Source organism: Roseovarius sp. MMSF_3350, from assembly GCF_030733425.1.
Taxonomy (GTDB): Bacteria; Pseudomonadota; Alphaproteobacteria; order Rhodobacterales; family Rhodobacteraceae; genus Roseovarius.
The window spans coordinates 57,672-100,100 of sequence record NZ_JASHIZ010000017.1 but is presented as its reverse complement, the minus strand read 5'-3'; the positions used below and the strand labels follow the sequence as shown (position 1 = coordinate 100,100).

At 57.7% G+C, this 42,429-nt stretch carries 35 protein-coding genes and 2 pseudogenes; 10 read left to right on the top strand and 27 right to left on the bottom strand.

The window, feature by feature from the left end; all coding sequences use genetic code 11:
• Positions 1–212 precede the first annotated feature (212 nt).
• The gene (locus RBB31_RS15750; protein ID WP_306130258.1) at positions 213–620 is read right to left on the bottom strand and encodes a hypothetical protein; all 408 of its coding nucleotides are present in this window, start codon (positions 618–620) and stop codon (positions 213–215) included.
• On the bottom strand, positions 610–969 hold the full coding sequence (locus RBB31_RS15745; RefSeq protein ID WP_306130257.1) for an excisionase family DNA-binding protein: 360 nt from the start codon (positions 967–969) through the stop codon (positions 610–612). The genes RBB31_RS15750 and RBB31_RS15745 overlap by 11 nt, the downstream gene beginning before the upstream one ends.
• Positions 970–1,222: 253 nt before the next feature.
• On the opposite strand from RBB31_RS15745, the gene RBB31_RS15740 reads away from it, so the two are divergent.
• A complete protein-coding gene (locus RBB31_RS15740) occupies positions 1,223–2,308 on the top strand; it encodes an AAA family ATPase (protein WP_306130256.1) in 1,086 nt (361 codons plus the stop codon).
• 121 nt (positions 2,309–2,429) lie between these two features.
• Positions 2,430–3,113 (top strand): hypothetical protein, encoded by a 684-nt coding sequence (locus tag RBB31_RS15735; protein WP_306130255.1) that lies wholly within the window; start codon positions 2,430–2,432, stop codon positions 3,111–3,113.
• Positions 3,114–3,468: 355 nt separating this feature from the next.
• Here RBB31_RS15735 and RBB31_RS15730 read toward each other — a convergent pair whose 3' ends face one another.
• From RBB31_RS15730 to RBB31_RS15710, 5 genes are all read right to left on the bottom strand, one after another.
• Positions 3,469–3,615 (bottom strand): hypothetical protein, encoded by a 147-nt coding sequence (locus RBB31_RS15730; protein ID WP_306130254.1) that lies wholly within the window; start codon positions 3,613–3,615, stop codon positions 3,469–3,471.
• A 293-nt stretch (positions 3,616–3,908) separates the two neighbouring features.
• Positions 3,909–4,517 (bottom strand): hypothetical protein, encoded by a 609-nt coding sequence (locus RBB31_RS15725; protein WP_306130253.1) that lies wholly within the window; start codon positions 4,515–4,517, stop codon positions 3,909–3,911.
• A gap of 487 nt (positions 4,518–5,004) precedes the next feature.
• Positions 5,005–6,192 (bottom strand): patatin-like phospholipase family protein, encoded by a 1,188-nt coding sequence (locus RBB31_RS15720; RefSeq protein ID WP_306130252.1) that lies wholly within the window; start codon positions 6,190–6,192, stop codon positions 5,005–5,007.
• A complete protein-coding gene (locus RBB31_RS15715) occupies positions 6,192–8,489 on the bottom strand; it encodes a Mov34/MPN/PAD-1 family protein (protein WP_306130251.1) in 2,298 nt (765 codons plus the stop codon). Before RBB31_RS15715 ends, RBB31_RS15720 begins: the two co-directional genes overlap by 1 nt.
• A complete protein-coding gene (locus RBB31_RS15710; RefSeq protein WP_306130250.1) occupies positions 8,489–9,616 on the bottom strand; it encodes a hypothetical protein in 1,128 nt (375 codons plus the stop codon). The genes RBB31_RS15715 and RBB31_RS15710 overlap by 1 nt, the downstream gene beginning before the upstream one ends.
• Positions 9,617–9,728: 112 nt before the next feature.
• Here RBB31_RS15710 and RBB31_RS15705 point away from each other — a divergent pair, with 112 nt between their 5' ends.
• Positions 9,729–10,607 (top strand): WYL domain-containing protein, encoded by an 879-nt coding sequence (locus RBB31_RS15705; protein WP_306130249.1) that lies wholly within the window; start codon positions 9,729–9,731, stop codon positions 10,605–10,607.
• A 49-nt stretch (positions 10,608–10,656) separates the two neighbouring features.
• Here the strand turns inward: RBB31_RS15705 and RBB31_RS15700 are convergent, their stop codons facing one another.
• From RBB31_RS15700 to RBB31_RS15680, 5 genes are read right to left on the bottom strand one after another with little or no spacing between them, the layout of a single operon-like run.
• A complete protein-coding gene (locus tag RBB31_RS15700; protein WP_306130248.1) occupies positions 10,657–13,950 on the bottom strand; it encodes a DUF499 domain-containing protein in 3,294 nt (1,097 codons plus the stop codon).
• A 49-nt stretch (positions 13,951–13,999) separates the two neighbouring features.
• Positions 14,000–16,825, bottom strand: a complete 2,826-nt coding sequence (locus RBB31_RS15695) for a DUF1156 domain-containing protein (RefSeq protein WP_306130247.1) — start codon at positions 16,823–16,825, stop codon at positions 14,000–14,002.
• On the bottom strand, positions 16,822–17,220 hold the full coding sequence (locus tag RBB31_RS15690; protein WP_306130246.1) for a hypothetical protein: 399 nt from the start codon (positions 17,218–17,220) through the stop codon (positions 16,822–16,824). Before RBB31_RS15690 ends, RBB31_RS15695 begins: the two co-directional genes overlap by 4 nt.
• A gap of 13 nt (positions 17,221–17,233) precedes the next feature.
• Positions 17,234–20,743 carry a helicase-related protein gene (locus tag RBB31_RS15685; protein ID WP_306130245.1) on the bottom strand — a complete coding sequence of 1,170 codons (3,510 nt, stop codon included), beginning with the start codon at positions 20,741–20,743 and terminating at the stop codon, positions 17,234–17,236.
• Positions 20,740–21,588, bottom strand: coding sequence for a WYL domain-containing protein (locus tag RBB31_RS15680; RefSeq protein ID WP_306130244.1), 849 nt, complete (start codon positions 21,586–21,588; stop codon positions 20,740–20,742). The genes RBB31_RS15685 and RBB31_RS15680 overlap by 4 nt, the downstream gene beginning before the upstream one ends.
• A gap of 720 nt (positions 21,589–22,308) precedes the next feature.
• Here RBB31_RS15680 and RBB31_RS15675 point away from each other — a divergent pair.
• Together RBB31_RS15675 and RBB31_RS15670 are read left to right on the top strand one after the other, a co-directional pair.
• Positions 22,309–23,694 (top strand): IS1182 family transposase, encoded by a 1,386-nt coding sequence (locus tag RBB31_RS15675; protein ID WP_306130259.1) that lies wholly within the window; start codon positions 22,309–22,311, stop codon positions 23,692–23,694.
• 342 nt (positions 23,695–24,036) lie between these two features.
• The gene (locus tag RBB31_RS15670) at positions 24,037–25,152 is read left to right on the top strand and encodes an NYN domain-containing protein (protein ID WP_306130243.1); all 1,116 of its coding nucleotides are present in this window, start codon (positions 24,037–24,039) and stop codon (positions 25,150–25,152) included.
• A 180-nt stretch (positions 25,153–25,332) separates the two neighbouring features.
• Here the strand turns inward: RBB31_RS15670 and RBB31_RS15665 are convergent.
• From RBB31_RS15665 to RBB31_RS15645, 5 genes and pseudogenes are all read right to left on the bottom strand, one after another.
• Positions 25,333–25,461: pseudogene (locus RBB31_RS15665) on the bottom strand (integrase core domain-containing protein); the annotation flags it as partial.
• A 41-nt stretch (positions 25,462–25,502) separates the two neighbouring features.
• Positions 25,503–26,684, bottom strand: coding sequence for an IS256 family transposase (locus tag RBB31_RS15660; RefSeq protein WP_306130242.1), 1,182 nt, complete (start codon positions 26,682–26,684; stop codon positions 25,503–25,505).
• 82 nt (positions 26,685–26,766) lie between these two features.
• A complete protein-coding gene (locus tag RBB31_RS15655) occupies positions 26,767–27,195 on the bottom strand; it encodes a transposase (protein ID WP_306130241.1) in 429 nt (142 codons plus the stop codon).
• Positions 27,196–27,248: 53 nt separating this feature from the next.
• Positions 27,249–27,602, bottom strand: coding sequence for an IS66 family insertion sequence element accessory protein TnpB (gene tnpB, locus RBB31_RS15650; protein WP_306130240.1), 354 nt, complete (start codon positions 27,600–27,602; stop codon positions 27,249–27,251).
• Entirely contained in the window at positions 27,599–28,012 is a 414-nt protein-coding gene (locus RBB31_RS15645; RefSeq protein ID WP_306130239.1) for a transposase, read from the bottom strand. The genes tnpB and RBB31_RS15645 overlap by 4 nt, the downstream gene beginning before the upstream one ends.
• A gap of 170 nt (positions 28,013–28,182) precedes the next feature.
• Between RBB31_RS15645 and RBB31_RS15640 the strand changes: the two genes are divergently transcribed.
• The gene (locus tag RBB31_RS15640; RefSeq protein ID WP_306130238.1) at positions 28,183–28,323 is read left to right on the top strand and encodes a hypothetical protein; all 141 of its coding nucleotides are present in this window, start codon (positions 28,183–28,185) and stop codon (positions 28,321–28,323) included.
• Positions 28,324–28,802: 479 nt separating this feature from the next.
• On the opposite strand, the gene RBB31_RS15635 is transcribed toward RBB31_RS15640, so the two are convergent.
• Genes RBB31_RS15635 through RBB31_RS15615 form a run of 5 tightly spaced genes read right to left on the bottom strand, consistent with a single transcriptional unit; the run spans position 28,803 to position 33,195 of the window.
• Positions 28,803–29,468 (bottom strand): GntR family transcriptional regulator, encoded by a 666-nt coding sequence (locus tag RBB31_RS15635; RefSeq protein ID WP_306130237.1) that lies wholly within the window; start codon positions 29,466–29,468, stop codon positions 28,803–28,805.
• A 14-nt stretch (positions 29,469–29,482) separates the two neighbouring features.
• Positions 29,483–30,346, bottom strand: a complete 864-nt coding sequence (locus RBB31_RS15630) for an oxaloacetate decarboxylase (protein ID WP_306130236.1) — start codon at positions 30,344–30,346, stop codon at positions 29,483–29,485.
• Between the two features lie 19 nt (positions 30,347–30,365).
• A complete protein-coding gene (locus RBB31_RS15625; protein WP_306130235.1) occupies positions 30,366–31,643 on the bottom strand; it encodes a TRAP transporter large permease in 1,278 nt (425 codons plus the stop codon).
• Positions 31,640–32,131 carry a TRAP transporter small permease gene (locus RBB31_RS15620; RefSeq protein ID WP_306130234.1) on the bottom strand — a complete coding sequence of 164 codons (492 nt, stop codon included), beginning with the start codon at positions 32,129–32,131 and terminating at the stop codon, positions 31,640–31,642. The genes RBB31_RS15625 and RBB31_RS15620 overlap by 4 nt, the downstream gene beginning before the upstream one ends.
• Positions 32,132–32,190: 59 nt before the next feature.
• Positions 32,191–33,195 (bottom strand): TRAP transporter substrate-binding protein, encoded by a 1,005-nt coding sequence (locus RBB31_RS15615; protein WP_306130233.1) that lies wholly within the window; start codon positions 33,193–33,195, stop codon positions 32,191–32,193.
• A gap of 53 nt (positions 33,196–33,248) precedes the next feature.
• Between RBB31_RS15615 and RBB31_RS20595 the strand changes: the two genes are divergently transcribed.
• On the top strand, positions 33,249–33,557 hold the full coding sequence (locus RBB31_RS20595) for an integrase core domain-containing protein (RefSeq protein WP_371931337.1): 309 nt from the start codon (positions 33,249–33,251) through the stop codon (positions 33,555–33,557).
• 87 nt (positions 33,558–33,644) lie between these two features.
• On the opposite strand, the pseudogene RBB31_RS15610 reads toward RBB31_RS20595, so the two are convergent.
• Positions 33,645–33,917: pseudogene (locus tag RBB31_RS15610) on the bottom strand (integrase core domain-containing protein); the annotation flags it as partial.
• A gap of 1,239 nt (positions 33,918–35,156) precedes the next feature.
• Here RBB31_RS15610 and RBB31_RS15605 point away from each other — a divergent pair.
• Positions 35,157–35,948 (top strand): hypothetical protein, encoded by a 792-nt coding sequence (locus tag RBB31_RS15605; RefSeq protein ID WP_306130232.1) that lies wholly within the window; start codon positions 35,157–35,159, stop codon positions 35,946–35,948.
• A gap of 589 nt (positions 35,949–36,537) precedes the next feature.
• On the opposite strand, the gene RBB31_RS15600 is transcribed toward RBB31_RS15605, so the two are convergent.
• Positions 36,538–37,554, bottom strand: coding sequence for a PAS domain S-box protein (locus RBB31_RS15600; RefSeq protein ID WP_306130231.1), 1,017 nt, complete (start codon positions 37,552–37,554; stop codon positions 36,538–36,540).
• A gap of 216 nt (positions 37,555–37,770) precedes the next feature.
• Here RBB31_RS15600 and RBB31_RS15595 point away from each other — a divergent pair, with 216 nt between their 5' ends.
• Together RBB31_RS15595 and RBB31_RS15590 are read left to right on the top strand one after the other, a co-directional pair.
• Positions 37,771–37,926: a hypothetical protein gene (locus RBB31_RS15595; RefSeq protein ID WP_306130230.1), complete on the top strand. Its 156-nt coding sequence runs from the start codon at positions 37,771–37,773 to the stop codon at positions 37,924–37,926.
• 95 nt (positions 37,927–38,021) lie between these two features.
• Complete coding sequence (locus tag RBB31_RS15590; protein WP_306130229.1) at positions 38,022–38,255, top strand: YetF domain-containing protein; 234 nt, start codon at positions 38,022–38,024, stop codon at positions 38,253–38,255.
• An 83-nt stretch (positions 38,256–38,338) separates the two neighbouring features.
• On the opposite strand, the gene RBB31_RS15585 is transcribed toward RBB31_RS15590, so the two are convergent.
• The 3 genes from RBB31_RS15585 to RBB31_RS15575 form a co-directional block, all read right to left on the bottom strand.
• Complete coding sequence (locus tag RBB31_RS15585; protein WP_306130228.1) at positions 38,339–38,797, bottom strand: beta-lactamase hydrolase domain-containing protein; 459 nt, start codon at positions 38,795–38,797, stop codon at positions 38,339–38,341.
• 10 nt (positions 38,798–38,807) lie between these two features.
• On the bottom strand, positions 38,808–40,199 hold the full coding sequence (locus RBB31_RS15580) for a rhodanese-like domain-containing protein (RefSeq protein WP_306130227.1): 1,392 nt from the start codon (positions 40,197–40,199) through the stop codon (positions 38,808–38,810).
• Between the two features lie 721 nt (positions 40,200–40,920).
• Positions 40,921–42,321, bottom strand: a complete 1,401-nt coding sequence (locus tag RBB31_RS15575; RefSeq protein ID WP_306130226.1) for an integrase family protein — start codon at positions 42,319–42,321, stop codon at positions 40,921–40,923.
• Positions 42,322–42,429 lie beyond the last annotated feature (108 nt).

Below are 42,429 nucleotides of genomic sequence, written 5' to 3'. Positions count from 1 at the left end.
CCAGGGCCGCGACAGGCGGTCACGAGGGTTCACCCGGCCCCGGCCGCTGCTTGCGCAAGTCCCGGTCAAGATCCCAAAACGGCGGCCAATTCACCCATAGGCACCCCCAGAGACAGGCCATGTCTGTGGCCATAGGTCTGGGTGAAACCACCGCAATTACGGGGTACTGGCGGCCAAACCGGGTAAATCCCGGCCAAGAGCAGAAGCCATCGTCACACATATGGAGCCATCGCGAGAAAGGTGCATTGCCGGATGCGGCACACGTTGTTGGAAAGCCGGATCGACGGCATGCGGCCGGTCTCGACATTGCGGCGCCAGGTGCGCGCGGAGCGGCCCTTCACATCGAGACCGGTGAGGTCCGAGGCGCGCAGCAGCGGCTTTCGGAAGTCAGCCCAATCACATGGCGGCACAAGGCCAGCGCCCTCGAGCCGCCAGACATCTGACCAGCGGTATTTTGGCCAGCCGGACGCGGACACCTCCGGCAGACCGTGGGCTATGATGATGGCACGTGCTGTTGCCCCGCACACCGACCAGTGGATCGCGAGCATGGAAAGCCCGACCGTGCCCGCATCTGCGACATTGGCTCGCGTCATGACCCGGGTTTCGCCCTCATGCGTCATGAGCGCCCGTCATCTCAAACGCGTCGATATCCGCAGGCACCCACCGCTCCGAACAGCCCACGAAAACCGAATTCAATTCTCCGGATCTCGTTAGATCGCGCAGCGCGCGTGGCGAGCATTCAAGGCGGGCCGCCGCTTCGTGAAGTCGCAAGAGAGGACGCATGTCCGGGCTTGCATCGACCGCGCAACGCAGGCCGGGCAGGCTTTCCACAGGCACCACAAGTGCGCTTCCTACGCGGAGGCAAGGCATGGCTCCGGCATCGATGAGTCGGCGAACTGTGCGGGAGGAGACGGCGAGAAACTGCGCCGCCTCATCCAGAGATGCCGGGGCCAAGTGATTGTTTTTCATGATTTATCCCTGTCAGTCATTCAGTCTCGAGAGGGACATAGGGAAAAGATCCTGAATTCAAAAATCCGCAGGAGACTGGTCAGCCAGACAGCCGGACATTCCCCCGTAAGGGGGTGTCCGGCTGTCTGGCTGACCCGGTGGCAGACAATGGAAAAAATCTTGCGCCTCGAATTTTGGCGCGCTCGCAGGCGTCTCTATTTCCCGGTGGTCATGAAGTCAGACATTGAAACAAGAAGACACACGGAGAGATCAAATGACCAACATACAAGACCAAGACATCCCCGAGTGGGAAAACTGTATCCGGTCCGCGGCAGATCACAGCCCATCCTTGGAGTGGAACTATGCAATAAAGGGATGGCTGCTGCGTAACGAGACCTCGCTCCTATACGGGCCATCGAACGTTGGGAAGTCTGCTCTCGTTTGCCACATCGGCAACCGCATTGTCACGGCTCGTCCCAGTTTCGGTGCTCGGGTTAAGCCCGGTCTGGTCGTGCATGTGGCACCAGAAGCACCCGCTTCCGTTCTCGACCGCATTCACAGCAGCGATACCACTCCTGCCGAAAGACAAAACTACCTTGTATGCGGCCAGGCTCTCGACCTTTCGAATTTCAAGGCTGTCGCTTCTTTTGTCGAGTTTCTCAAAGGCGTCATGCGTGATACCGGCGAAGACATCGTCTTGATCGTTTTCGACACTCTGGCGCGTTCCATCGGCTTGCTTGATGAGAATTGCGCGGCTTCTATGACGCAAGTCGTGCAGACCGCAGAGTGGATTGCAAAGAGCCTGAATGCCCACGTCATGCTCGTACATCATACCGGGAAAGACGTCGATCGTGGCGGTCGTGGCAGCTCGGCCCTTCGCGCGGCGGTCGATACGGAGATATGTCTGAAGCTCGGGAAGTCTGAGGGCAGCGTGGCGGTTGTGCAGGACAAGCAGCGCACCCAACCTAAGCTCGCCTCCGTACATTTTCGGATCGAAAAAACCGTGCTCGGATTGGATGAAGACGGAGACGAGCGTACGACCGCTCATGCCGTTGAGACATCGGCACCGACGTTTGAAAAAGCACCCAATCCGAAAAGAGCGGAGAATGGCCGCGCCATGGCGGTCCGGATTGCGCTTCAAACACGCGGCATGCTGCGCGAGCTCGCGCTGGCCCCTTTCAAGACAGCGGACCTTGCGGCAACGCTGCCGCCGGAGCTCTTCGCAGGCGTGGCCCCGGAAAACCTGAACCGTACGATCAATCGTATCCTTGGCGACCTTGCAAATGCAGACAATCCAATTGTCACCGGATCAGGCGGCGTCTGGACTTTGACGCGCACGGCTCATCGGCCTCCGGGTTAAACCCGATAAGCTGGATTTTCATTTCTGGTTTCTGAAGAAGGACCAACATTCATCCTATCCCAAACACGCCGACCAGGGTTTCGCAAACCAAGTTTGGCAAACTAAAAGGCAAACTCAGATCATGACCACGACGACCGACAAGAAGAACACTGGCGGAAGGCCACCGCGCTACAACCTCGAGCAGGTCCACGCCGCAATCACCAACTTGATCAACGGTGGAACGCCGCGTGACGAGATCGACGCCGCTGCGGTGAAGACTGTTCTCTGCGAGCAGCTCGGCATTAGCAAAGGGATCGACACACGTAGCCTTGAGAGTCCCGTCGATCATGTCCTTTCGAGTATCGCCGAGGAGGAAGAGGGCCGTCTCATTGGGGCGCTGCCGGAAAAGGCCCGTACATCCATTGAATCGATTGTCGGCGCAATGGCGCGCGAGCTACAGCTTCTTGTAGCCCAACAGAACGCATTGTGCCTCGCCAAAGCACAGGAAGAGTGCGAAGAGCTCCGGCGGGATAAGACAAACGCGAATTGGCGCATCAAGGAACTGGAAACAAAGATCCATGATCAGGCGCGGCAGATCGAGGAAATCTCGGACCTGAGCGAAAGGAAGCAGGCCGAAAACGCTGTGTTGCAGTCAGACATGGCTGAGTTGCGCAACGAAATCGAGCACCTGAGAAGGGCAGGAAATCCCGTCGACCAGCTGTTGTCAGAGTTGAAAAAATCAGAATCGTGGGACGAGATCCGATCAGCGATTTCGGAAATCATGAAGGGGGTTGTCGAAAGCGAACGCAACCCCTCAATGCCCTGATCCACGGTATCCGTCACTGAGAGATCCCCCAACCTCCCAGAATGACAATCGATCCTGTTGAAACTCACTGACGGCGCCGCATCATGCGGCGTCTTTCCTGTTTCAGTCGCGTCCGTTAGTGTCCCTACATCGTGGGGCGAGAGTTGAAGCGCGTCGTGGTGCGGCCCCATCCGAGCCGCGGGTTCACTCGAAAGCCACCACGCAAGATATGAATCAAGCGATGTTCCAGTATCTCACCGGATTCTGGACATGTTTCATGGCTTCAACTTCGATCCGGCGCCCCCTCTCCCCGACGAAACGCTGCCAAACTTCTTCGGGGGCTATTCTGCCTCTGAAGCCTTTTCGCTGCGGCTGTTCATTCTCGATCGAAATGTGCGTCGGGAAATTCACGTGGGTTACCGACGTAGAAGGTTTCCCCATTCCTGGGATCTATCAGCCGGTAGACGTAGTTTCCGACGCTTTTGGCGACCTCTTCCGGAAAATCGTTGATTTTGGCATCCATGAGCCAGCCTTTCAAATTCACATGTCAATCAGTAGCGCTCCTCCGCCTCGGGGACCGGGGCCGCGGGTTTGAGCACGAGGGTCATACTTCCGGCTCCGCGGGACGCCACCAAGTGATCGGGTCTTTCCCGAGGTTCAGCAGAGCCTCGTTAACTCGGTGAAGCGGATTTGGTCCTGCGAAGTACCGATTGTGTCGCTCGGTAGGATGGCATTTTCGGACTACCGCCGCGTTTGGAATAGCGTCCAGATGGAGTGCGTCGAAGAAGTTCTGCGCTTCGGCTCCGAGAAGAAGGACTACCGGGGGGGCGCCTCCCTTTCGACCAGCCGACACAAGAGAAAGGCAGTCACTGGCCTCCAGAGCGATCGATGGGCGGGCTTGTGCGCGTCATCGCTGTAGGTCCAAGAGGCATTCAGGCAGAGAACTCCCTGCTGTGCGAGCGCGTTAAAGCGGGCTCGTATTGTCTCGGCGCGGCCTGCCAGGCCATGGTAGAAGCCTTGGGGGCAGGCGGCTCCGTAGAGATCGAGTGCCGACTGCCCGAGGGTACGGAGCGCAGACCGAACCGCCTTACCCGCCGCATCCGGGGTGCCGTCTTCGAAGGCACGGCGCGTTGCGCTTTCGATCGCCGGATATGGGTCCTGTCCAAGCACCACGACGTGGACGCCATCGGGCTCAAGGCCCTCGAATGCCCGGCAGATATGCGCGCCCGCCGGCGCTCCGGGGAAAGGAACATCGTGGCGGCCAGGCCAAGCGGCAACACCTTCCACAATCTCGAGTGCCTCTGGGATAAAATGAAAAGTGGGCTCTTCGCAGTCGTTGAAGAACGCAGGCCAGCCCGATTGCTGTGGCAGGTCCGCTTGCCAGCCGGCGAAGCGCTCATGCATGTGTGCGCGCAGTGCCACCATCGTGTCTCTCCTCTGCCATCTGCAGCCGCTTGTATCCGATAACCTGTCCTGTCCGATACGACGAATATGCCTCGGGGCCGCCGCCGGCCTCAGGCCGCCAGCGCGTATTCGAGCGTAATCGAGATGTCCTCGAAGCGCGATGTGAATACGCGGTTCATGGCCATGACCAGCCACTACGTCTTCGTGCCCGAGTTTTGCAATCCAGCCGCCGGCTGGGAGAAAGTACAGGTCGCGAAAAGCGCTCGCGACACTGCAGCAGATTGATGAGTTGGCGTCGTACGGCCAGTCGGTGGTCGACGCGGTGATCCAGATCGAGATCGGAACGTTTCATTGATTGAAAATGCGCTATGCATAGCCGATTCCATTCTACGGCATGACCATGACTTGCGAGTGATGTTCGAGAGAAATTATTGAGCTTGACCGTTGGCCGCCCTAAGCGGCCTTAAATGTTGCCACGCAAGCTCACGAGACGGCCATTCACAAACCGTCACGGCTTGCCTACTAAGACATCAGGCCAATGTTCCGCGACCAGTGCTTTGGTGAGTTGCTCGCCTCGGCGGCTTAAACGATCGATCCACTCCTCGGACATTCCCGAAAAGTCTGTCGGATAGTTGTAGGCGTCTTCACGGGTCACGAGGTCATCCGGCGGGTATTTGAGACGGCTATCGGCTTGGCCAAGATAGGGCATCAGAACCCCCTTGAATTTCCCGAGTTTCAGAAGGTCGAACAGGCGCTGGGTGGCCGCATTCTGTGCTCTATCATGTGTGCAGTAGAAGACGCTCTTCACGCGCGCCGGAAGGAACTGGGTGGGCTGGTCGAACCGGAGCCCATATCCGGCCTTGCAGCAAATAATCGTATCGACGTCGGTTACATTCAGGCTGACCTTGGGATCACGGTCCGGCCAAAGTGGCGCCAGGCCAAGATTGTCATAGACGCCGCCGTCGGTCAGAGTCACCCGCTCCTCGCGCCGTGTTCCGTCCTTCTTGTTGAACGGCAGGACCTCGTCCAGCGCAGGAAGAAGTGCCGGATATGCAGCCGAGGCGGTGACAGCATGTGCCAGGGAAATGCTCCTGTCCGCCAATTCGCCGTAGCGCCAAGAACCCGATTGCTTTTGCGTGAAGTAGAACGCGGAGCCTGTCCGTAAGTCAGAGGCGTTGACGACCAGCAAAGGTCCGTCTGCAGGCAGGTCCCGCAACAGCGTTCCACCGAAAAGTTCGTCGTCAAATACACGCTCCAGTATCGTGGTGCGGCTGGCAAAACGACGAATGGGAGAATGGAGCTTGTCAACGCGCCATTTCGCGCGTTGGTCTGGCGGGATCAGGAGCAGAAGCCAGCGTGCGATGAACGCGATCAGGCTGATGATGATGTTTGTCGGTATGAGGACCGCGGCACAAAAGAAAGCCCGCACACCCTCGGCCGTGGTAAAGACCTTGCCGATTGCGGGTCGCACGAAGCCGGAGGCGAGATGATTGCGGACGCGTTCCTCGAACGCCGGAAACGGATCGGTGTTGGCCGCGAATAGCGCGCCGATCACGCTACCGCCAGAGACCGTCGACATGACTTTCACGCGTTCAATTATACCGAGTTCGTCAAGAGCCCGCAGACACCCAAGATGAAAAGCAATGGCGCGGGAGCCACCGCCGGATAGTGCAAGGCCGATTTTCTCTTCACTCATCAGCCTGTCGCCTCCCGCGATGCATCCGGTTCTTCTCCCTGCCTAAGGGATTCCGCGTAGCGATTGGCCAGTATGATCCCGATTTCTCCGTCCCCGGCGATCAGCATCAGGGCGGGCAAAGTATCAATGTCGAAGACCGTGGAAAGCCAGTCTATCTGGACGAGGTCAGTCGCACTCGGACGCGCAGCCGCGCGCGGTGGATGAGAGTGCCACTCGCCAATGTAACGAACCTGGCCGCGCGTCCGTTCGATTACACCGTCAAGGTCCTCACGGACGCCCTCGGTGCCGCGGGTAAATCCACCCGGGCTCTCCACGCTATCGGGCGGCGCGGGCGCGGCATCAACAATGTGTATTGTCTGCGCGGGGATATCGACGACGCCGGTCAAAACGCCGCCGGTTTCGTTCGGAAGACGGGCATTTCGCATGGCGCGAACCCGCTCGACAAGCCCCGCGTCCACCACCACCGACCAGTCGTCGGCGGCAAAGCTAACGACGGGAACGGCGGGATAGCCATGCGATTCTAAGTCGCCGTCACCCGACAAAGACCAGACTTTCATGACCGCGTCTTCCTGATCGACAGCGCGGCCCAAAGCCCCCGCGATCAGACCGCTGAGTGCCATGACATTCGACTCTGGCATGCGGTTCGTGATGGCGCGGCAAGCGCCCGTATAAGCATAGCTGCCTCCGGAATCGGCGAGAAGATTTGCAAGGGTCGCCTCTCTGCCAACCAGTCCGAAAAACTGTGCTTCGAGATCGCGGAGCGTAAGTGAACGATCCGCCGGTTCGGCCAAAAGGATACCGGCGCTGCCGACTGGGTTGAAAAAGGCGCTGACCCGCCGGGCCTCGGAAGGGTGGTCGGAAAGAAACCGACCGGCCAGAACGGACGCCGTCGCATCTATGATCAGGTCTGTTTCATTGAGGGCGCGGTCAATCTCCTCGCGGTGTCCGTCATTGACCAGCACGTTGGCACTGATGGGGCGTCCGACAGGTTCAGCGCTGTCCAGCGTCGCGGACACGGCAGCGGCGACGAGCGCGGCCTTTTTGTTGGTGACATTTTCGCCGCGGCCAATATGCCGTGCGAGGTTATGCGGTAACAGGCGATCATCATCGATGACCGTCCACTCAAACCGGCCCTCGCGGGAAAGGCACTCTGCCAGGTGCGAGCCGATAGTACCCCCGCCGACCAAAACGACGTTGCGTATATCGGGCGTCTTGCGCCCGGAAAGTTGCGTGGCGAGTTCGCGGTCGAACTCGTAATGAATCTCGGCTGACTGGGCAAGGATTGCGCGCACGGCTTCCTCATCCGGTGCAGTTTGGACCAGCCGTTTCACGAAACCGACCTGACTGCCTTCACCCGGCGTCGCGCGCTCGGCGATACCCAGCGCGACCGCGATATCGCCGACCGACTGATCCGTGATGAAGGCCCGCAAATCCGTGCCATTTTGGACAGCGCCATCGGGCGCAATGATCGGCATCTCGACGACGAAGACAAACCGGCTGTTGATCCGCCATGCGGGCGGCGGGTTCTCACCGAGCCAGTCCGAAAACTTCTGCCGCAAGTCCGCAAGGAGATCGATGCCACGACGCGCCAACATGTCAGCCAGACTGCCGAGATTTTCCGGTGCGAACGTCAGACGCTGCATTTCTTCCGCAGCGATGCGGTACGCGACGAGACAAATAGGCTCCAGAGAATCGACGGGTTCTGTCACAGTCTTGAGGTCACGAACACGAAGGATTTGATCGGTCTTGCGGACGGCTACGAGGTCGGCGTTGACCGCCCCCCCCAGAATTCGCCGAGAGATGACGAAGCTGAGATGGCTGCCGATCATGATGGGGTCGAGCGGTTGGCGGGCGTCGTGAAGCTCGCCCCGTATCGCCCGGTCGAACCACGACAGGATGCGATGACCGAGTTCGGCAGGCGTCCAGGTCAAACGCGCTTCCGCCCATATCCGATCATCGATGCAGATCGCTCGGGGAGCGCTCTCGGCAGTCAGCTGTTGATGAAAAGTGTCGGGGAAATCGTCGCGCAGCACGTAGATCAGCGGCATTCCGTCTTGCGGCGCGAACCGTATCGCCAGCCGCTCGGTGCGCTTGATTGGATAAAAGGGTTTCTGCGGACAGCCCGTCCGAAAATCAAGTATGACCAGATCGCCAAGCTCACTGCGCCGCGTCTCGACTACCGTCATCAGTTCAGAAGCATGGCGTTCGGTGAACGTCACGAGAGCCGTAGCCGCTGGCGATTTAAGATCACCGACGGCAACAACTTCGAACCCGGAAAGCCACGCCTCGATGTCCATCAGCCTGCCTTCGGGGTCGAAGCCGCAGCAGAGCTGCTGACCATCGGGGCGGCAACATCAAGAGCGATACCGAGCGCCGTCACGTTGTAGGCAAAGGGCTTGGGATACGTCTGGCTGGGGTGTTCCATCGTCACCCTGAATTCGCCATCGTCCGCATTCGTGATGCGGCGATGATAATTCCCGGCCTGGCGATGCGGGGGTTGCACACCTTGATCCGCTTCCGAGCCCTTGGTGGGGATCGGGTTAGACGGCGAAACGATGACGGCCCCCGCTTCGCGCTGGTTTTCGAACAGCCACTTCACGTCCCGTACCGGCTTGGTTTCCTCGGCACCGCGATCCGGCGCGAGTGCGAGATACGAACAGTGATGGGGCAGCTTCATGATGTCCCAACGCATGCGGTCCTCGTTGCCGTGGTAGCGAGTGACCTGAACGATTTCGGAAAGCGTCTCGTAGTTGACATCCGAGGCCAGAAACAAGCGAGATTCCTGCCCGCCTTCGACAAATGTCGCGTGCAGAACGATCGAGTCCTCGTTGCGCTCGATGACCGTGTTCTCGTTCTGCCGCCAACCGAACGGGCAATGAACGAAAAACTCGACCTGCTCCGGTCCGGTCTTGTCGTAGCCGGGAACGGTTCGGCCCGCATCGACAATCAGGTGCTTTCGCGTCTCGAAATCGATGCCTTCGTCCTGCATCCATTTCTTCAGGCGCTCTGGGCGGGAGAAAACCCGGATGCCCTTACCGTCACGGAGCCTATGCCGCGCCTCCGAGCGCACGATCCGGGCGTCGTCAGTCAGGCCATCTTCAAGGATGGCTGCCGCGGGCACCCAAAGTTCGTTGATTTTGATCCGACCTGCCCCCTGATACTTGGCCGCATGCCGGAGCCAGAAGAACTCTCCGAACCCCTTGCAGTGGTCGGTATCGGTGTGGGTGATGCAAACCACATCGTAATAGTCGCGCCCAGCGCGATTCAGATCGCGGCGCAGCTCTTCCGGCAGATCGCAGCGCTTGTCCGCGATCTCACCGTTCCGCATCGCGGCGTAATCGACGAGGACCTTCTGGCCGTTAGCGAGGTCGATCCGCAGTGTGTCGGCATTGCCGAGGGGAAAGAAATTCAGCTTGGCAGCCATAACCGCCTCCTTTCAGCTTGACGTGATTCTCCTGCATTAGTAAAGTTTATATACGCGTCGTGTTTCGACGTCAATATACTTACTATACGCATTTCCTCAGGGAGGGAAAGAGATGGGCGAACCAGCAAAGGGGTTGAGGTGGGGCGTGGAGCGAAGGCTCGAATTCATCGAGTTTCGCTTGTATTGGGAAGGGGGGATAAACCGCGGAGAACTCACGAGTTTCTTTGGCGTTTCAGTGCCGCAGGCCTCGAAAGACCTTAGCCAGTATCAGGACCTCGCCCCCGACAACATGCATTACGACAAGAGTGAAAAGCGATACTTCACGTCAGCCAAGTTCAAGCCTTGTCTGATCGAACCGGACTCCGATCAATACCTGTCACAACTCAGGGCGGTCGCCGATGATGGTATGCGTCCAGAAGGCATATGGCTGTCGAATATGCCGGAAGCTGATCTCATGCCGATCCCGCATCGCCGCGTCGAACCCAGCGTTTTGCGTATGATCCTCGGCGCTATTCGCGGACGAAAAGCAACGGAGATCGTCTATCAATCGATGAACCCTAAGCGTCCCGACCCAGAGAAGCGCGGTATCAGTCCTCACGCCTTCGGTCACGACGGCTTTCGCTGGCACGTCCGGGCCTTCTGCCACATCGAGCACAAGTTCAAAGACTTTCTCTTGTCTCGCTGCCTGGAATGCAAAATTACGGGCTCAGCCGAAGCTACGTCAGATGAGGATCGGCTTTGGCAGGAATTCATCGACTTGCGCTTAAAGCCAAACCCAAGACTCTCAAAAGCGCAGCAGCGCGTGATCGCTTCGGATTACCACATGGAAGACAACGAACTGAGACTAAGGGTGCGAAAAGCCCTTCTATACTATTTCAACAAACGACTGCGACTCGACGTTGCAGAGGCGCTTGATCGACCACAGGAGGCACCGATTGTTGTGGCCAATAGGGCTGCATTTGAACAGGCGCTACTTTGTGCTCAATCCTAAGGAGTTAAGCCATCGTCTTTGCCATCGCATTGACCTGCCCTTCTCCAGACTATTTCACCGATTTATCAGTGAAACCAAGAGTGCTGGCATTCTCTAAAAGCGTTCGCACTTTCGCTCGATCAAGCCCAGACGGAACCTCGGCATCAATTTCCAGTTTTAGAGAAACATCTGCTTCTTGCAGTGTCGTAAGCTGTTCGACAATCGCTTCAACAATCTGATGCATATCACGTGCTGGTCGATCTGCGTTAAGCATCACTGTTCCGACGAAGCGTTTTGGCTTTTCATCCAATTCGGATCCGTTTGCATCATCTTGGGTGTCACCACCATTTCCTGTCGCTGGAGTACCATTTTTACCAATGCCGTCCGTCGCGGTGTTCGTTCCAGAATCTGTTTCGCTCTGTTCCGGAGCAGTGGTGGGCTTCGGTCTCTTTGTTTCAGCTACCTCGGATCGAAGTATCAATGACTCGCTGTCTATCGATACAAGCGTGTTCGGGGAGTTATCGATCACCAGACCCGCATAGGAATCGGACGTTTCATCCCACCGCTCGGCGTATGCGAATGGACCCGGAAGCATTCCAGATATAGCGGACTGTACTGATTTTATCAGCGCATCTCTATTTTTCAAACGAGGTAGATATGTGTAGCGGTTCAGATATTCCCAGAGATCCTTCAAATACAAATGCGGCTTTTCGTTCCAAATATACTTCTCCAGCTCTCGATTTAGCCGTTCGGGTCCAATTTCTTGTAGTAAGGCCTCGTCGCTAACGAGTTTCTTGCTCGACCGGCCAAGAAGGCCATCCTGTGCGGGTATCTTGGCAGAAGAAAGCTCTACATCGGATTGCGCTGAACTCTGGTACGGATAAATTAGGTAGCACCATGTTTCCTTGAGCCTCGTTTGCGCTGTTTCGTGCGCCTCCTTTTCTTTTTCTTTGGCAAGCGTGATTTCCGTGGTTCTCAGGTTGAGGCGGCCACTCTCAGCGTCGCGCACGACCCCACTCCATGCCAGCGCCGAGCGTACAGCTTCTTTCAGGTTGTCGATTTGGCGGTTGTCCGCGGCTATGAACACAAGAGTGTTGCGGTAAACGCGAGGCGTTGCGCCTCTTTGCAGTAGGATGTCCTTCACTTCGACCTGTGCGTCTGAGCCATCGCGGCCTGTATGAGCATGTGCAACGCCAAGTACGACCGCCCTCACGCCGCCGGGTTCATCGGGTACCTCTGAAGAGCTATCTGGCGCGACTTGCACGGCGTCAAAGTGGCCACGATCCGTAAGGCCGTTGATGTATGCCGCCAACGCCTTGTCGATATCGACGAGAACGAGAGCTTCTTCGAGTTGGCTCGCGCGATCTGCAGCAACCCGGTTCAGGCTTGCAGACATCGAATACCAGTAGCGACCTTGATCGCTATGCATAAACTTGGCTCGGTTGGTCAGCCTGCGGAGGGCATCACCAAAAATCGCAACTCTTTCGCCAGGCTGCACCACACCCAGATTTATTCGTCTATCGTTTATTCCTTGGTTCTGCTGGCCCTCGGTTGGCGCGGTTGCGACGAATACAGACCTCGCCACGCGTCGTGTCGCTGAGTATCGGTTTAGGTTTGGTGCGGATTGGTCAATCCTGTAAGGCGTGGAGTTCAGTCCATCCACGTCACCAGCAATTATCCCCTGCCATGCGTTCGGCAGATAGTGTAGCAGCTCAGGTTCCACACGAGCCGAACTGATCGCTACGCTACCCGGCATAATCATGACCGAGGGATCGCCGGACATCCATAGCTCATGGATGACTTGCGCCATCAGTCGCAGCACCCCCCGAGTTTTCTGGAATTTTTCCAGTGAACCCCAAGCCGTGTACAAGTGATCGAAAAGATCCGGATGGATCGGATAGGCTTTTTCGAGTTTGCGCCTATAGTCTTCGTCGGCGCAGCCCTGCGGGAAATCGTTCGGGTTTTCTCGATACAGCTTGGCGAATTGCTTCAGCGTATTGTCCCGATGCATATACTTGTCGCCCGATATCTCCTTGAAGAGCCGCCGCCGAACAATCTCGTAGCTTTCTTCCTGTGATGCTGGCCGCCATGAACTCTCGACACGGCTGAACGTTTGCTTGAGGCGCGCCAGTGCTTCCTGGCCACCCTCGCCGCCAACCTCAATCTGCGATGCAGGTAGCGAGGCGACCAAGAGCGTCTGTGGTGATGCCTTGACCGCTTCGGTCAACGCCTGAACGAATGACAGATTTGCGTCGAACGATCCCGACGGAAGCCCTTCGACCTTGTAGATCTGGCGAAGATAGGCGACCCACTCGTCGATCAGGATCAAGCTTGGCGCGCATTTCTTGAAGATGGCTTCGAGCAAGTTCGAGCCCGGTGCGATCCCCCGCGCGTCGTTTTCCGCGATCATTTCGAAGGCGTCTTGTCCGCCAAGCTGCCAGGCAAGCTCTCCCCAAGTCGTGCGTATTTCCGGCCCACCCTCAAGTTTGATAACGTCCTGCGGGCCTCGTGAGGTGCCCACGAGCACTGCGCGGTTGATCTTGTCCGGTACCGCCAGTTCCTTGTCTGAGAGAAGTTGGTCGAGCCCAGGCAGATCCTGAACTGATGTGTTGCCGACCATATGATAGAGAGCGAGCATCGAGTGCGTCTTGCCGCCGCCAAAGTTGGTCTGCAATTCAACAACCGGATCGCCGGATTTGCCCGATAGTCGTTTCGCGGCGCCCTCCAGAAGCTTGCTCAAACCATCTGTCAGATATGTCCGGCCAAAGAACTCCCGCGGATCACTATACTCCATGGGGGCGCTGCCGTTGTGCACCTTCGCGAGGTCGGCGGCGAACTCGGCCTGCTGGAACTCTCCGGTTGCGACGTCCTGGTGCGGCTCGACCACATCGCGCCACGGTAGCAATCCCGAAACCGTCTCGGTCGAAATGGTCGAGGTCTGGCCCTTGCGCTCTTCCGATCGTGCAAGCTCCCGATATTTGGTGCGCAGGATGGTGTCCCGCATCTTGCCAAGCTGGCTTGCGGTTTCACCCGCACTAATCGCTTCGCAAAGGCGCCGCATCGAATCCAGGGCGCGCTCGGCATCATCGTAGCTGAAAGCCTCGTTGTGTGAGAGGCGATTGCGCACCTCGAGCAATTCGGACACCATTGAGCGTTCCATGTGCCCGAGTACTGTCGAGAAGCTATCTTTCCAGTAGGCCATCATGGTTTGCAGAAGCCCTTGCTGATCCCAGCCCACGCGTCCCTCGGAATTGGGGCGGAGGCCTCTGATCCGTTCAATGACTTCCACTTGCCAATGCCCTTGCAGCGTGCTGTCGAGCCGCTTCTCCACGAACGGGATCAACGCCTCGGGCAGCAGCTCCATGCCTTCGAAAACGGTTTGGCGTGCACTCTTTGCCATTAGGGAAGTACCTTCAAATATCCATCGCCGATTGGCGGTTTACATCTTCGATCCGGATCGTCGCAGACAGGCGCGTCAGATCCGTCCAAACTGCGATCAGCCCGTTGTAGGAGGTCGCCTCCTTCGCGTCCTTCCGCTTGTTTGAGCAGACGTCGTAAAGGTAGTAGGCGAGGTCCTTGACCATCTCGGCGCGGTCAGGGCCCAGCTTCTTGAGCATCAGCGCGGCGGCGTATTCGCCGTCGTTCTCCAGCACGCGGATCAGATGCTGGCAGCATTCCCAGATCGTCAGGTGATCGTCCTCGGCCGGGTCCCAATCCGGGTCCAGCTCGGCGCGCTTGAGGATGCGGACCTTGCCGGCGGAGCTGTCGACGATCCCGGCATGCTTCACGCTCTCGACCGAGATGCCGCGCGCACGGGCGAGATTATCGGCCGCGCCGTAGTCGCCCTTGTCGGTGCCGTGCTGCTCGAACCAGGTCGCGGCAAAGCGGGTGTCGGCGTCGAACTCGCCATGCAGGTCGTTTAGGAACTCGTCGAGCTCGGCATTGATCAGCTGCAGCGCGGTCTTGACCGTCATCGGGCTGTCGTCAGCTTCCAGCACCGCCCTGTAGCGCGAGAAGACGCCCATCCCGGGGCCGATGGCCGATTGCGGCATGTCGGCGGGGGAGACGTTGGCGGCCTGAAGCTCGGCGATGGCCGGCGGTAGCTCGCGCTTCAGGGCGCGGATGAACTCGGCACGGGTGATTGCTTCCGCGGTGTCTCCTTTCTGACGGCAAACAAGCACGACCGAGTTGGCGAGCGCGTTGGTGCCAGATGCGACCATGCGGTTTGCCATTTCCGTTCGCAAAGGCCAAGTGCCAACTACCGCGTATCCCGCCTCTACTACAGCTTGCAAGAAAGTTGCCCAGCCTGTTGAACTGATACCTTCTTGGGCAACTTCGCTTTGCTTGAAAGCATAGTATATTGTTGCTGGTGCACTGGCCGAGGGCTGCTTCGCCATATTGCTTATGGCTTTGCTCATGCCATCCAAGAAAAACCTCTCGGCGGACTCTCGTCCACCATGACGAAAAGAAGTCGCAACAAGTTCTTCTGATTTTGGCGTGGCCAGCACGGAAAACAGACTTGGAAAAACGTCGCGCAAAGAAGCGCGCATCCAGCAGTAAAAGAAATCAGATAGGTCCGCATATCCAATATTGTCATAATACGGTGGGTCAGTTGAAATTACTGATCCACTTGGAATTTCAACTGACTGCGCATCAAATTGGATCTCCTGTCCAGTATTGGATGGATGAAATTTCTCGATAACCTTGAAAACCCACCCAATATTACTCGAGAAGTTGCCCGTCGCGTGCGAATAAGGGTTTCCCTCAGCAAAATCCCAAGTCATGGGCAGTGCTTGCCGGGCAAAAGTGTTTCGTAATGCCTCCATTTTTGGAGAAGAGTCCCAAGAGCAAATAGTTGACCCTCGATCAGCAGACCGATTGATCGCGAACGCTAAAAAAATGCTAATCGCATCGGCGTAGGCGGATGATCCGGATCCTTCATCGGAAAGTCTCTGTTGGTCAATCTTGATTTTTGAAGTCTCTGCATCAAGCCTTATTTTCTCACGCAATTCAGGCAGCAAACCAATCAGAGTCTTGAGAGATATTATCTGCCTGTCAGTGAAGAGTTTACCCCAATTTTCAAGGCCAAAAGCATGACAAGTCCCTCCCGTGAGTCTTGTCGGGGTTTCACCCATTAGGAATGTGTCGCGAAAACTTTGAGCGTCAGATTCATATCCTGCAACTAAGGCCGCATCTATTTGCATTTGATTTGGAGCTACATAGTTTCTACCGCTTTTGCCTTCTGCAGCAATTGCAATCAGTTGTTGACCCATATTTCCAGCCTTTGCTTGTTCTCTTACATAATCAGCGGTGATGGCCCCACCGCTTAGCAAGCATCGGAAATTTGCTCGGCCGGATTTCGTGCCTTCTCTGGCAGCGGCGATCTCGGCTTTCGTGCCTCCTCTACGTACTTTGAAAGTTACCGTCTTTTTTGACTTGTCGACGAGGGGCTCAACCCATGCCTCTTTATTTGTCTTTGATCCAAGAAGAAAACTTGACGCGATAGGCACGTGTGCTTCCGCAAAAGCTGGATCAGGGCTGGGAACAGTTCGCGCCCAAATCCAAGCGATCACTGTAGCCTTGGCCCCACCTTGCTCTTTTGGTAGATCGACCTGCGGATAAAGATGTCCAATTCGCTCCCACGCTTTCTCGCGCAGCCATTCACCATAGTATTTCACGTCCTCCGCCAGCCCTTCGGCGTTGCGGTAGTGGTTGCGCTCCTTCATCCCCGGATGAATCGGCTCCATGTCCTTGAATTTCGGTGGAATCTCGATCATCGCCTTGCCGATCATAACCGCCACCGGGTTCAGGTCGGACCCATAGGCGGGTAGCCCCAGCCGCTGCGCCTCCAGCGGGATCGACCCGCCGCCCGAGAACGGGTCATAGACCGGGGGCAGCTTACCGCCGCAGCTTGCGCGGATCTCGGCCCGCGCGCGCTCCAGCACTTCCTCGTTGGTCGAGTTCTCCCACTTCACCAGGTCCTCGATGATGGTGAACAGCCGCTTGCGTTCGGCCTCCACGGCCTCCTCGGTCGGGAACCTGTCCGGATGACTCGACGGATCGTCCACCAGCTGCGCGAACAGCACCGCCCGACACGCCGCCAACGGCCGCCGCGCCCACCACAGATGCAGCGTCGAGGGATGCCCATGCCGGATCGACTTCTCCCGCGCCGACGCCGCATTGATCGCCTCGAGCGGGATGGCGACTTCGATGAGTTTCTTTTTGTAGGGGGTGGTCATGTTTGTCGTCTTTCGAATGTCACCTGGCCGGACGGTGTCAGGACGAACACGAGTTCGTCGTTGATCGTCTGGCCGGAGATAAGTTCTTCATCCAGCAGGGACTTGATCAGGCCCTTGTCCGGGTAGCGGCGTTGCCCGTCAGCGAGGTCGAAGACCGCCGGAAAGCTGTTTGGTGGCAATGTTTCGGTGCTGTGGGTCGCCAGTTCAAGGTAGAACGGCACCGCGGCGAATTTGCGCGCGGTGTCGGCGCGCCGCTCTCCGCGCGGGCTGCTTCGCCACGACTGAAGGTCGTGGTGGTTTCGCACGCTGGTCGTTTTCGTGAGCGGCTTGCTGGCGCCGGCATAGCTGTCGGCGATGATGCGCTCTGCATGTTCGGTGCGAACGGCAATTCTCATCATCCGGCTCCTGTCATTGAGGCGCTCCCGCGCGTTCGAGCAGCCGATTGATGTTGAATTGAATGGCGTTCTGGTCGAAAGGCGGCTCGCGCGTATCGAGCGCTCCGCGAAGATAGCGGGGCGCGTGCACATAGCCGTCGCCGATCTGGACGATGGCGAGGAAGAACTTCTCTGGCTCGTGAAGCGAGGTGATAACCTCCTGTCGCGTGATCATTACCGTGTCCGCGCCGTCAATCCGGCCCTTCACCTCGATGAATCGCATATGGTCGACGTTCGGATCGTAGGACGCGATGTCGTAGCCGACCTTCTGGGCCGACACGTCCTCCGGCCGGTTCCCGAGTTCTCGCTCGACGGCCATGACCGCCTCCATCGCTTTCAGCTCAATCTCGCGGCGGGCTACCGGATCCTCCGAGAAGCCCGACCCGGCATCGGCCATCTGGGCCGGCATGCGCGCTCGCAGGAGGCCGCGAGGCACCACGACCATCCCTCCGCGCACGCGGGGAGGCTGAGCCGAGATGAAACGCTCCTGGTCGATCAGCTCAAGGCGACGTTTCATGCGTTCGGCAAGATCCTCTGCCCGGCGCTGCGCGTTCTGCCAATTGAGTCTCGTCTTCTTGCCGGCTTTCTCCTGCTCCTTAAGCTCGAAGGCGCGCGAGTCCCAGTAATTGATCTCTTTCTTGAGGCGGGCTTTCACCTCCTGCTCGACCTTGTCGATCTCGGGCAGCCGGCGACCGCGAACCTCTGCCACGTGCCCTTGGGCGAGTTCGACGGTGGCGAACTGGACGACCTCTTTTTCAAGGTCACCCCGTAGCCAGTCGGCATTTAGAACATCCTCGACACTGCCGATTTCCTCGGGCTTTGGCGGACGCAGGTTGAGATGAGGCGCGATCCCGGCATTGGTCACCGTGCCAGCCTTGTCGATTGTCGCGAACTGCAGCTTTTGCGAAATCACGTTGGCGTTTCCCGAGCTGGTCTGGCGCCCGTCTTGCACACTGTGTTCGAGCAGGAAGATGGCAAAGACGTCAGTGCCGTCGTCGGTGTCATCGACAAAAACTGCCCCCTGTTTCATTAGGTGGTCGTTCTGCTCGCGCACCACGCTGATTACAGCGTCAAGTAACGGGTGCCCGGGACAGACGAAAGCTGCCACCGGCTGCTGATTGATTTTCGCCTTTTCGAAGCAGATGCGCTCGTACTTCTTCTGGAGCGGTGCGCCTGTGCCGGTCTGGCGATCGCGTTCCCGCACGCTTAGGGGCACATGGGTAATTTCCCAACGACCCTCTTCACGGCGCTTGATCTGTCCACCAAGGCGCTGAAACGCTTCCACGAAGAAGCTTTGAATGTGATGCGGTTGCAGTCGCTGTGCCTCCGCCCGCTCCATTTCGAGCCGCAGTTCCTGAACCCGTGCCTCCGGCATGGTGTCGCTGGTTAGCTGCCGCTTCTGCAGCAGGTGAAGCAGATGGCTTTGATCAACGGCACCATCGACTGTCTGAAAGAGGCGCGCCTTCACCTCGTCCTGCTCACCATACTGGATTGCTTCGAACAGAAGATCCTTGAGGGCCCGTTCTTCGAAAAGTTCGCCAAGCACGTCGTAGACCCGGCCGCCGAGCGCCTCCCTTGCAGCCTCCAGTTTCTCAAGGAGCCGAGCATAGACCTCCCCCTCTCGCGTGTCTTTCGCCACGAGGTTCCAGAGGTGACAGACCTCGGTCTGGCCGATCCTGTGAATCCGCCCAAAGCGCTGTTCGATCTTGTTGGGGTTCCATGGCAGGTCATAATTCACCATGAGATGCCCGCGCTGCAGGTTCACACCTTCGCCGGCCGCATCGTTGGCGATGAGAACAAGGAGATCGCGGTCCTGCATGAACCGTTCCACGATCTTGCGCCGCTCTTCCCGCGAAACACCGCCGTGGATGACATCCACTGCATCCGGTCGACCAATCCGAGCAACGACCTTTTCACGCAGGTATTCCAGCGTGTCCTTGGGTTCGGTGAAAATGATGAGTTTGCGCCGATGCCCATCTTGATCGACCATCAGGTCATCATCGAGGATCCTGTCAAGCTGCTGCCACTTGGTATCCTTCCCAGAGCGAAGGACGCCGAGCGCCATTTTCTCGAGGCTCTCGAGTGTTTGAACCTCGATTTCGAGTTGCTCCACGGTCTCGGCCGTGGTGGCGCCAGTGGATATCTGCTCTTCAAGATCGTCGAGTTCGTCCTGGCCGTATTCGTCGAGATTTCGAAGCATCTCGTCGCTGACCGATACTCGCGAAAATGCCGTCGGCTTTCCACGCGCGGCGAGTTTGGCTTCCGAGAGTTCGTTCTCCAACCGCTCGCGGCGCCGTTTCAGTGACTGGTAGATCGCGGCCGGGCTGGATGCGAGCCGGCGCTGCAGGATTTGCAGGGCAAATCCGACATTGTTGCGCTTCTTGCCGTCATCTTCCGCGAACCTCTGAACGCGGTTCATTTCGTTGCGCACATACTCGGTCACTGCGGTGTAGAGTTCCGCTTCCTCCGGGGAGAGGTCGTATTTCACGGTGTATGCGCGACGTTCAGGAAACAGCGGGCGACCATCGAAACGAAGAAGCTCTTCTTTCGTGAGGCGCCGCATCATATCTTCGACATCCGCGACATGCACGCCGTCCCGGAACCGTCCTTCAAAACGATCTCCGTCCAGGAGCGCCATGAAGAGTTGGAAGTCCTTTTCCTTCCCATTGTGGGGCGTCGCTGTCATGAGCAGGAAATGCCGGCAGGCCTGGCTTAGCTGCTGACCGAGCTGATAGCGCTTGGTGTATTTGACCTCGCTCCCGAAATACGTGGCTGACATACGATGGGCTTCGTCGGAGATGATCAAGTCCCACTCCGTCGAAGATGTCAGCTTTGCCTGTAGTTCCTCATTCCGGGCCAGGACATCGAGGCGCGCGATGAGCGTGTTGCTGTCGTTAAACGGGTTTCCTGACCGAGAGCTTTCGATCATGTCCCTGCTCAGGATATCGAACTCGAGACCGAATTTTTCGCCCAGTTCATCCTGCCACTGTTCGACCAGGCTGCCTGGGGCAACCACGAGGCAGCGTTCGAGATCACTCCGCGCGATGAGCTCTTTGATCAGCAGCCCTGCCATGATCGTCTTTCCCGCACCCGGATCATCCGCCAAGAGAAAACGAAGCGGTTGCCGCGGGATCATCTCGCCGTAGACCGCCGAGATCTGGTGCGGCAAGGGATCCACGAGACTGGTGTGGATCGCGAGATAGGGGTCGAAAAAATGAGCCAGCTTGATGCGGTTTGCCTCTGTCACGAGGCGCAATTGCGCACCGTCGGCGTCAAAGGACCATTTGCGCCCTTGGCTTTCGATCGCAAGGCGATATTCATCGTCACGATATAATGTCGTTTCGGCAATGGAACCGGCGGAGGTGCGATACACGACATTGATCGCTTGATCCCCGATCCACTCGACGGACAGGACCTCGACAGAGGGTCCAGGGGCCACGCCTGCGACGCGACCGCCGGGCTTGATCTCCTCAAGAGCGCTCACGAGACCGCCTCTTTGCCGATGAGCACGATTTTCTGATCTTGCGGCCGACGCGCGTCCGGGTCGGTATCGAGCCCTAACCTTTTCAGTGCGTAATACTCGAGAGCCTTTCGCACCAGGATGGTCGTGCTGCCGTTTTGCATCCCATAATCTTGTGCGATCACGTCTTTCTGGCCGCTCGATAAATCCGGGTGTGGAGCAATGCGCAGCGCGATCTTCGTGTTCCAGTGCAGGTCGTTGCAGGGTTCGGCCGACGCCGCACGAGAGTTTTGCACCTTGCGAATTCGAGACAATACGAAGTCCTTGTAGGCGCCATCGATTTCACACCAGGCGCGCGCATGCCACCGAAATCCATCGTAAGCGATCGCGTGTGGTGCGATCCACCTCCAGATTGCGTGCGGGCGCGTCAGAGACTTGTAAAGGACCTCAATTGCCTCTCCCTTGTTAATCGCTCCGACAACGTCGCGCAGTATCTTCGGAGCGATGCCTCGGACCGGGGTTGGCGCGGAGTCGAATGCGGGCAGCTTGGCGATCCAGGCATCTTCTGTGCTGAGCAGACCCTCGAAGCTCGTTCGCAACTGGGTCAGGTAATGGTACTTATCGAGCTTTTGGAATTTTGCATCGAACGCAGAGCATCGTACGTAGGTCCGAGCGCTTTTGTCGTAGACCATGTTGTTCGGGGCGAAGCCAAGATACCGGTTCAGGTCGGCTGACGCCTGGTTCGCTGAAATCCCGAACTGGTTCATCAGATCGCTGCGGTTCACATGCCCCTCCCAGAACAGACGGAATTCAATGAGATCAAGCTTTTGCTCGACATCCCAGCGGAGCTCAGCCTCGTTGTTTTTCACCGCGCTCTCCAGGCTTGGCCGATGCATACAATTACTGTGTGCACCCAGTTTGTGGGCCGATCTGACCGTAGCAATCACCGGCTTACGCTTCAATCGGTTTCAGAGGAAGGCGCGCAAACGTAGTATCTTGCAGCCATTTGCATAGCGAGTATCCAAGCGAGTTCCTTGAGGCGCGAGAAGCGCTTCCAACTCGCGTTCCTGTAGGTGAGCGCATATTTTTTTGCGGCGCGCATATTTTTTGCGTGCCGCGGAAGAGCTGAAATCCAATAACCTAATAAATATCAGTATCTTACACGGATTTAGCTATCCCTGCCGTCTTCTGCGGATTTCTTCCTTCGCCCGAGGGCGCACTGAAGCACAGCAATCTCGGTTGTTGTCCTGGCTGCGATGAATCTTGCCATTGCCCATCAATCTTCATGACACCCAGTTACGACCAGCGCCGCCCATCCTGGGAAGCGGTCTTCGCCTCACCAGCTTGAGTGGAGGATGATCAGTTAGTCGCATTCAGCGGCGGCGCAGCGCTGTAGCGGTGGGGGGTATACGGACCTTCTCTGCAAGAAAGAACTCACACTCGCCAGAGCTTGCAAGCGGGCTGTCGGCCATGATCACACCGCCGAACCCGGCGGGTCCCACACAAAGGGCGTATTTTGTTGAAAAACTCTTCCTTGATCGAGACCTGAACTGCTGATTCAATTCCTGTAATTGAGGGGAGGATCGATGATGATGGGACCGCAGCAGGAAGCGCAACCGGCGCTGTTCTACGATTTTTCTCTGGAAGATCACGTCCCGCAGGATCACCTGCTGCGGTCCATCGCTCGCTTCGTCGACCTGAGCGGCATCCGCGCCCACCTCGCGGATTTCTACAGTCACACGGGCCGTCCCTCCGTCGATCCCGAGTTGCTGATCCGCATGCTGTTGGTCGGATACTGCTTCGGCATCCGGTCCGAGCGGCGGCTGTGCGAAGAGGTGCATCTGAACCTGGCGTATCGATGGTTTTGCCGCCTCGATCTGGCCGACCAGGTCCCGGATCACTCGACGTTTTCGAAGAACCGGCACGGCCGGTTTCGTGACAGCGAGCTGCTGCGCCACCTGTTCGAGACGACGGTGGCGCGCTGTATCGAGGAGGGGCTGGTGAGCGGCCAGCGCATGGCGGTGGATGCCAGCCTGATCGAGGCGGACGCGAACAAGCAGAACTCGACTCCGAAGGAGGATTGGGACGTCTCACAGATCGATCCAGCCGATGCGCCCCGCGCGGTTCGCGAGTATCTGGACACTCTGGATGAGGCCGCGTTTGGGGCCGCCAGCGAAGTGCAACCCAAGTTCACGTCGCTTTCCGACCCGGCCAGCCAGTGGACTGCGGCGCGCAAAGGGCCAGCATTCTTCAGCTTTTCCGACAACTACCTGATCGACACGGATAACGGTGTCATAGTCGATGTCGAGGCGACACGGTCGATCAGGCAGGCGGAGGTCGGATCCACCAAGACGATGTTGAAGCGCGTAAAGGAGAAGTTCGATCTGCACCCCGAACGCCTGATCGCGGACACCGCCTATGGCACCGGGCCGATGCTGGGCTGGCTGGTCGACCGCAAGATCGCCCCGCACATTCCAGTCTTCGACAAGTCCGGGCGCACCGACGGCACCTGGAGCCGGGCGGACTTCGACTGGGACGCCGAGAACGATCGATACATCTGCCCAGAAGGACACGAGCTGAAGCAGTTCCGCCGGAACTATTCCGACCCGAGCCGGGGGCCGACCAGTGAAGGTCGGGCCAAATACCGCGCTCTGAAACTGACCTGCCAGGCCTGCCCGTCGAAACAGCAATGCTGCCCGAACGCCGATGTCAGATCCATCACCCGCGAGGAACACGAAGACGCCCGCCAGGTCGCCCGAGACATCGCGAAGACCCGCCAATACGAGATCTCGATGAAGCTCCGGAAGAAGGTCGAGATGCTCTTCGCCCACGTCAAACGGATCCTCGGCCTCGGAAGGCTCCGATTACGTGGTCCATGCGGCGCAAATGACGAATTCCTGCTCGCCGCAACCGCCCAGAACCTCCGGAAATTGGCAAAGATCTTTCCTGCACCGCAGCAAGCGCGCAAAGCCTGATCAGAAAGGCGCTTGCGCCGGATTTGAAACAGCTATTTCTGCGCTCGCGAACGGGCGTTTTTCCACAGAATCGGCGGGAAGCTGCCGTTCGCTGCAAGTGCGCGAGCTCTGGGGGCAATCTGGCCAAAGCGGCTGTTCAATGACAGGCCAAATCCACGAATACTGGCACTGATTCAATGGTGTTGGTGAGCCCAAGGTGTGGATGCTGCCGCTTGCATGAATGTCGGCGACTCAGGACGACATCGGCCAAAATTCTCGTTTGGGCTGCGTTCAAACGCTTGAAGCGCTGCGCCATGACGATACTGTGTCCGGAAGCAGTTACAAATTATGGCGGAAAGATAAATGATTGGCGACTTTGGTGACCGAAATCCACGGAATAGAGACATTAAAGTTGCTGAATATGCGCCTGAAAAATGGAAAGAGTTCTCCTTCGCCAGAGAAGAAGTAGCAACGAAAGCTATCAAGAAAGCTGGCGGAAAAGTCGAGACCTACAGAGTGCTCGTTCAAGTTGATCTCAACGGAATGTATATGCGCTTGCATAAGTGGCTTGCTGAGGCCGGTATGCCTATCAAGGATGGGCTCATTCTAAGTCGCTTCGCTTTTTTTCAAATTTATGATGCCTTTGAAAGAATTAAGAAGAGTATCGTAGAAATTTCAGGCGGAGAGTTCGCAGACTTTGAAGGCGTCACAGAGGACATCCGAACGACTGATAACGAAGGCATTTGGATCGATCCAAATAAGACCTATTTGAAATTTTCTCCGCAATTTGATCTTTTTTATGCTCCGTCACCTCACAAAGATATCGAGTGGAAGCTGCGTAAAGAGGCTCGATCCGGTAATTTTAACCTGCAAAGGCTTGTTAAGAATGCGGGTAAAGGGGTCATTGAAGTTTATGGAAACGAACGCGATTACAATGCCTATGATGATTTCATTGCAAAGTTAAAAGCGAATCCAGAATACTCTCAATCGGAGCAAGGGTTCTTTTGTTACCATGTAGGGCCAAAAGGTCTTAGCAGCTTTGGCGAAAAAGAAGTTGACACGCGTATTGTGATACGCGCTATGGATGCTCTTTATAATTACGAAGCTGACGTTATTTGTGTGGTTTCTTCTGACCAAGATTTCTTGCCGCTGAGCAAGAAGGCTTCTGAATTTGGGGTATCTTTTTACCAGGCCGACTTAGCCAAATTTAATTTGCAGCACAATGTTGGTCGGAAAATCAAAGAGTTGGGATCGAAGTTTCTGAAGGGCCGGATTGATCCAAGCTGGCCACTTAAGGTAATTCTTGAGGCTTCGAACTCCGAAGAGCATAAATCGTCCGCACTCTACGAGATAGATGAGGACGAGCTTAGAACTCTTTGCCAGATGCACAATGAATTCAATGACTACCATATCTCGCCAAATTTTAGTTCGGATGGAACAGTCTCGGGCTTGGTTCTATCAAAACCACTAAACTTGTGACCCATGATCTCGCAATCGATAGGGGTCCGCTTTGACGGGTCGCAACGCAGCATCGGCTCTATGAGATGAATGGCCGCAAAGGGCCGTTCGCGGCGGCTCGCTTTTGAAGCCGCGAGCAACACTCTCACTGAACCGACATCGGTCGCTGGTGTGCCCCCGTCGGGTGGTCCGGTTTAATTGTTAGTGCATCGTGGGCTTTTGGTCCATCGGAACGATGCTTTCCGGCGCAGGCGGCCGATACCCTAACGAGCTATGCGGCCTGACGGTGTTGTAGTGGATGCGCCATTGCTCGATCAGGATTTGCGCCTCGATAGAGCAACTTGGTGTCTGGAAATTGGCCGACGCCATGATCACGCATCCTGGCATTCCCATTTGAGGTAGGCCTTGGTGTCCGAGGCCCATTTTTCGTCGACCTCGACCAGCACGGCACTGACCAGGCGCTCGAGGGCGGCCTCGTTCGGAAACACTCGGACCTTGACGGTGCGACGCTTCAGTTCCTGCTGGACGGAGCGCTCCATGGGGTTCGAGGTGCGCATCCGTTTGCGATGGTGTTCGGGCAGCGTGAACACCGCCAGGCCTTCGGGCACATTCTCCTCGAGCCATGCGGCCAGTTTCGGCGCGGTGTCGCGATAGCCTGCCACCAGTTCGGCCACGGCGGTTTCCGCCTTCGCAAGACTGTCTGCCGTCCAGACTGATTTCAGCTGCTTGCCGATGCGCTTGCGGATCTCGGCGTTCGGCGCGTGATGGATGGCGTTCCGGGCGAGGTGGAACTGGCAGCGCTGCCATGTGGCGCCGCCCAGAACAGCACGACGGGCAGCCCGCAGGCCGCTATGGTCATCGGAGACGACGTATTCGACCCCGCGCAGGCCGCGGGCCTGGAGGCTTTCCAGGAAGGCGCGCCAATGCACCTCGGCCTCCGACAGGGCGACGGAAACGCCGAGCACGCGGCGCCGCTCATCAGGGCCTATCCCTATGGCCGAGAGCACCGCGGCATCGCGCACGATCCCGCCATGGCGCATCTTTTCATACCGGGCATCGAGGATCAGATATTTGATCTCGCCGAGAGGCCGGTTGCGCCAGGCCGCCAGTTCGTCATCGAGCAGCTTGGCGGCGCGGCTGACTTGGCTGGACGACAGGCTTTCGATGCCGAACTCGCGCATCACCGCTTCCGCTTCGCGGGTGGAGACGCCCTTCACATACATTTCGGCCACCGCCAGCATCACGGCACGCACCGAGCGTCGCCCGCGCTCCAGCGACTGCGGGTAGAACGGCTGGCCCTCATGATCGGCAGTCTTGGGCACCTGCACCGAGACCGTGCCGGCCGGCGTGTCGATGCGCTTGGGCTTGTAGCCGTTGGCATACCCCTGCCGTCCAGGCGTGCGCTCATAACGACCGGCTCCGAGAAAGCGCTCGCGCTCGATCTGCATGGCCAACTCGAAGGCCCGGGCAAAGACAGTCGCCATGTCGTCCGGGCCATGTTCGATCAGATGTTCCATGAGGGCCACGACCGTCGTATCCTTGTCTTCGTCCATTTGTCTGTCTCCATGGTTGGTTTTGCAATTCCATGGAATACCAGAATGGGCAGCCACTGCCGGGGCCGGCCCCGGCAGTGGCTCATGGCGCCAGCGTCAAATGAATTTCCAGACCTGAAGTTACACCACCGTCCTCGGGCAGGTTGCCGCGGTTGCGCTTGGCCGAAGACGCCGTGCGACGGGACGTGCCGTCCGAAGGAGCCTGCGTCTCCTTTTGCTCATTGGCTTCGGCGACGGCCGTCTCGAGATCCTCGAAGGCCAGCTGCCGTTCATCTTCGCTGAGCTTCTCGGATCGCTTGCCATGGACGAGGTGGTTCAGCTCGGCCACCAGGTGCTCGAGGCGCTTGATGATGTCCTTGAGACCGGCCGTCTCGCTCCTGAGGATGGCTGTTTCGTCCTTGAGGCTCGCCGCTTCATTCTTGAGCTCACCCCGCTCGCGCAGCAGTGCGGCGACAGCTTCACGCTGGTCCTCGGGAATGGCCGACAGGTCTATTTCTACGGCGGCAGGCATGCACCGAACATACCCGGAAGAGACTGGAATTGCACGTCAATTCGTCCGCTATATCACTCTGCCGTAGCCGGTCGGCGCGCTTCCAGCGACCTGACCTTTCGCCAGTCCAACCCGGCAAACAGCGCCTCGAACTGCGCCCGGTTCAACGTCATCACGCCGTCCCGGATCGCGGGCCAGATGAAGGCGGTCTCCTCCAGGCGTTTGTATGCCATCACCAGACCGCTCCCGTCCCAGAACAGGATCTTCAGCCTGTCGGCCCGCTTGGCCCGGAACACAAAGACGGTGCCGGTGAACGGATCCTCCTTCAGCACCGATTGCACCAGTGCCGCCAACCCGTCGTGTCCTTTCCTGAAGTCGACCGGCTGTGTCGCCACCAGGATGCGGACGGTGTGGGACGGCATCATCATGCCTCAGCTCCGAGCGCATGAACGATCTCGGCGATCCGTCTTGCAGGCGTGCCGGCGGCGAGCTCGATCCTGACAGCGCCGACGGCAATGCGAAGCAGGTCGCCCGACTGCGGCAAAGCCTCCCGCTCCACTGACTCCTCCGGCTCGCGCAGGACGAGGGGCGCGAAGGCCGGGAGCGCATCAGCCTCCGAGGCCGCAGGCAGGACCAACTTGCCCCTCTTCGCCAAGCCCCGCCAGGCGGACAACTGGTTCGGCTTAACCCCATACCGCTCGGCCACGGAGTTCACGGTCGCGCCCGGCTCCAGCGTCTCCGCGACAACCTGAGCCTTCACATCATCCGGCCACCGTCGGTGCCCTGACGCATGGACCTCCACACCCAGCGATCTGAGAAACGAATTCGTAGCACACATTGCGAAACGCACTCCCCATCTTGAGATGGGTAGATCTCGCAATCATGCCGATGCCCGACAACGTGGGCCGCAGCCACCGCTTACCTGCGTGCACAAAGAGGGGCTGCTTCTCCCACGGCGTCAGCTATCTCGTCCTCAGTCTCCAACGAATCGCGACAGGAGGTGACTCTATGACCACGTATGATTTTGCCATACCGCTCATCGGCCTTGGGCTCGGTGCCCTTGCGGTCGCCTACGTCAAGTGGCTGAACTGGCGCTTCCACCGCGACGACGCTCGATCAGAGACTTCTGGGACCAGCGACGAACATTGAGAAGGCCCCGCCATTCTTGACGGAGCCTCCGGTACCTGCTGCCCGTTGTTCTGTATTCGTTCTGTGCGCCCGTGTAAAGCCAAGCATTTTCCATCCAGGGTGCGTTCCTGGCGGACGTTCTTAGCTGCCTGATCATCGGCGCGCTCTCGGTCGACAAGGCGCCCGTGCTGAGGCACCCGGCTGCCCTCGGCTCAATCTTGGCAGAGACGGTAAGTCCGCGACGTCATGAGCTGAAATAGACCTCCGCCAGCTCTGAAATCGCAACGGCCATCGGCGCTTCACTCGATGGAAAGTTCCGCGCCGACGGCCATTGCTCAGGCAGCGCAAACACACACCTCAAGCCAGGAAACGGTCCGCCGGCTCGGAAAACGGCGGCCACGTCAGGTGGTACAGCTTCGCACGCACGGGTGCTTCTTCAAGGAATCCATTGATCAAAGCGGGCCCTTCCACGCCATACGCATCCGCCACCAAGACTTCACTCACAGCATCAAGTCGATGTGCTCGCGTATTTGCTGCCGAGCGGAGCGCATGTTCCTGCGCTTGAGCTCCTCGGCAGTCTGACCATCTCTGTTCTGGATGGCAGAGATGATCAAGCGGTGCTCTTGGAGGCTTTGTCTGGCGCGTCCCGGGAGAAGGAGAGTTCTTCTTATGATCATGTGCACTCTGTCGTAGATACTCATTAAGAAGCCATCCAAGGTCCTATTCGCAGCCGCTTGATTCACCTCCTGACGATAAAACATAACCGCGTCGAACATGGCGTCAAAATCATCAGCCGCAACGCGTTCCTCAAGCTCCTCGCCGAAGGCATCCGCGAGGGGCGCCCAGTCCCAGCCTGGGGCATTCTCGACAGCCAGGCGGGCGGACAACCCTTCGAGAACTTCGAAGGTGTCGTAGAGCTGAAAAAGCTCCGCTGCATCTAACCGTCTAACACTAAACCCCCTGTTGGGTGTGTGCTCAACGAGCCCGTGCCCCTCCAAGGATTGAAGCGCCAGACGGACCCGAGCACGACTAACAGAGAATTCATCGGCCAAGGCCACCTCACGGAGCTTTGCGCCAGGGGCAATTTTGTGCCGACTGATACGGTCTCGCAGGACATGCTCGATTTTTGCAGCGTTATCTCCATTGCAGACCGTCTTAGTTTCCACGCAGCTCTCCTACCTCACGTGCCGTACGTTTTCTGTAGCTCAGCCTGCTCTTTAATGCCAAGAATCTCTTCATAGCGATGCAGGTCCATCATCCCTTCCATAAGTCCCTTCGACGTTCCCTCCGAGCGCAGCCTGCTCATGAGGGTCATCATAGAATTCGCATGTGTAAGCGTCGGGAGCATCGAGTGGATCGACACCTTGACGCCGGCGGCTTCGAGTTCTTCATGGCTAAAAACGACATCAGGAGAAGTCTCCAGAGTATCCTGTAGCACTGGAACACCAACGCTCGATACGACCGACCGGATTTCATCGAGTGACTCCAGCATCTCTGCGAAGACCAGATCCGCTCCCGCAGCTTCGAACATCTGAACGCGGCGGATGGCCTCGCTGAGGCCATGGACTGCTCTTGCGTCAGTTCGAGCGATAATCAAGAAGTCTGAGTCCCGGCGGGTGTCGACCGCAGCCCGAATTTTTTCGGCACATTCCTCTGCAGACACCAGCTTCAAGCCTTCCATGGCACCGCACCTTTTCGGCGTGACTTGGTCTTCTATATGAATCCCCGCCACGCCTGCCTGCTCAAAATCTCGAACTGCTCGCACCACGTTGTTGACATTTCCATAGCCGGTGTCGGCATCGCAAATCAGCGGAATATCAATCGCGTTGTTTATATTGCGGGCGCGCTCGACCATCTCCGATGAGCTGGCTAAGCCGATATCGGGAACACCAAGCATCGAAGCGACAGTGCCATTGCCGCCCATATAACAAACATCAAAGCCAACCTGCTGAACAATCCTGGCGGTGAGAGCATCAAAGGCGCCCGGGGCTACCACCATGCCATCGTTCGCGATGAGTTGCTTCAGGCGTTTTCTCTTGTCCACGGTGGAAGACTCCTTTTGATCAGCCGAGATACATCGGTAGGAACATTGAGATTGCAGGAACGAAAGTAACAAGCATAAGAAGGATTAGTGACGTAACGACGAATGGAATAATGGGCCCGATCACATCCCGGATCGGAATGTTGGCAATGCGGGAAATGACGAAAATGTTGAGCGCCATCGGTGGCGTGATCAGGCCGATAGCCAGATTCATCACCATGATAACTCCGAAATGAACCGGATCAACGCCGATGCTGCTTGCGATCGGAAGCAGAATCGGTGTCGCAAGGAGGATAACTGTTGCGGTTTCGATGAACATGCCGAGGCAAAGCAGAAACAGGTTGATCAGAAGCATCAGGAGCACGGGGTTCTCAGTGATCCCGAGCATCATGCCGGAAATTGCTGCTGGCATTTGCTCGATCGTCATCACCCGCCCGAAGAAGGCGGCGAAGCCGATGATGATCATGATGGTAGCGGATGTAACGGCGGAGCCAAGTGCGATTTTTGGAATCTCGGCGAACGTGAAGCTCCGGTAGACGAACCTTCCGACTACCAAGGCATAAGCGACTGCCATAGCGGCAGCTTCGGTAGGTGTGAAAACCCCGGAATAAATCCCTCCCAATATCAGGATCGGGAGCACCAGGCCGGGGACGGCGTAAAGAATCGTGCGAAGAGCAGATTTTTTCTGACCCAGTTGGTCGCTCTCCTCGCTGATTTGTCGCGACAGCGTCCACCTATTAAGGATGATGAAGAGCGCTGCAGCAAGAAGCCCGGGGCCGATACCAGCGAGGAACAGATCCCCGATGGAGGCCGAGGATGCCAATCCGTAAAGGATCAAAGGGATACTCGGTGGAATGAGGATGCCGATGAAGCCCGACGCTGCAGTTAGTGCCGCCGCATAAGCTCGTCCGTAGGAGCGTCGCTCCATCTCGGGCAGCATGACAGAGCCGACAGCAGCAACCGATGCGGCAGATGACCCAGAGATCGCTCCAAAAAAGCTGGAAGTGAGGACAGTGATGGAACCAATGCTTGACCGACCACCCTTGCTAAAGAGAGAGGAGAAGTCAATTAGATGCCGAACGATGCCTCCCTGCTTCATTAGGTCGCCAGCGAAGATAAAAAACGGGATTGCCATCAGGACAAAGCTGTCAAGTCCGCCGAAAGCCACAGAAACGACAGAGTCGAAGTTGAGCGTCGGACCGCTGGTGATCGTCATCTGCAGCAGACCGGCGAGCGCAAAAGCGAAAGCTATAGGGAATCCGAGTAGGGCGATCCCCAGAAAGATTGCAAAGAGGCTCATGCTTCACCCTCGGCAGAGTCGGGCCCTCGCCCCAGCAGATCCAGCAGGTAGTGGAATGTCATGAGCAAGCCAGCGACAAGGAAACTTCCGTTTGCGAGCCACATTGGAAGGCGTAGTGCTGACGACGTTTGTCCGTATTGGTAGGTGCGGCTCACTACCGAGTATGCCAGGATCACCAAGAGGATTGAGAACCCCAGCCCAAGCGCAGCCAAAAAGCGCTCATAGTTCCGCCGAGCCCTTGCGCTTGGTAAAAGCGCCTCTACGATGTCTACTTTCAAATGCTGCCGATTGCGGACCGCGTAGGCAGCGCCAATCAAGACCATCCACACCATCAAGTAGCGCGTTAATTCCTCGAGCCACGGCGTTGAATACGTCAATATGTATCGGTTAACGACCTGGGCGAAGACCAGAACAGATAGTGTCAGCATCAGGGCGGCGATGACCCACGCCTCGACGCGAGCCACCCATCTCTCTATATGGAGCAGCATAATCAGACTCGCCTTTTAAGGAGGTAGGGGCGACGAAATCGCCGCCCCAAGTGTGACGATCAGCTCGCGTTCTCGTCGGCTATCGCGCGAATGCGGTCGACTATCTCTTGATTGACGACATCGCGCATTGCTTCGTAGACGGGCGAAGCAGAGTCCTGGAACTCCTGCATGGCCTCATCAGATAGCTCCGTGATCTGAAGGCCTGCCTCCTCCATTGTCGCCAAATCTTGCTCCCGAGCCTCGCGGGAAATCTCGCGCTGATAGTCGCGTGCGTTCTCTGCTGCGGTCTGGATGATCCCGCGGCTTTCGTCACTCAAGCTCTGATAGAAGTTCTCATTCACGAGGAATGCGACCGGCGCGTAAATGTGGCGCGTGAGCGTGTAGTAGTCTTGAACTTCGTAGTAGTTTGCCGACCTCATCAGCAAAATTCCGTTGTCTTGTCCGTCCACGACTCCCTGCTGAAGAGCGCCATAGAGCTCAGTATACGGAATAGGCGTCGCAACCCCTCCCAGCTCCTCGACCCATGTCATCAGGATCGGAGTTTCGGGGACCCTGATCTTCAGTCCTTCGACATCCTCGATCGACTCGATCGGACGGACGTCATTCGAGAGCTGGCGATAGTCATTCTCCCAGTAAGCAAGGTTGCGAAGCCCTTTGTTGAGCAACGGTGCGGCGACTTCTTCACCGATCTCTCCGTCGAGAACTTCGTAGGCGGTCTCCTCATTCGGGAAGAGATAAGGTAGATCGAATACTTGCAGAGATGGCTCAGTCCCCGACATCGCCATTGTGCTGACGAGACTCATCTGGATCGATCCGCTCTGGGTCGCTTCGACCATCTCGCGCTCGCTGCCCATCTGGCCTGCAGTGAAGATATTGACGGAAATATCACCGTCACTCTGTTCGCTCACCTCTTCTGCGAACTTCTGAGCCGCCAGATTCCATGGGTGATCCGGAGCAGCGCCATGAGCGAGACTGATCGACGTGCTTTGTGCCGACGCAGCCGTGATTGCCGATAGAGAGACTGTGCCGGCAATGATTGCCGCCATCGTTTTTGGGATATTCATATTTTCCTCCTCGTCTGAGCGCCTCCACACGCTCAACCACTCTCAGCCTAAACATGCCGACAAAATTGTCAACACTTTTGTCGACCGGGGTGCCGACGCTGCTCCAGCGGCCGCGGCACCTCCCCGTCCGCGTGCCAGCAACCTACGGCATGGGTCATGGTGCTCGTGGCATCGAGGACTGGAGGATCGACTACAACACCAAGCGGCCGCACAGCAGTCTGAAGCAAGCCCCGGAAAAGCTCGGTGCCCCGCGACCCTTCGCCAATACGCAATGGGCGCCGCCTCTTGAGCTGTCTAATGGCTCCGCGCCGCCGCGCGCGTTGCTCACGCCGCCGAGTGATGCCACACAAAAGGGAAAATAGCTCTACTTGCGAACGGCCTTGGAAAAGGGACAGGTCAAGCCAGACGAACTGGACCTGTCACGGTTTGATGCCGCTCCGTTTGCTCACTTAAGCGGCCTTTCTTTCGAATGCCAATGGGCTTTTCCAGCCTAAGGCTGAATGCCTGCGTCGTGGATTGTAGAACCCGTTGATGTATTCGAAGATGGCGATCTCGGTGTCACGTCGCGTTCGCCAGGACCGTTGCCACAGCAGCTCCGCCTTGATGGTTTTGAAGAACGTTTCCACCGCCGCGTTATCGTAGCAATTTCCGGTTCCACTCATCGATACCCGGAAGCCATGCTGGCGCAGAAGCTTCTGATAATCGTGGGAACAATATTGGGCGGATTCAACCGGTCGTCGCAACACCCTGATCTTGGAGGTGTTGATGACGACAGGAAGACGGAAATCCGAGCGGTCTTCGCGGCGCAAATTATCCTCGCCAGGGCGGCCGCCAGTCTGGCAGCGTGAGAATCTGTGCCGGTTCTGGCGGGAGATTGCAGCGGGCCTGTCCAGTGAGGAAGCTGCCGTTGCAGCAGGAGTTTCTGCTCCGGTCGGAACCCGATGGTTTCGATGCCATGATGTTTCTCCTTTGTGGCAAAATACCAAGTCAAAGGAGCGGAACAATTCCGTGACAGGTCCATTCTGAATTTGCCGGTCTGTTTTCGCTGTTACATCCATGTCCTTATGTTTCCAATGAGAGAATGATCTTGTCGAGTGCTTTTCAGAGACCGGCAAAAATCGCACCTGTGTCTCAGGCAAGATTCCCTTGCCAAAACCTTCGCGGCATAAACGGTCGATTCTGCCGGTGACTTGCGGTGCAGAAAAGCTCCCGAAAAAGCTCGTAATGACAGGTGCTGCGAGATTTCAGAACGGCAGCATCTGCGGTTTCACGACTTTCAAATGAACTATAGCATCGCAGTTTGCGCCAATCAGATCGCTGAGCTGGATAGAAAAGGAAAATTGCGTGAACACAAAAAAGCATCTGCGGCATATCGAGCGTGATCTAAACGGCATCATCGCCGCGATCACCCAAGCATCAGGACGGCGCACCCGCCGGGCACGTCACGTCGCACAGATCGCAACTGGCAAAATTACTGGCGCGGCCACTATTGGTGGCATGCTCATGTTCATCTCTGCCTTCGGATCAGCGTCGACCGGTACGGCCATTGGTGCATTGAGCGGAGCGGCTGCCACGTCCGCACAAATGTACTGGATCGGCTCGATCTTTGGCATGGGTGCCATTGCGGGCGCAATCATCCTGCCTGCCATAGGAGCCGTGCTTGGCCTGCTTTGCGTGTTCTTCATTTCACGGGCGGTATTCGGACGACCCCGGAAGCCGGAGAAGATGCAGGAGTTCGAAGTGCGAACATTGTTTGCCAGCCTGCGCCTGGCCGATCCTATCGCTTCGCATCTTGCCGATAATGCGCCCGCGCCATCGAAGGAGGTGCTAAGGATCTATTCTCATGAAGGCTTACTGCCACTCTGCACTTTGATCGGGGACCGTCTGATTGCCCCCAACAACGCAAGCGAAACGGATACTGGATGCCAATCATTCAAAGACACACTCGCCCTACTACCCCTGTGGAAACTACGGCGTCACCATCGCCGACTATCCCGTCGCGCCTCGAAACTCGCACGGTCGAGGAAAGCGAGAGGCATTCAAGGCTTGCTTCGGTCGTCATCGCGGTCACGTTCCAGCGCCTGATCGAAGACGCGTCCCGTGAGTGGACGCTGGAAGAAGAACTGGTACTCCAAGCGCTACGTCGCTCCACCGGTTCGCTAAGAACAGCCAGCGCTCAAGAGCTTTCGGACTATCTGGGCTCGCTTTCTCAAGACCAGCTTCGCGGCGTCGCGTCGAACGTGAAAGGCATCTACCACGAGCTTTTGTTCGTGCAGGCCGAAAACGGAGATTGGGATTCCGTGGCAGCCGAGGTGAAAGAGTTCACCAATCATCCGGGCGGCGACGTCGAGTTTATTGTCGATGGCAACGTAATCGGGGAAGTGCAGCTGAAGGCCGTTGCGTCGGAAGCGCAGGTTCTGGAGCATCTGGCGCGTTACCCTGATATCGAGATCAGAGTGACCGATGAAGTGGCAGCGAAAATGCCCGGCATCGAAAGCTCGGGATTTTCTAACACCGAGCTAACGCGTGATGTCTATGATAGACTCGCGGTGCTGCAGGGGGACGGCTTGGTCGACGAGATAAGCGAGGGGCTGGCCACGTCCTCGCTTGTCAGTTCTGCCATCATCGCGGGCAAAGCCGTACGAGGGCGGCACCTCTCGGGAACACAGATTCGATCCTTCCTCGTCGATGCTGGTATAGGTGCGAGCACTGCTGCCGTATTGGACGTTCTGCTGCTGCCTTTGACGAGCTAACAGCAGCAAGCAATCGTTCCATCATCGCCCACCGAATTCAAGCTTCGCCGACGTATAGGACATAAACCCCCTGCCAGAACCTGTGCGCCAAAAACGGTCGTTTTTGGCGCTGGCGACTACGCGCCCGCAAACATTGAAAAATTTTGTGCCGCAAACCCTTGGCGAAACTCGGTTTGATTTTGTCACGTTTTTGGCCGCTGCCCGAGGAGCGGACATTGGTGCACGATGCAGCATCCCTCACTATGGGCTCGAAGCGGACCTGCGGCAACGCAGCAAGGCACGCGCTGCGCGATCCTGCACGCCCGCCGCTCTCGGCCCATACCTGACCTTCGCCACGAGGACATCGCTGCGTCGCAGCTTTCCCCGAAGCGGTCTTTCGTGGCGGGTTGCAGCATTCGGGCCGGTTGGTTCCCGCAACCTCATATGATGTCTCTGGAAGAGTCCTGGCCGTCTACATCAACCAGGTTGAACAGACGACCTTCGTAGATGTCGTAGCAGACCGATTGACCTGGGACGCGCGTTGCCAAGCCCGTCCAGCCTCCTAATACTTCGGCGCACTTGCCCATCGAGCCAAATGGAGCTCCTACGCCTACACGCCCGTCACGGCTGTCAGGTCGAGGTTCAGCGTCGCTATCATGCCGTTCGGGTTGAAATCTCTGGAGAATTTTCCACCGAGCGAAGAGCCGACCGTGTTCTGGCACATGCGTGTTCCGAAGCCCGCCTTGCCGGGTTCGCCGGATGCGGGCTTCGTGGCGCAGGCTTCCGTCCAGTGGACGATCAGGCGGTTACCATGCTTCTCCGCCTGGATCGCGATGCCGTCACCTGCTTCAGAGAGACCTCCATACTTCACGGCGTTGGTCGCCAGCTCGAAGAAAACGAGTGACAGGGGCGTGATGGCGGCCGGACACACGTCGAGCTCCGGCACATCCAGTTGCACGGAAGCGCCCCCGCTGAAGGGTTCCAGGATCGAGGTGATGAGATGGACCAGAGCAGTGCCCTCCGGCCGTGCTCCAGCGGGATCATCGACGGCGCGCGCATGGACAGATGCCAAGGCATGGAGGCGTTGGCGCATCACCGTGACGAGCTCTTGGACGCTCTCCACCTGACGCGCCGCGATGCCAAGAAGTCCGCCGGCCACCGCGAAGGAGTTTCCGACCCGATGGCGCATTTCGGAGAGAAGGAGTTGCTGCCTCTCCACGGCCTGGCGTTGTAGCGTGATGTCCCGTGCGATCTTCGACGCGCCGATGATTTTGCCGTTGGCATTGCGCACCGGGGAAACGGTGAGTGAAATCGGCACGAGAGTTCCGTCCTTGCGCTTCCGGACCGTCTCCAGGTTGGAGATCCGCTCACCCCGGCGCAGCCGCGCGATGAAACCGGCTTCTTCGTCCATGCGGTCATCAGGGAAGATCAACGTGATCGACCGACCGATAGCCTCCTCGGCGGAGTATCCGAAAAGCCGTTCCGCGCCCGGGTTCCAACTACGGATGACGCTATCGAGACCCTTCGTGATGATCGCATCATCCGACCCCTCGACGATCGCGGCGAGGTGCTGCTGAAGGCTTTCTGGAGCTTGCAGTTCTGAAGATTCACTCTGTTTCATCGTCATTGCCGCATATTTATCCCGCATTCATTAGGGCAATTCCATTTGGTTAGCGCAACCCATTTGTGACGATGCGAGAACGAGAGGAATGGAGCGTGCCGACACGACCATTTTGACATACTCACCTCGTCTACTGTCAGTAGCTCGTGGAACCCGATCCGTGGAGATTCGAGAGGACCGAAAGGGATATTCGAGCTAAGCGAAAAAAAGGGAACCGGGGCCATGGAAACATTTCATTACCTGATCGGCCAAGACACGCCGCATATCGCCTGGTGGCAGATGAGCATCCGCGCAGCGATCATCTTTGTCTACGCCATCCTGCTTTATCGGGTGGCACCACGTCGGTCCCGAACCTGTCGGCGCAGGACATCGTTCTGACCGTCATTCTTGGGTCGAGCGTTAGCCGCGCCCTCAGGGTAACGCGCCGTTGATCCCGGAGCTTGTGGCCACCTTGTGGTGGTTCTCTATGTCAGGTGAACGCCATCGCGCCGCATTCGCAAATCGTCATCCGTCTCGTGAAAGGGCGCACCATTACCTTTGTCCACGAGGCGAAGGTGGACTGGCAAGCCTTGCGCAGTGCTCACTTCGGCGAGAACCATATCACAGAGTCGCTGCGCCTGAAGGGCTTGCGGGATCTCTCGGAGTTCGAGGAGGCCCATCTGGAACGCAATGGGCAAGTCAGTGTGATATCGAAGAACCACGCCTGATATCGCGTCTGGACATGCAGGACCCCTCTCGGGAAAGGTGAGGGCACAAAAGGCCGAGATGTAGGTGCCCCGGCCCGTTGCAGTCATTTACCGTTGTGGCTGTTCACGTAGCTCTTCACGAAGTCTTCAAGCTCCGGCGTGTCGCACTCAAAGCCCATCTCCTCGGCCTTGCGGATGACCTCGTCGCCGGTAATGCCTTGTTCGCTGCCGATGTGCATCATCACGAAGGCGCCGGACCGCTTGCCAGAGGCGCAGTGAACCAGCACCGGGGCCGGCAGGTCGATGGCCTTTCGGCGGAAGTCATCGACAAGGTCTTCGGAGAGTTTCTCGCCGTCGACCGGATGATGCAGAAAGGTCAGGCCGGCCTCCCTTGCCGTTTCAGCTTCCTCCTCCGGTTTCATCTTCAGCTTCTTGTCCTCGTCATCGGTCTGCATGTTGATGAGCGATCGGAAGCCCTCCTGCGCGGCCTGCCGGACCTGATCGGCTTCGGGCGCGAACTTGGCGATCGTGAAACGATCGTTGATCTGGACTGTATCTTGCATGGTGTCCTCTTTAGCTCGGTTTCTCGACGTTGTAGCCGGCGGCGCTCCAACCCTTCCAACTGCCCGGCACGTTGCGCACCTGTCCGAAGCCGTTTCTCTTCAACAGGCTGGCGGCAATTGAGGCGCGGAAACCGCTGGCGCAATAGGTGGCGTAGGGGGCGGAGCGATCGAGGTTGTCCATCTCCTCCCGCAGTTCTCCGAGGAAGGCATGGCGGGCGCCCGGGATGTGCCCGCCCTCCCATTCATCCGGCTTGCGCACGTCGAGGGGTTGCAGGTCGTCCGCCTGCTTCAGCTCATGCACAGAAATTTGCGGGATCTGGGCAAATTCCAGCCCTGCCTCGCGCCAGGCGGCCATGCCACCCGCGAGGTAGCCCCCGAAGTCGGTGAAGCCGGTGCGCCAGAGCAGGCGCAACACGTCGGGAAGCTCGCCGTCCTCGTGCAGGACGAGATAGATTGGCTTGCCTGGATCGAGGAGCCAGCCCGCCCAGACCGAAAGCTCCGGTCGCGCGCCAATGTTCAGGCTTCCCGGCACGTGGCCCGCGCCGAAATCCATCATGTCGCGCACGTCGAGAATCTGGGCGCCGCCCTCCGTCGCCTTGCCGAAGCGCTCCACGGTCATCGGCTCGATGCGCGGCAGGTTGCGCAGCACCTCCGGGCCCTTGGCGTTCACCTTCTTCATGCGCGGATAATGGGTCGGCACCGGCGGGGCGTCCCCCAGGATCGCCTCCTTGAACTCGTCCAGCTCCTCGATCCGAGCGTAGCTGTTGAAGCGTCGCTCATAGCCGATGGTCGAGGACATCCGGTCGCCGATGTCGGGTCCGCAGGCCGACCCCGCCCCGTGGCAGGGGTAGATGATGACGTCGTCCGGCAGCGCCATGAAGACGTCCCGGACGGTGTGGAAGAGCTTCTCCGCCAGCTCTTCGGACTGGTTGTCGCCCAGCAGGTCGGGCCGGCCGACGCTGTCGACGAAGAAGGCATCGCCAGACAGCACGCCCCACGGCGTCTCGATGTCGCCATCGAAGAGCAGGTAGGAGACGTGCTCCGGAGTGTGGCCGGGGGTGAATCGCGCCTTCATGCGCATGCCGCCGAAGGTGAACTCGTCGCCGTCGCGCACGGGCTCATGCTCGAAGCCGTATTCGGCCCCGCCCTCGGTGCTGACGTAAAGCTTCGCCTGCCCGCCGAGCCGGTCCACCAGTTCGCGCGCGCCGCTCAGGAAGTCCGCATGGATATGGGTCTCGAAGACATGGGTGATGGCGAGGCCGAAACGCCGGGCGGTTTCGAGGTAGATCTCCACGTCAGGGCGCGGATCAACAACCGCGCAGGTGTGCGTCGCGTCGTCGCCGAGCAAATAGGAGCATTCAGCGACCCCGTCGGCCAGTATCTGTTCGAAACGTAGGGTCATATCGTGTCCTCCTTTGGAACGAACACATTCGTCTTGCGATCTGTTCCGGCCCGGGCGCCACGCAAGTCGGACTTCCGTCCCAGTCGGCATGGCCTTGCAGCTTAACCCCAGCCCGCGGGTAAACAGGGTCGCCGGCCGGCATTCCTGCGTTCTAACGAACCGCTGTTGATAAGCTCGGCACATGCGCGGAAACCGAGTTCGCTCAGAACAGTATAGGGTCGTAACTGAGCGGACATCTACAAACTGAAGACATGGGCAGTTGCGCCGGCGAAGCTGCCGTCGGCGCCGTGCGCGGCGAAAGTCGGCTTCCCGCCCTTATTGCGTGCTATCGCCGATGGAGAGGCTACATGAATAGCTTCAACAGGGTTTTGAAAACTTGAGTCTCCGTTGACAACGCCCCAAATCTCATCTTCTACATCGGATTTCTGGTTCTGCGTGTGATTGCAGCAGAGCTTCGGCAATGAAGCGAAAAAATATGGGCGTGGAAGCCGAAATAATTTGCGCCTAAAGCGGCGCCAAGATGCTGATTTTCCACACGTGCGCGCGAAGAAATACGCGCACGCCTACAGTTCCATCAGTTCTTGCTTTCCTCTATGAACCGAGATCGCCGGGACAATGTGGGTTTGCATCTTCGCCAGAACGGTTCCCATGCCGTCGGTGATGGTTTTTACCTTTCTTCCTGAGTGCGGCCAAAGACAACTTGTGCGGTCGCTTGTAGTTATCAAGGATCTTGGTTAGATAAAACAAACCCCAACTTGCCTTCCTCAATTGTGCGAATAACCTCGGCGAGAGTTTCGACCGCATCCCGTAGTGGATTTGGCAAACCTTTCATCTCCTTCGCGAGCTTTGCGTAGCTCTGCAAAGCCGGACTGACCGCCTGTTTCGAAAGTGGGTTCTGATGCGAAAGCAACGTGTCGACGATCTGGGGGGGTACTCCAAAGAGTGATAGAATTGTCGCTCCTGTGCGCCTTAGGTCGTGACGGTGCCAATCCTCTACGCTTGAAATTTCCTGCAATTGCAATTTCGAACGATTCCAGTTTCCAAGGCGACCGAACTCTTGGTTCGGAAATAATAGGTCGTTATCTTTCCGGCAATCAAATCCGGGGAGCGCTTTGAGCAGGGCGATGGCAGCGTCCGACAGCGGGTGTGTAACCTGATGTCCTCCCTTGACGCGCTTGGTCCACGACTTTTCTTCGAAGTTCACATCCCGTAGGCGGGCGGCTTCAACTTCCTCCCTCCTCGCTAAGGTGAGCAGCATGAAGCGCTGAGCGATCGGCCGCAGGTCTACCTTCCACCATTCCGGCGGAGTCGTTTCTGGCACCCTCAGATGCTGAAGGAGAGAGCGAAGCTCCCCAACGGTTAGGACACGGTCTCTTTCTCCTGTAATCATAGGATCGTCAATTGAAGGATCCTGTATGACCGAAAGATCCGCAACAGGAAGGGCGGGACTCCGACCAGCTCCAATTTTCTGAAAACGAGGAGTCCGGTGGGATGCCCAGTTGAATACCGTCCGAAGATAGATGAGTGCTTTGGCTGTTTGACCGTTCGCGGTGGTTTTTCCTGTCTTGGCTTTGCTCTTGGGTGTGTAGGCTCGGATGAGTGTCGATGCCTTTTCGCCGCTCAATTCAACAGCGGGGCGGTGTAGCTCAGTGGCAAACACTGCCATTATTACTTGGCGTGCTGTTGAAGCGTCACTTATTTTACCGCGGGGTTGCCAGATCTTTTTTGTTGCGCGGAACCTGTCTTCTGCCTCGATCAGGAGTTCATACAATGTGACCTCTTCTACGATGGCAGGGGGCTTCAGGTGGCTGGCAAGCGACTCCGACGATGCGAAAATTTTGCGGAGCTGATCGGCTTGCCGGCGCGCGGCCTTCAAGGATATGTCTGGATACCGACCGATCGTCTCGGTGCGGCTCTTGCCGTGGCAATCGCGGCCCATGTAGGACCAAGACTTCGTGCCTGACACGCCGATGCGCAGAGACAAGCCCTGACAGACTTCATCAGAAATTGTTTGGCGCTTGCCGGTCGGTTTGAGGTTCTGGACAAACTGGTTGGTCAGCCGCTCTTTGCGGCTCTTCCTTTGAACAGTGTTGCCCTGTGGTTCGTTTCGATCGAATGGCATGTAAGTCTCCTGAGTTTGTAATCAGGAGGGAAGTCGGTCTCTTTAAGCAGCACCGGAAGCTTCGACGTCCAGAGAATCGTGCAGATGGCTTCGGGACGACGCCAGGAC

What these genes read in the sequence shown, in the direction of transcription:
- RBB31_RS15580 (WP_306130227.1), bottom strand. Translation starts at nt 40,199, where the DNA reads ATGACCCTACGTTTCGAACAGATACTGGCCGACGGGGTCGCTGAATGC.
- RBB31_RS15625 (WP_306130235.1), bottom strand. Translation starts at nt 31,643, where the DNA reads ATGAGCCTCTTTGCAATCTTTCTGGGGATCGCCCTACTCGGATTCCCT.
- RBB31_RS15700 (WP_306130248.1), bottom strand. Translation starts at nt 13,950, where the DNA reads ATGGAGCTGCTGCCCGAGGCGTTGATCCCGTTCGTGGAGAAGCGGCTC.
- RBB31_RS15725 (WP_306130253.1), bottom strand. Translation starts at nt 4,517, where the DNA reads ATGGTGGCACTGCGCGCACACATGCATGAGCGCTTCGCCGGCTGGCAA.
- RBB31_RS15730 (WP_306130254.1), bottom strand. Translation starts at nt 3,615, where the DNA reads ATGGATGCCAAAATCAACGATTTTCCGGAAGAGGTCGCCAAAAGCGTC.
- tnpB (WP_306130240.1), bottom strand. Translation starts at nt 27,602, where the DNA reads ATGATGATGCCGTCCCACACCGTCCGCATCCTGGTGGCGACACAGCCG.
- RBB31_RS15615 (WP_306130233.1), bottom strand. Translation starts at nt 33,195, where the DNA reads ATGAATATCCCAAAAACGATGGCGGCAATCATTGCCGGCACAGTCTCT.
- RBB31_RS15710 (WP_306130250.1), bottom strand. Translation starts at nt 9,616, where the DNA reads ATGGCTGCCAAGCTGAATTTCTTTCCCCTCGGCAATGCCGACACACTG.
- RBB31_RS20595 (WP_371931337.1), top strand. Translation starts at nt 33,249, where the DNA reads ATGCCGACAAAATTGTCAACACTTTTGTCGACCGGGGTGCCGACGCTG.
- RBB31_RS15660 (WP_306130242.1), bottom strand. Translation starts at nt 26,684, where the DNA reads ATGGACGAAGACAAGGATACGACGGTCGTGGCCCTCATGGAACATCTG.
- RBB31_RS15595 (WP_306130230.1), top strand. Translation starts at nt 37,771, where the DNA reads ATGGAAACATTTCATTACCTGATCGGCCAAGACACGCCGCATATCGCC.
- RBB31_RS15620 (WP_306130234.1), bottom strand. Translation starts at nt 32,131, where the DNA reads ATGCTGCTCCATATAGAGAGATGGGTGGCTCGCGTCGAGGCGTGGGTC.
- RBB31_RS15675 (WP_306130259.1), top strand. Translation starts at nt 22,309, where the DNA reads ATGATGGGACCGCAGCAGGAAGCGCAACCGGCGCTGTTCTACGATTTT.
- RBB31_RS15575 (WP_306130226.1), bottom strand. Translation starts at nt 42,321, where the DNA reads ATGCCATTCGATCGAAACGAACCACAGGGCAACACTGTTCAAAGGAAG.
- RBB31_RS15740 (WP_306130256.1), top strand. Translation starts at nt 1,223, where the DNA reads ATGACCAACATACAAGACCAAGACATCCCCGAGTGGGAAAACTGTATC.
- RBB31_RS15690 (WP_306130246.1), bottom strand. Translation starts at nt 17,220, where the DNA reads ATGAGAATTGCCGTTCGCACCGAACATGCAGAGCGCATCATCGCCGAC.
- RBB31_RS15645 (WP_306130239.1), bottom strand. Translation starts at nt 28,012, where the DNA reads ATGTGTGCTACGAATTCGTTTCTCAGATCGCTGGGTGTGGAGGTCCAT.
- RBB31_RS15750 (WP_306130258.1), bottom strand. Translation starts at nt 620, where the DNA reads ATGACGCATGAGGGCGAAACCCGGGTCATGACGCGAGCCAATGTCGCA.
- RBB31_RS15735 (WP_306130255.1), top strand. Translation starts at nt 2,430, where the DNA reads ATGACCACGACGACCGACAAGAAGAACACTGGCGGAAGGCCACCGCGC.
- RBB31_RS15670 (WP_306130243.1), top strand. Translation starts at nt 24,037, where the DNA reads ATGATTGGCGACTTTGGTGACCGAAATCCACGGAATAGAGACATTAAA.
- RBB31_RS15655 (WP_306130241.1), bottom strand. Translation starts at nt 27,195, where the DNA reads ATGCCTGCCGCCGTAGAAATAGACCTGTCGGCCATTCCCGAGGACCAG.
- RBB31_RS15600 (WP_306130231.1), bottom strand. Translation starts at nt 37,554, where the DNA reads ATGACGATGAAACAGAGTGAATCTTCAGAACTGCAAGCTCCAGAAAGC.
- RBB31_RS15745 (WP_306130257.1), bottom strand. Translation starts at nt 969, where the DNA reads ATGAAAAACAATCACTTGGCCCCGGCATCTCTGGATGAGGCGGCGCAG.
- RBB31_RS15720 (WP_306130252.1), bottom strand. Translation starts at nt 6,192, where the DNA reads ATGAGTGAAGAGAAAATCGGCCTTGCACTATCCGGCGGTGGCTCCCGC.
- RBB31_RS15695 (WP_306130247.1), bottom strand. Translation starts at nt 16,825, where the DNA reads ATGACCACCCCCTACAAAAAGAAACTCATCGAAGTCGCCATCCCGCTC.
- RBB31_RS15705 (WP_306130249.1), top strand. Translation starts at nt 9,729, where the DNA reads ATGGGCGAACCAGCAAAGGGGTTGAGGTGGGGCGTGGAGCGAAGGCTC.
- RBB31_RS15640 (WP_306130238.1), top strand. Translation starts at nt 28,183, where the DNA reads ATGACCACGTATGATTTTGCCATACCGCTCATCGGCCTTGGGCTCGGT.
- RBB31_RS15715 (WP_306130251.1), bottom strand. Translation starts at nt 8,489, where the DNA reads ATGGACATCGAGGCGTGGCTTTCCGGGTTCGAAGTTGTTGCCGTCGGT.
- RBB31_RS15585 (WP_306130228.1), bottom strand. Translation starts at nt 38,797, where the DNA reads ATGCAAGATACAGTCCAGATCAACGATCGTTTCACGATCGCCAAGTTC.